This is a genomic window from Aeromonas sp. 6P (genome assembly GCF_051919525.1).
Lineage (GTDB): Bacteria > Pseudomonadota > Gammaproteobacteria > Enterobacterales > Aeromonadaceae > Aeromonas > Aeromonas veronii.
The window spans coordinates 125,001-182,671 of the sequence record NZ_JBQBEO010000002.1 but is presented as its reverse complement, the minus strand read 5'-3'; the positions used below and the strand labels follow the sequence as shown (position 1 = coordinate 182,671).

46 protein-coding genes, 1 tRNA gene, 3 rRNA genes and 2 pseudogenes (2 of these 52 cut by a window edge) are annotated in these 57,671 nt (G+C 60.6%); 16 read left to right on the top strand and 36 right to left on the bottom strand.

Features of this window, described 5'->3' with window-relative positions; genetic code table 11:
• Together ACTG2J_RS00885 and ACTG2J_RS00880 are read right to left on the bottom strand one after the other, a co-directional pair.
• Nucleotides 1-1,174 carry the 5' portion of a CoA-acylating methylmalonate-semialdehyde dehydrogenase gene (locus ACTG2J_RS00885; RefSeq protein ID WP_439997087.1) on the bottom strand. 323 nt of this gene lie to the left of the window's left edge, so only the first 1,174 of its 1,497 coding nucleotides appear in the window; the start codon lies at nt 1,172-1,174; its stop codon lies off the left edge, out of view.
• Nucleotides 1,175-1,254: 80 nt separating this feature from the next.
• Complete coding sequence (locus ACTG2J_RS00880) at nt 1,255-2,586, bottom strand: aspartate aminotransferase family protein (RefSeq protein WP_287873396.1); 1,332 nt, start codon at nt 2,584-2,586, stop codon at nt 1,255-1,257.
• A gap of 186 nt (nt 2,587-2,772) precedes the next feature.
• On the opposite strand from ACTG2J_RS00880, the gene ACTG2J_RS00875 reads away from it, so the two are divergent.
• The 6 genes from ACTG2J_RS00875 to ACTG2J_RS00850 all read left to right on the top strand — a co-directional run bounded on the left by ACTG2J_RS00875 (nt 2,773) and on the right by ACTG2J_RS00850 (nt 9,287).
• Nucleotides 2,773-3,315 carry a cupin domain-containing protein gene (locus tag ACTG2J_RS00875; RefSeq protein ID WP_005339643.1) on the top strand — a complete coding sequence of 181 codons (543 nt, stop codon included), beginning with the start codon at nt 2,773-2,775 and terminating at the stop codon, nt 3,313-3,315.
• Between the two features lie 124 nt (nt 3,316-3,439).
• Nucleotides 3,440-4,936: an aldehyde dehydrogenase gene (locus ACTG2J_RS00870; protein ID WP_042054867.1), complete on the top strand. Its 1,497-nt coding sequence runs from the start codon at nt 3,440-3,442 to the stop codon at nt 4,934-4,936.
• A gap of 126 nt (nt 4,937-5,062) precedes the next feature.
• Nucleotides 5,063-5,233 (top strand): hypothetical protein, encoded by a 171-nt coding sequence (locus ACTG2J_RS00865; protein ID WP_005341999.1) that lies wholly within the window; start codon nt 5,063-5,065, stop codon nt 5,231-5,233.
• A gap of 125 nt (nt 5,234-5,358) precedes the next feature.
• Nucleotides 5,359-6,255, top strand: coding sequence for an EamA family transporter RarD (gene rarD, locus ACTG2J_RS00860; protein ID WP_058056247.1), 897 nt, complete (start codon nt 5,359-5,361; stop codon nt 6,253-6,255).
• A gap of 180 nt (nt 6,256-6,435) precedes the next feature.
• The gene (locus ACTG2J_RS00855; RefSeq protein ID WP_439997086.1) at nt 6,436-8,055 is read left to right on the top strand and encodes a methyl-accepting chemotaxis protein; all 1,620 of its coding nucleotides are present in this window, start codon (nt 6,436-6,438) and stop codon (nt 8,053-8,055) included.
• A gap of 122 nt (nt 8,056-8,177) precedes the next feature.
• A complete protein-coding gene (locus ACTG2J_RS00850; protein ID WP_257686835.1) occupies nt 8,178-9,287 on the top strand; it encodes a YeeE/YedE family protein in 1,110 nt (369 codons plus the stop codon).
• A 79-nt stretch (nt 9,288-9,366) separates the two neighbouring features.
• Here ACTG2J_RS00850 and ompA read toward each other — a convergent pair.
• Together ompA and ACTG2J_RS00840 are read right to left on the bottom strand one after the other, a co-directional pair.
• Nucleotides 9,367-10,472 (bottom strand): annotated as a pseudogene (ompA, locus tag ACTG2J_RS00845) (porin OmpA).
• A 125-nt stretch (nt 10,473-10,597) separates the two neighbouring features.
• On the bottom strand, nt 10,598-11,164 hold the full coding sequence (locus tag ACTG2J_RS00840) for a TetR/AcrR family transcriptional regulator (protein WP_040067639.1): 567 nt from the start codon (nt 11,162-11,164) through the stop codon (nt 10,598-10,600).
• Nucleotides 11,165-11,240: 76 nt separating this feature from the next.
• Between ACTG2J_RS00840 and ACTG2J_RS00835 the strand changes: the two genes are divergently transcribed.
• Entirely contained in the window at nt 11,241-11,693 is a 453-nt protein-coding gene (locus tag ACTG2J_RS00835) for an HPP family protein (protein WP_128836563.1), read from the top strand.
• A gap of 49 nt (nt 11,694-11,742) precedes the next feature.
• Here the strand turns inward: ACTG2J_RS00835 and ilvA are convergent, their stop codons facing one another.
• From ilvA to ilvG, 5 genes are all read right to left on the bottom strand, one after another.
• The gene (gene ilvA, locus ACTG2J_RS00830; RefSeq protein ID WP_439997085.1) at nt 11,743-13,263 is read right to left on the bottom strand and encodes a threonine ammonia-lyase, biosynthetic; all 1,521 of its coding nucleotides are present in this window, start codon (nt 13,261-13,263) and stop codon (nt 11,743-11,745) included.
• Nucleotides 13,264-13,266: 3 nt separating this feature from the next.
• Nucleotides 13,267-15,108: a dihydroxy-acid dehydratase gene (gene ilvD / locus ACTG2J_RS00825; RefSeq protein ID WP_439997084.1), complete on the bottom strand. Its 1,842-nt coding sequence runs from the start codon at nt 15,106-15,108 to the stop codon at nt 13,267-13,269.
• 144 nt (nt 15,109-15,252) lie between these two features.
• Entirely contained in the window at nt 15,253-16,197 is a 945-nt protein-coding gene (locus ACTG2J_RS00820; protein ID WP_439997083.1) for a branched-chain amino acid transaminase, read from the bottom strand.
• A gap of 12 nt (nt 16,198-16,209) precedes the next feature.
• Nucleotides 16,210-16,488: an acetolactate synthase 2 small subunit gene (gene ilvM / locus ACTG2J_RS00815; protein ID WP_005342011.1), complete on the bottom strand. Its 279-nt coding sequence runs from the start codon at nt 16,486-16,488 to the stop codon at nt 16,210-16,212.
• The gene (ilvG, locus tag ACTG2J_RS00810; protein WP_439997082.1) at nt 16,485-18,131 is read right to left on the bottom strand and encodes an acetolactate synthase 2 catalytic subunit; all 1,647 of its coding nucleotides are present in this window, start codon (nt 18,129-18,131) and stop codon (nt 16,485-16,487) included. Before ilvG ends, ilvM begins: the two co-directional genes overlap by 4 nt.
• 384 nt (nt 18,132-18,515) lie before the next feature.
• On the opposite strand from ilvG, the gene ACTG2J_RS00805 reads away from it, so the two are divergent.
• From ACTG2J_RS00805 to ACTG2J_RS00795, 3 genes and pseudogenes are all read left to right on the top strand, one after another.
• Nucleotides 18,516-20,030 (top strand): YifB family Mg chelatase-like AAA ATPase, encoded by a 1,515-nt coding sequence (locus ACTG2J_RS00805; protein WP_439997081.1) that lies wholly within the window; start codon nt 18,516-18,518, stop codon nt 20,028-20,030.
• A 126-nt stretch (nt 20,031-20,156) separates the two neighbouring features.
• A complete protein-coding gene (locus ACTG2J_RS00800) occupies nt 20,157-21,056 on the top strand; it encodes an acyltransferase (RefSeq protein WP_439997080.1) in 900 nt (299 codons plus the stop codon).
• A 6-nt stretch (nt 21,057-21,062) separates the two neighbouring features.
• Nucleotides 21,063-22,027 (top strand): annotated as a pseudogene (locus tag ACTG2J_RS00795) (acyltransferase).
• Here ACTG2J_RS00795 and ACTG2J_RS00790 read toward each other — a convergent pair.
• Nucleotides 21,952-22,458 carry a DUF523 domain-containing protein gene (locus ACTG2J_RS00790; protein ID WP_439997079.1) on the bottom strand — a complete coding sequence of 169 codons (507 nt, stop codon included), beginning with the start codon at nt 22,456-22,458 and terminating at the stop codon, nt 21,952-21,954. The pseudogene ACTG2J_RS00795 and the gene ACTG2J_RS00790 overlap by 76 nt on opposite strands.
• Nucleotides 22,455-23,105 (bottom strand): NUDIX hydrolase, encoded by a 651-nt coding sequence (locus tag ACTG2J_RS00785; RefSeq protein ID WP_439997078.1) that lies wholly within the window; start codon nt 23,103-23,105, stop codon nt 22,455-22,457. Before ACTG2J_RS00785 ends, ACTG2J_RS00790 begins: the two co-directional genes overlap by 4 nt.
• A gap of 74 nt (nt 23,106-23,179) precedes the next feature.
• On the opposite strand from ACTG2J_RS00785, the gene ACTG2J_RS00780 reads away from it, so the two are divergent.
• A complete protein-coding gene (locus ACTG2J_RS00780) occupies nt 23,180-23,815 on the top strand; it encodes a nicotinamidase (protein WP_439997077.1) in 636 nt (211 codons plus the stop codon).
• An 89-nt stretch (nt 23,816-23,904) separates the two neighbouring features.
• Entirely contained in the window at nt 23,905-25,083 is a 1,179-nt protein-coding gene (pncB, locus tag ACTG2J_RS00775; protein ID WP_439997076.1) for a nicotinate phosphoribosyltransferase, read from the top strand.
• Between the two features lie 72 nt (nt 25,084-25,155).
• On the opposite strand, the gene ACTG2J_RS00770 is transcribed toward pncB, so the two are convergent.
• The 9 genes from ACTG2J_RS00770 to rph all read right to left on the bottom strand — a co-directional run bounded on the left by ACTG2J_RS00770 (nt 25,156) and on the right by rph (nt 34,884).
• Nucleotides 25,156-25,761 (bottom strand): thiol:disulfide interchange protein DsbA/DsbL, encoded by a 606-nt coding sequence (locus tag ACTG2J_RS00770; protein WP_439997075.1) that lies wholly within the window; start codon nt 25,759-25,761, stop codon nt 25,156-25,158.
• 137 nt (nt 25,762-25,898) lie between these two features.
• Complete coding sequence (locus ACTG2J_RS00765; protein WP_439997074.1) at nt 25,899-26,888, bottom strand: serine/threonine protein kinase; 990 nt, start codon at nt 26,886-26,888, stop codon at nt 25,899-25,901.
• Between the two features lie 103 nt (nt 26,889-26,991).
• A complete protein-coding gene (gene ccoG, locus ACTG2J_RS00760) occupies nt 26,992-28,443 on the bottom strand; it encodes a cytochrome c oxidase accessory protein CcoG (RefSeq protein WP_439997073.1) in 1,452 nt (483 codons plus the stop codon).
• Between the two features lie 155 nt (nt 28,444-28,598).
• The gene (locus tag ACTG2J_RS00755; protein ID WP_005339598.1) at nt 28,599-28,862 is read right to left on the bottom strand and encodes a YihD family protein; all 264 of its coding nucleotides are present in this window, start codon (nt 28,860-28,862) and stop codon (nt 28,599-28,601) included.
• Nucleotides 28,863-28,892: 30 nt separating this feature from the next.
• A complete protein-coding gene (locus ACTG2J_RS00750; protein WP_005339596.1) occupies nt 28,893-30,047 on the bottom strand; it encodes a GGDEF domain-containing protein in 1,155 nt (384 codons plus the stop codon).
• Nucleotides 30,048-30,173: 126 nt separating this feature from the next.
• Nucleotides 30,174-30,563, bottom strand: a complete 390-nt coding sequence (gene cueR, locus ACTG2J_RS00745) for a Cu(I)-responsive transcriptional regulator (RefSeq protein ID WP_005356117.1) — start codon at nt 30,561-30,563, stop codon at nt 30,174-30,176.
• The gene (locus ACTG2J_RS00740; RefSeq protein ID WP_439997072.1) at nt 30,564-32,993 is read right to left on the bottom strand and encodes a heavy metal translocating P-type ATPase; all 2,430 of its coding nucleotides are present in this window, start codon (nt 32,991-32,993) and stop codon (nt 30,564-30,566) included.
• 179 nt (nt 32,994-33,172) lie between these two features.
• Nucleotides 33,173-33,826 carry an orotate phosphoribosyltransferase gene (gene pyrE / locus ACTG2J_RS00735; protein ID WP_042062475.1) on the bottom strand — a complete coding sequence of 218 codons (654 nt, stop codon included), beginning with the start codon at nt 33,824-33,826 and terminating at the stop codon, nt 33,173-33,175.
• Nucleotides 33,827-34,167: 341 nt separating this feature from the next.
• Nucleotides 34,168-34,884 carry a ribonuclease PH gene (rph, locus tag ACTG2J_RS00730; RefSeq protein ID WP_005339589.1) on the bottom strand — a complete coding sequence of 239 codons (717 nt, stop codon included), beginning with the start codon at nt 34,882-34,884 and terminating at the stop codon, nt 34,168-34,170.
• A gap of 147 nt (nt 34,885-35,031) precedes the next feature.
• On the opposite strand from rph, the gene ACTG2J_RS00725 reads away from it, so the two are divergent.
• On the top strand, nt 35,032-35,895 hold the full coding sequence (locus tag ACTG2J_RS00725) for a YicC/YloC family endoribonuclease (RefSeq protein WP_005357447.1): 864 nt from the start codon (nt 35,032-35,034) through the stop codon (nt 35,893-35,895).
• Between the two features lie 90 nt (nt 35,896-35,985).
• Here ACTG2J_RS00725 and ACTG2J_RS00720 read toward each other — a convergent pair whose 3' ends face one another.
• The 4 genes from ACTG2J_RS00720 to ACTG2J_RS00705 all read right to left on the bottom strand — a co-directional run bounded on the left by ACTG2J_RS00720 (nt 35,986) and on the right by ACTG2J_RS00705 (nt 39,734).
• Nucleotides 35,986-37,017: a DUF2955 domain-containing protein gene (locus tag ACTG2J_RS00720; protein ID WP_335812556.1), complete on the bottom strand. Its 1,032-nt coding sequence runs from the start codon at nt 37,015-37,017 to the stop codon at nt 35,986-35,988.
• Nucleotides 37,007-38,131: an HlyD family secretion protein gene (locus ACTG2J_RS00715; protein ID WP_338710917.1), complete on the bottom strand. Its 1,125-nt coding sequence runs from the start codon at nt 38,129-38,131 to the stop codon at nt 37,007-37,009. The genes ACTG2J_RS00720 and ACTG2J_RS00715 overlap by 11 nt, the downstream gene beginning before the upstream one ends.
• A gap of 39 nt (nt 38,132-38,170) precedes the next feature.
• Complete coding sequence (locus ACTG2J_RS00710; RefSeq protein WP_335812558.1) at nt 38,171-38,665, bottom strand: permease; 495 nt, start codon at nt 38,663-38,665, stop codon at nt 38,171-38,173.
• Nucleotides 38,666-38,828: 163 nt separating this feature from the next.
• A complete protein-coding gene (locus ACTG2J_RS00705; protein WP_041209462.1) occupies nt 38,829-39,734 on the bottom strand; it encodes a LysR substrate-binding domain-containing protein in 906 nt (301 codons plus the stop codon).
• 120 nt (nt 39,735-39,854) lie between these two features.
• Here ACTG2J_RS00705 and ACTG2J_RS00700 point away from each other — a divergent pair, with 120 nt between their 5' ends.
• Nucleotides 39,855-40,982: an S-(hydroxymethyl)glutathione dehydrogenase/class III alcohol dehydrogenase gene (locus tag ACTG2J_RS00700; RefSeq protein WP_439997070.1), complete on the top strand. Its 1,128-nt coding sequence runs from the start codon at nt 39,855-39,857 to the stop codon at nt 40,980-40,982.
• A gap of 48 nt (nt 40,983-41,030) precedes the next feature.
• Nucleotides 41,031-41,867, top strand: coding sequence for an S-formylglutathione hydrolase (fghA, locus tag ACTG2J_RS00695; protein ID WP_439997069.1), 837 nt, complete (start codon nt 41,031-41,033; stop codon nt 41,865-41,867).
• Between the two features lie 50 nt (nt 41,868-41,917).
• Here fghA and ACTG2J_RS00690 read toward each other — a convergent pair whose 3' ends face one another.
• Complete coding sequence (locus ACTG2J_RS00690; RefSeq protein WP_439997068.1) at nt 41,918-42,640, bottom strand: head GIN domain-containing protein; 723 nt, start codon at nt 42,638-42,640, stop codon at nt 41,918-41,920.
• A 363-nt stretch (nt 42,641-43,003) separates the two neighbouring features.
• Here ACTG2J_RS00690 and ovoA point away from each other — a divergent pair, with 363 nt between their 5' ends.
• Nucleotides 43,004-45,154, top strand: coding sequence for a 5-histidylcysteine sulfoxide synthase (gene ovoA / locus ACTG2J_RS00685; protein WP_439997067.1), 2,151 nt, complete (start codon nt 43,004-43,006; stop codon nt 45,152-45,154).
• Between the two features lie 79 nt (nt 45,155-45,233).
• Here the strand turns inward: ovoA and ACTG2J_RS00680 are convergent, their stop codons facing one another.
• The 11 genes from ACTG2J_RS00680 to ACTG2J_RS00630 all read right to left on the bottom strand — a co-directional run.
• Nucleotides 45,234-46,184: a bile acid:sodium symporter family protein gene (locus ACTG2J_RS00680; protein WP_439997066.1), complete on the bottom strand. Its 951-nt coding sequence runs from the start codon at nt 46,182-46,184 to the stop codon at nt 45,234-45,236.
• Between the two features lie 295 nt (nt 46,185-46,479).
• The gene (locus tag ACTG2J_RS00675; protein WP_439997065.1) at nt 46,480-47,925 is read right to left on the bottom strand and encodes an amino acid permease; all 1,446 of its coding nucleotides are present in this window, start codon (nt 47,923-47,925) and stop codon (nt 46,480-46,482) included.
• A 166-nt stretch (nt 47,926-48,091) separates the two neighbouring features.
• Entirely contained in the window at nt 48,092-48,430 is a 339-nt protein-coding gene (locus ACTG2J_RS00670) for a tRNA-binding protein (protein ID WP_005342042.1), read from the bottom strand.
• A 76-nt stretch (nt 48,431-48,506) separates the two neighbouring features.
• Nucleotides 48,507-49,952 carry an amino acid permease gene (locus ACTG2J_RS00665; protein ID WP_439997064.1) on the bottom strand — a complete coding sequence of 482 codons (1,446 nt, stop codon included), beginning with the start codon at nt 49,950-49,952 and terminating at the stop codon, nt 48,507-48,509.
• A gap of 103 nt (nt 49,953-50,055) precedes the next feature.
• The gene (locus ACTG2J_RS00660; protein ID WP_439997063.1) at nt 50,056-50,511 is read right to left on the bottom strand and encodes a beta-galactosidase subunit beta; all 456 of its coding nucleotides are present in this window, start codon (nt 50,509-50,511) and stop codon (nt 50,056-50,058) included.
• Nucleotides 50,508-53,582 carry a beta-galactosidase subunit alpha gene (gene ebgA, locus ACTG2J_RS00655; RefSeq protein ID WP_113740292.1) on the bottom strand — a complete coding sequence of 1,025 codons (3,075 nt, stop codon included), beginning with the start codon at nt 53,580-53,582 and terminating at the stop codon, nt 50,508-50,510. Before ebgA ends, ACTG2J_RS00660 begins: the two co-directional genes overlap by 4 nt.
• 321 nt (nt 53,583-53,903) lie before the next feature.
• Nucleotides 53,904-54,869 carry a transcriptional regulator EbgR gene (gene ebgR, locus ACTG2J_RS00650; RefSeq protein WP_113740291.1) on the bottom strand — a complete coding sequence of 322 codons (966 nt, stop codon included), beginning with the start codon at nt 54,867-54,869 and terminating at the stop codon, nt 53,904-53,906.
• Nucleotides 54,870-55,034: 165 nt separating this feature from the next.
• A 5S ribosomal RNA gene (gene rrf / locus ACTG2J_RS00645) occupies nt 55,035-55,149 on the bottom strand.
• A gap of 27 nt (nt 55,150-55,176) precedes the next feature.
• Nucleotides 55,177-55,252 (bottom strand) — tRNA-Thr (locus ACTG2J_RS00640).
• 46 nt (nt 55,253-55,298) lie between these two features.
• Nucleotides 55,299-55,413 (bottom strand): 5S ribosomal RNA (gene rrf / locus ACTG2J_RS00635).
• A 125-nt stretch (nt 55,414-55,538) separates the two neighbouring features.
• A 23S ribosomal RNA gene (locus tag ACTG2J_RS00630) occupies nt 55,539-57,671 on the bottom strand (it continues 756 nt past the right edge of the window).

Genomic DNA, 57,671 nt, shown 5'->3' with positions numbered 1-57,671 from the left:
CGATGGAGAGCACAGGGCCAAAGATCTCCTCGCGGTAGATGCGCATCTCGGGGGTCACCTCGTCAAACAGGCAGCCCCCGATAAAGTAACCCTCATCGTGGCTCAGGGTGCGGCCATCGACCCGCAGCACAGCCCCCTCGGTCACCCCCTGATCCACGTAGCCACGGACCTTGGCCAGATGCTCCTTGCTGATGAGCGGCCCCATCTCGTTCTCCGGGCTCTGGCCCAACCCCGGGCCCACCCGCAGTTTTTCCACCAGCGGCGTCAGCTTGGCTACCAGCGCATCGGCGGTCTCGTCACCCACCACCACGGCTACCGAGATCGCCATGCAGCGCTCGCCCGCTGCCCCATAAGCAGCCCCCATCAGGGCGGAGACCGCCTGATCGAGGTCCGCATCCGGCATCACCACCATGTGGTTCTTGGCACCGCCCAGCGCCTGCACTCGCTTGCCATGGGCCGAGGCGGTGGCATAGATGTACTGGGCAATGGGGGTGGAGCCGACAAACGACACGGCACCGACCCGCGGATCGGTCAGCAACACATCCACCACCTCCTTGTCACCGTTCACCACGTTGAGCACGCCATCCGGCAGACCGGCCTCCTTGAGCAGCTCGGCCATCCGCAACGAGAGGGAGGGATCCTTCTCGGAGGGCTTGAGAATGAAGGAGTTGCCGCAGGCGATGGCGACCGGGAACATCCAGAGCGGCACCATGGCCGGGAAGTTGAACGGGGTGATACCGGCGCAGACCCCCACCGGCTGCATCATGGAGTAGCTGTCCACACCGCGGCCGACGTTGAGAGAGTGTTCCCCCTTGAGCAGATGGGGAATGCCGCAGGCAAACTCCACCACCTCCAGCCCGCGGGTCAGCTCACCCTGCGCATCGGAGAAGACCTTGCCGTGTTCACGGCTGATGAGCTGGGCCAACTCGTCCCTGTGCTGCTCCATCAACTCCTTGAAGCGGAAAAAGACCCGGGCCCGCACCAGCGGCGGGGTTTGCGACCAGTCGGCAAAGGCGCGCTCGGCGATGGCGATCGCCTCCTGACACTCGGCGGCGCTCGACAGCCCCACACTCCCCTGCTGGTTGCCGCAGGCGGGATTGAAGATGGCCCCCTGGCGCTCGCTGCGACTCTCCTGCGGCTGGCCGTTGATGAAGTTGCTGACCCTGTATGTCATGTATCCTCCGTGATAACTGATGTGGTAAATGCGCTGAGCAAACCAACGCAAGGCCCCGCAGTGCGGGGCCATCAAATGGATTAAGGTTGTACCTGCAGGGCATCCTGCAGCAGGGTGAAGAGATCGTCGATCTGGCTGCGCTCGATAATGAGAGGTGGCGACAGAGCGATGATGTCGCCGGTCACCCGGATCAGAGCCCCCTTCTCGAAGCAGCGAACAAACACCTCATAGGCGCGCCTGCCCGGTGCATCCGGCATGGATTCCAGCTCGATACCCGCTACCAGCCCGTAGTTGCGCACATCCTTCACATGCTTGCAGCCCTTCAGCGAATGGGCCGCCTCCTCCCAGTAGCCCGCCAGATCGGCGGCGCGGCTGAGCAGGTTCTCGTTGCGATAGATCTCGAGGGTCGCGAGCCCCGCAGCCGCAGCCACCGGATGGCCGGAGTAGGTGTAGCCGTGGAACAGCTCGATGGCCCCCTTGCCTGCCGCCATCATGTCGTCATAAATGTGCTTCTGCACCAGCACCGCGCCCATGGGGATGGCGCCGTTGGTCAGCCCCTTGGCGCAAGTGATCATGTCGGGGATGACGTCGAACTCCTGTGCTGCGAAGGGGGAGCCGAGGCGACCGAAACCGGTGATCACCTCGTCAAAAATCAGCAGGATGCCGTGCTTGGTGCAGATCTCCCGCAGCCGCTTGAGGTAGCCTTTGGGGGGCATCAGCACGCCAGTACTGCCAGCGATGGGCTCGACGATCACCGCCGCGATATTGCTGGCATCGTGCAGGAAGACGATCTTCTCCAGCTCGTCAGCCAGCGCCACATCCTCCTCGGGCAGCCCTTTGGTGAAGGCGTTCTTGGCGATGTTGAGGGTATGGGGCAGATGATCCACCCCGGTCAGCAGGGAGCCGAACCACTTGCGGTTGCCGGGAATGCCCCCCACCGAGATGCCGCCAAAGCCTACCCCGTGATAGCCACGCTCGCGGCCAATCAGCCGGGTGCGAGTGCCCTGACCGCGAGCCCGCTGCCAGGCCAGCGCGATTTTCAGCGCGGTATCGACCGACTCGGAGCCGGAGTTGGTATAGAAGACGTGACCGAACCCCTTGGGGGCGATCTCCACCAGCTTGTTGGCCAGCTCGAACGGCAGGGGGTGGCCCATCTGGAAAGTGGGGGCGAAATCGAGATGGGAAATCTGCTGGGAGACCGCCTCGGCAATCTCGCGCCGACCATGGCCCGCGTTGCAACACCAGAGTCCGGCTGTGCCATCCAGTATCTTGCGGCCATCCTCTGAGTGATAATACATCCCCTCTGCCGACTTCAGGATACGCGGCGCCGCCTTGAACTGCTGGTTGGCGGTGAACGGCATCCAGAAGGCGGACATGTCGGAGGGCGTATTGATGTCGCTGATCGGTTTCATGGTCACCTCATCCTTAAGGTGTTTAGCAACTGTCGGCCAATGCCTATTAAATTAAACACCTGAATCCATAAAAAAGGGCCCGTTATCGCCCTGTCTGGTGCCACCCCTAGCTAGACGCATCAGCAGGGTGGTATAAGACATTTAACACAATTTTAATAATAGTAAACAGTCAAGGAGTGTCTATAGATGGATATCGGTCACCGCCTCAAGGCGGTTCGCACCAAGGCAGCCCTCTCCCAGCGCGAGCTGGCCAAGCGCTCCGGTGTGACCAACGGATTTATCTCCCAGATCGAGAAAAATCAGGTGAGCCCCTCTGTCGCCTCCCTGCGCAAGGTGCTGGAAGGCATCCCCATGTCGCTGGCCAGCTTCTTCACCGAAGAGACCGAAATGGGCACCGAAGTGATCTTCCGCGCCGCCGATATGCCGGATCTCGGCACTCACCCCATCAGCTACCGGCTGGTCGGGCACAGCCGTGCCAACCGTGCCATCGGCATGTTGCAGGAGGTGCTGCCACCGGGCGCCGACACCGGCGACGACATGCTGAGCCACGAGGGTGAAGAGTGCGGCATCGTCATCAAGGGCGAAGTTGAAGTGACCGTGGGCGAGCAGATCTACCTGCTGGGTGCCGGGGATGGCTACTACTTCGACAGCCGCACCCCCCACCGTTTTCGCAATAGCGGCGAGCAGGAGTGCGTGCTGATTTCGGCCAACACCCCCGCCAGTTTCTGACATTCAGAGGCGCATCGGCAGGGGGGCAATGTTTAATGAATTGTTACAAGATGGATTTACAAGCGGCAGGATGTTTAGCATATTGATACGCGGAAACTGACTTTTGCCGGTTCAAGGAGTGAACATGAGTGACCTGACCCTGGCCCAGTGGCAACACAAGGCCGCCCATCTGACCCTGCCCTCGCAAGCCTTTATCAACGGCAGCTATCGGGATGCTGTCAATGGCGCCACCTTCGATTGCATCAACCCGGCCAACGGCAAGCTGCTGACCAAGGTAGCAGCCTGCGATGCCGCCGATGCCGAACTGGCGGTACAGGCTGCCCGTGACGCCTTCAACGACAAGCGCTGGAGCGGCCTGCCGCCGAAACAGCGCAAACAGATCATGCAGCGCTTCGCCGAACTGATGCGTCTCAACAAGGTGGAGCTGGCGCTGCTGGAGTCGCTGGATATGGGCAAACCCATCGGCGATGCCATGGGCTATGACGCCCCCGCCGCCGCCAACTGCATCGCCTGGAACGCCGAAGCGATCGACAAGATCTACGATCAGGTCGCCCCGGTGGAGGAGTCAGCACTGGCGCTGGTGACCCGCGAAGCGCTCGGGGTGGTTGCCGCCATCGTTCCATGGAACTTCCCGCTGGTGATGGCCTGCTGGAAGCTGGGCCCGGCGCTCGCTACCGGCAACTCGGTCATTCTCAAGCCTTCCGAAAAATCGCCCCTGACCGCCCTGCGTATCGCCGGTCTGGCCAAGGAGGCGGGTATTCCGGACGGCGTGTTCAACGTGCTGCCGGGCTTTGGTCATACCGTGGGCGAGGCGCTGGCCATGCATATGGATGTGGACTGCATCACCTTCACCGGCTCCACCAAGATCGGCAAACATCTGGTGGAGTGCTCCGGCAAGTCCAACCTCAAGCGCGCCTTTATGGAGTGCGGCGGCAAGAGCCCCAACATCATACTGGCGGATGCGCCGGATCTGGACGCCGCGGCCAAGAGCGCCGCTGGCGCCATCTTCTACAACCAGGGCGAGGTGTGCACCGCCGCCTCCCGCCTGCTGGTGCAAAACAGCATCAAACCGCAATTTATGGAGCGACTGCTGGCCCATGCCCGCGAGTGGATCTCGAGCAACCCGCTCGACCCTGCGACCCGTATCGGCGCCATGGTGGATCACATCCAGATGGAGCAGGTGCTGCGCTATATCGAGATTGGCAAGCAGGAGGGGGCCAAGCTGCTGCTGGGTGGCAACCGCACCAATATGGAGAGTGGCGGCTTCTATATCGAACCCACCATCTTTGACGACGTGACTCCGCAGATGCGCATCTTCCGCGAGGAAATCTTCGGCCCAGTGCTGGCGGTGACCGGTTTCGATACGCTGGAAGAGGCTATCGCGCTCGGCAACGATACCGACTACGGCCTGGCGGCGGCGATCTGGACGGCGGATCTCAACAAGGCGGTGAAAGGCTCCCGCGCCCTGCGCGCTGGCACCGTGTTCGTCAACAACTGGGACGGTGGTGACATGACCATGCCGTTTGGCGGCTTCAAACAGTCCGGTAACGGTCGCGACAAGTCACTTCATGCGCTGGAGAAGTACACCGAGCTGAAAAGCACCTGGATTCAGCTGGAATAACACGACAAAGCAGCAGTATCGGATCAAAAAGGGGGAGAAATCCCCCTTTTGCATTTTTGGCCTTCCATCACCGGGCTCAATCCTTATAATGATAAAAAAGCCAACATGTTAAATATAAAGACAAAAATGCTATTTTTTCTGGGAAGCGTACTTTTTCTGGTGATCGGTTTGCCCCTGCTGTTCTTCGTGCTGGGGCACGGCGAGGCCTACGTGACCTGGGGCCCCTGGATCTCCGCCATCGCCCTGATGTTGTGGCTGTTGATGGACGTCGACAAGATCCGCCGCGGTAAAGGCTGACCGGCCAGCCACCCTCCTCCTATCCCTCAAACTTTGTTTATTCGCTTCTTTCCCCGCAAAAGGATCGCTACACTGATTTTTTGCGATGTTTTCCCGCATCCAACGCTTCAGTAAAGGTCATCCGCATGCCGCAACAGATCCAGCGTCAGGGCGTCATCTACGCCCTGTGCGCCTATACCCTTTGGGGCATAGCCCCCATCTATTTCAAGACCATCTCTGCCGTTCCGGCCGCCGAAATCCTGACCCACCGGATGATCTGGTCCTGCGTGCTGCTGATGGTACTCACCCTGGCAGGCCGTCAGTGGCACAAGGTGCAGGCGGTGCTGCGCCAGCCAAAAGTGTTGCTCACCCTGGCGTTTACCTCGGTTACCGTCGGCGGCAACTGGCTGCTGTTCATCTGGGCCATCAACAACGGCCATATGCTGGATGCCAGCCTCGGCTACTACATCAACCCGCTGTTCAACGTACTGTTGGGAATGGTGTTTCTGAACGAGAAGCTGCGCCGCCTGCAGTGGTGGGCGGTGGCGCTGGCCTTTGCCGGGGTGGCGATCCAGCTTATCGCCTTTGGCTCCTTGCCCTGGATTGCGCTGGTGCTGGCGTCGAGCTTTGCCATCTATGGGCTGGTGCGCAAAAAACTGGCCCTCGATGCCCTCACCGGTCTGCTGATCGAAACCATGATCATGCTGCCGCCAGCAGCCATCTATCTGTGGGGCTTTGCCGACAGCCCCACCAGCCATCTCACCCAGAACGACTGGCACCTCAACCTGCTGCTGATCGCCGCAGGCGCCGTCACCACGGCCCCCCTGCTCTGCTTCACCGCCGCCGCGACCCGGCTCAAGCTCTCCACCCTGGGCTTCTTCCAGTACATAGGCCCCAGCCTGATGTTCATCCTCGCGGTCACCCTCTATGGGGAAGCGCTGGCGATGGACAAACTGCTCACCTTTGCCTGCATCTGGAGCGCGCTGGTGCTGTTCAGTCTGGATGGGCTGCGCAGCGGCAAAGCCGCGCCAAGCCGTACCTGACACCGCCTCACCACCATCGACCCCGGCTAATCAGCCGGGGTTCTTTTTCGTGCCACCAGTGGCCTTCAGACTGCGACTTCCCCTTCTCCAGAGCCGACTCGCCATCAACAGACCACACCCGAGTCTCACTATCCTGCCAGAGAGCTATGCTATCCATGAACAGAGCCGAATGGAGACAACATGCTCAAGCACATTCACGACAGATCCCTGCTTTTTGGTCAGGTTCTGGGGATCATGGTCATTATCACGCTGATCTCCATCAGCTTTTTCGGGCTTTATTCGGTCCGGAGCGCAGCCGATCAGATGGGACAGGGGAAGGATGTGGTAGCCGATATTCTGCCGCCGCCCCTCTACCTCATCGAATCCCAGTTGCAGGTCTACACCCTGCTCCATGCCAAACCGGAGGAGCGGGAGGCCCTGCTGCAAACCCTCGTCCGACTGCAGCAAGAGTTCGAGAGCCGTAACCGCTTCTGGCAAGAGAGCAGCCTGAACGAGCCCCTCAGGGAGCTGCTGCTGGGGGAGCAAAAAATGCAGGGAGAGCTGTTCTGGCAGTTGCTCAACGACAAGTTTGTCCCCGCCATCAAGGCGGGGGATCTGGCGCAGGCGGGCGCGATTGCGGCACGCCTGCACACCCTCTATAACGCCCACCGGCTAGGGGTGGACGCCACCGTCATCCGCGGCAACGAGTATGCCGCCGAACAGATGGCCCATCTCGCCAACACCACCCGACTCTGTTACGCCCTGCTGTTGTGCGCCGCACTGCTGGGGGCCGGACTCATCTTCTGGCTGGGACGCCCCACCCAACAGCGGCTGCTGGCCGCAGGCAAAGCCACCGCCGCCATCGCCGAAGGGGAGTTGAACCGCCCCATGCCGGAGCCGGGCCTCGACGCCATCGGCGAGCTGATCCGCCAGATCGGGGCCATGCGTGACCAGCTGGCAACCCTGGTGGAGTCACTGCAGCGCAGCGCCAGTACGCTGGATGATCGCGCCACCAGCCTGACCGCCATGGCACAACGGCACACCGATGACAGTCAGGCACAGGTCGGGGCGGCCCACCATATCGAACAGGCCATCGAACAGCTCACCCACTCCATTGAACAGGCGGGTAGCCAGCTGCATCAGGTGGGGGAGCAAACCCTGCAGTCAGCAGAGCGGGCACAAGAGGCGACACTCGCCATCCACACCGTGGAACAGGTGATCGGGGAGCAAGTCACGGGCGTGAAGCAGGTCTCCCATACCATTTCGGATCTGGCTGGCCTCTCGCAGCAGATTGCCGGGCTGGCGGGCGCCATTCACGATATAGCGGAGCAGACCAATCTACTGGCGCTGAACGCCGCCATTGAAGCGGCGCGGGCAGGTGAACAGGGACGCGGTTTTGCCATGGTGGCGGATGAAGTACGCTCGCTGGCGACCCGCACCGGCAGCGCCACCACCGAGATCAACACCATCATCGGCAAGATCCAGGATGTCAGCCTGCGCGCCGCCAGCGAGATGGATACCGAGCTGGCCCGGGTCGAACAGGCGGTCACTCACACGATGACAGCGCGCCAGAGCGTCGCCCGGATCGCGCAGAGCTGCGAGGAGATCAACCAGCGCATCGCTCAGGTCGATCAGTTGATGAGCGATGAGAGCCGGTTGGTACAAGGGATCCACCATCAGGTCGGCGAGATGTCGCGGTTGGCTGCCGAGGCCAACCAGAGCGCCAGTCAGGCCGCCGAAGAGGCGACCATGGTCGCCCAGCACGCCCGCATCCTGACCAGGCAGACTCACCACTTCCATCTCGACACCACCCGCCATTGATCCCCGGCGCTGACGGGAGTCAGCGCTCCCCTTTTTCTCTGCACTGGTTAAATGGGTAGCATTAGACTCCATGAGGGAATAGGATCCGCCCCTCTAAAAACCAACTTCAAGGATCAACTGACATGACTCGAAAATGGTCGCTCCCCATCGTGGCAATCGCGGGGGGAGCGTTACTCTGGCTTGGCAATACTTTTGGTATGAAATGGGCTCTGATGGCCCTGATCGGATTCGGCTTCGGCTTCACCCTCTCCTTCAGTCGCTTCGGCATCGTATTCGGTTGGCGCGAAATGCTGACCAAACGCAACAGCTACTACGTGCGGGTTCACCTGCTCACCATCGCCATCGAAATTCTGCTGTTCACCACCTTCCTCTCCTTTAGCCACGCCCTCTTTGGCGATGCCATGGTGGGTAACGTGATGGCTATCGGCATTCCTTTCATCGTCGGTGCCTTCCTGTTCGGCATCGGCATGCAGCTGGCTGGCGTCTGCGCCACCGGCACCCTTTACTGCTGCGGCGAGGGACAACCCCGCTTCTGGCTGGTGCTGATCTGCTACGGCATCGGCACCCTTATCAGCAACCAGTTCCGCCCCGAACTGGAGGCTACCTTCTCCAGCCATGTGGTATTGGCCCGGGATCTGACCGGCAATATCTGGAGCGGCATGCTGCTCAATCTGGCGCTGGTCGCCGCGCTGTTCCTGCTGTTTCGCAACAGCGAACTCAAGCGCACCGGCGAGCTCAAGCCCCTCTTCAGCGGCGGCAACCTGTTCTGGCGCGATGGCCGCTTCACCGTGCTGACCGGCGGCATCATCATCGCCCTGCTCAACTCGTCCGTGGTCGCTCTGCACGGCTCGGCCTGGACCATCACCGGCGCCGTCTATGACATGGCGCTGCGCGGTGCCTCCCTGTTTGGCCTGTTCGAGGGGAACCCCAAGCTGGCCCAGCCGCTCTTTATCAACCCCATGGTCGGCATGTTCTGGCTCGGTATTCTGGGGGCCATGCTGGCGCGCTGTTTGAGCGGTGGCGGCACCTTCGCCCCGATGCGGATCGGCAACAGTCTGGCCTCCATCCTCGGCGGCCTGCTGATGGGAATGGGCGCCATGTACGCTGCCTGCAACCTCGGCGGCTTCTTCGATGGCACCGCCTCTGGCAGCCTGCATGGCTGGGTCTGGATGCTGATGGCCCTCGCTGGCAGCCTCATCGGCATTCGCCTGCGCCCGCTGTTCGGGCTCTGAGGCTCAACATCGTAAACACCCCATAAGAAACGGGAGGCTAAGCCTCCCGTTTTTACATTTATCGATCCCGTTGCTCTGCTTATTGGACAGGCTGGGAGACCCCTTCCAGATGGATTTCTACCCGGCGATCCGGTGCCAGACAGGCGATCAGCTCCTGCTTGGAGCGGCTGGCACAGCTGTTGCCAGTGACCGGATTGGCCTTGCCACGCCCCTCGACCCGCACCTTGTCGGCATACAAACCTTTGGATACCAGATAGCTGGCCACGCTCTGGGCACGCTTCTCGGAGAGGGCCAGGTTGTAGTTGTCGGAACCGATGCGGTCGGTATAACCGATGACAGTTGCGACGCCATCTTTCGGATTGGCCGCCACAATCTGGCTGAACAGGGCATCAAGCGCCTGATTGGCAGCCGGTTTCAGGGTCGACTTGTTGAACTCGAACAGCACATCGGAACTCAGGCTGAAGGTCTTGGGCGCCACCACGACCGCAGGGGCCGGTTCAGCAGCCGGAGCTGGCGCAGGTGCGGCAACCTCGCCCCCTTGCTGGCCGAAGCGATAGAGCATGCCGAACGAGATCAGACCGTTATCCAGCTCGATGCCGGAGCGATCGAGCGAGGTATCGCCCAGCGGCGTGGTGTACTGGTACTCCAGACGGGCAGCCCAGTCACGATCGATGGTGTACTCGGCACCCAGCGCCCCGACGAAGGCGGCACCATGCTTGTTACCACTTTCCTTGATGAAATCGGTAGCAGTGCGGGCTGATAGCTCACTATTGGTCCAGGCATAGCCACCACCAATCCGGCCATACAGATCGAACACATCGTTAACCGGGAAGCTGATCTTCATGGTGGCCTGAATCATCTGGCTCTTGGCTTCACCTTCGATCTGACCCCGCTCATCTCACCGGATGAGGTGTACTTGCCAAACCAGTCATAACCCAGCTCAAACGCCAGATTAGGGTTAACCTGGTACCCGGCAAACGTCCCCAATCCAAGAGCATCTTGGCTAGTACCTGTGTTGCCGAGCGCTCCCAAGGTGCTGGAAACCACCTGCTTCTGATCGACGTCAAAATACTTTGACCAACCGGCCTTGCCACCGACATACCAGGTATTGTCCTGAGCGGCAGCCTGCACGGCTCCGGCCGCCAGCAAACCACTGACCAATACGGCAAGCATGGATTTATTCATATTTTCGCCTCTGCAATAAGTCGTTATGGGCGCCTGAGTGCGCACTTTCCCTGTGTGAAGCCGTCAGGCGGCCTCTCCGCTATTCAGGGTATCCCATCCGAACGCAGCCTCAAATGACCAGCAGCTCAGGAGTGTGAAGCGGCCTGCATTATCGCGGTATCGTCGGTCAAAATGGTCTTTGCCAGCATTCTGGCCTGCTCCAGCGCCAGTGGCTGCTGATAGCTGTGAGCCATCACGATCGCCCCCTCCAGCAACAGGCAAAGCTCGGTGGCCTGTGCCAGAGAACAGTTGAGCTGGTTTATCACCCAGCCCAGTAACGCCTGCTTGTGGGCCATCACCAGCTTGCGCACCGGATGGCGCGGGTCGGCAAACTCGGCGCTGGCGTTGATAAAGTTGCAGCCATAGAAATCAGAGCGGCCAAACCACTCTGCGAAGCCGTCAAACAGCGCCTGCAGGCGAGCTTCACGTCCACTCACACCGGCCAGCCGCTGGTCAAGCAAGGCGAAGAACTCCCGGTCACGAGCGAGCAGCACCTCCTCAATCAAGGCATCCTTGGTCGGGAAGTGGCGATAGAGGGTGCGCTTGGTACTACCCGCCTCGGCCCAGATGCGATCTATGCCGGTGGCATGAAAGCCATGACGGTTGAACAGACGGTAGGCCGTCGCCACCAGTTGTTGACGCTTCTCACTCATGATTTGCCTCTTGAAGTACACCGATCTGTCTACCTAATGTGCCTAATCAGTTCTGGCAAACCAAGAGGAAAGCATGATGACGAAATGGTATGGCCCGTTATGGGCAGGTGTGGGCGCCGCACTCACCATCGGCATATTGGGATGGCTCAATCTGAGCTGGCATGTCGCGCTAGTCATGGCACCTTTCGGGGCCAGCTGTGTGTTGCTGTTTTCCCTGCCAGATAGTCCGCTGGCGCGCCCCAAAAACGTGCTGGGTGGACACCTGCTGACGGCCTGCGTCGGACTGGTGATCGGCATGCTTCCGCTCCCCGCTGAAGTGCAGATGGCTCTGGCAACCGGGCTGGCCATCGCCCTGATGCAGGGACTGAATATTCTTCACCCTCCGGCTGGCGCCAATCCCTTGCTGATCCTGATGACAGGACAAGAGCCAGCATTCCTGTGGCAAACGGTGCTGCCCGGTACCCTGCTAGTGATGGCGCTGGCCCATGGATTTCAATGGCTCAGACAGAAGTTCCCAATTGCAGCCTAAAAACTGAGGGAGGCCAACGCCTCCCTCCTTCTTCATAGCGATCTCGCCATCAACTAGCCAGGAATAAACGGTAGGCGGGGTCGTCGCTCACCTCTTTCCAGCCGTAGCCAATCTCGCGCAGATAGTCGTGGAAGGCGGCTACGTCATCGTCCGGCAGCTCGAAGGCGCAGAGCACCCGGCCGTAGTCGGCACCGTGGTTACGGTAGTGGAACAGGCTGATGTTCCAGCGGCAGCCGAGGGTCTCGAGGAAGCGCATCAGGGCCCCCGGCTGCTCCGGAAACTTGAAGCTGTAGAGACGTTCGCCGAGGGGCCGGGCCGGGCGGCCGCCAATCATATAGCGCACATGATTCTTGGCCAGCTCGCTCTCGGTCATGTTGACCACCGGATAGCCGTTGCCACCGAGCTGATCGATGATCTGGCCCAGCTCCTCGTCACCGCCGGTGAGGCGCACCGAGACGAACAGCGAGGCCTGCTCGGCATCGGCGTAGCGGTAGTTGAACTCGGTCACCATGCGGGGGCCAAGCTGACGGCAGAAGTCGAGGAAAGCGCCCTTACGCTCGGGGATGGTCACCGCCAGCATGCCCTCGCGCTTCTCGCCGATCTCGCAGCGCTCCGACACGTAGCGCAGGCTGTGGAAGTTGACGTTGGCGCCGGACAGAATGGCTGCCATCCGCCCCCCTTTGACCAGTTCCCGCTCGCTGTAGGCCTTGAGGCCCGCCAGCGACAGGGCCCCCGACGGCTCGGCAATGGCGCGGCAGTCGTCGAAGATGTCTTTCAGCGCGGCGCAGATCTGGTCGTTGGAGACGGTCACCACCTCGTCCAGATACTGGTTGCAGAGGCGGAAGGTCTCCTCGCCGATGCGCTTGACCGCCACCCCGTCCGCAAACAGCGAGACTCGCTCCAGATTGACCGGCTCGCCAGCCGCCATGGCAGCCTTGAGACAGGCGGAACCCTCCGCCTCCACCCCGATCACCTTCACATCCGGCAGCAGTTGCTTGATATAGACCGCCACCCCGGCGGCCAACCCACCGCCGCCCACCGGCACGAACACGTGGGTGAGGTGAATGTCCTGCTCCAGCAACTCCTTGCCGATGGTGCCCTGCCCGGCGATCACCTCGACATCGTCGAATGGAGGGATCAGGGTGTAACCCTCCAACTCGGCGAGGCGGCGGCTCTCGGCATAGGCCTCGTCGAAGCTGTTGCCGAACAGCATGACGTTGCCGCCCTGCCGGCGTACCGCATCGATCTTGATATCCGGCGTGGTCTTGGGCATCACGATGATCGCCTTGATGCCGAGCTTGGCGGCCGACAGGGCGACCCCCTGCGCGTGGTTGCCCGCAGAGGCAGCGATAACGCCGTGATCCTTTTGCTCCTGGGTCAGAGTGGCGATCTTGTGGTAGGCGCCACGCAGCTTGAAGGAGTGGACCGGTTGCAGATCCTCCCGCTTCAGACTGACATGGTTGCCGAGCCGCTCGGACAATTTTTTAAGGGTCTGCAAAGGGGTCACCCGCGCCGCCTCATAGACGGGAGAGAGCAGCACCTTGCGTAGATAATCAGCCGCAGAGACCATGACTTACTCCCCCAGCATCGAACGATCACGCACCGCACCCTTGTCGGCGCTGGTGGCGAACATGGCATAGGCGCGCAGGGCAAAGGAGACCTGACGCTGACGATCGAGCGGCTTCCAGCCACGAGCTTCCACGGCGACGCGGCGGGCAGCCAGCACGCTGTCGGCCACCTCCAGCACCATGCTGCGGGCCGGGATATTGATGCTGATGATGTCGCCATCCTCCACCAGACCTATGGTGCCGCCGGAAGCGGCCTCCGGCGAAACATGGCCGATGGAGAGGCCCGAAGTACCGCCGGAGAAGCGACCATCGGTGATGAGGGCGCACGCCTTGCCCAATCCCATGGATTTCAGATAGGTAGTGGGGTAGAGCATCTCCTGCATACCCGGGCCCCCTTTCGGCCCTTCGTAGCGGATCACCACCACCTCGCCCGCTTTCACGGTACCGTCGAGGATGCCGTTCACCGCGCTCTCCTGACTCTCGAACACCCGGGCAGGGCCACGGAAGGTGAGGTTCTCCTCATCCACCCCGGCAGTCTTGACGATGGCGCCGTTGAGCGCGAGGTTGCCGGAAAGCACGGCGAGGCCGCCCTCCTGGCTGTAAGCGTTGTCCAGCGAGCGGATGCAGCCTTCGGCGCGGTCCAGATCCAGCTCTGGCCAGCGGCAATCCTGACTGAACGCCTTGGTGGTGCGGATCCCGGCCGGGCCAGCGCGGTAGAAGTCCACCACCTCCTGACTCGGCTGGCGGCTGACGTCATATTCATCGAGCTGTTCAACGAGGGAGCAACCCAGCACGGTACGGGTATCCCCATGCACCAGACCCGCTTTTTCCAGCTGGCCCAGAATGGCGACCACGCCACCGGCACGGTGCACATCTTCCATATGGTATTTCTGGGTGGAGGGCGCCACCTTGCAGAGCTGCGGCACCTTGCGCGACATGCGGTCGATATCGGCCATGGTGAAGTCGACGCCCGCCTCCTGCGCCGCCGCCAGCAGGTGCAGCACGGTATTGGTGGAGCCGCCCATGGCGATATCGAGCGCCATGGCATTCTCAAACGCCGCCTTGGTGGCGATATTGCGCGGCAGGGCGGTCTCGTCATCCTGCTCATACCAGCGTTTGGCCAGGGTCACGATGCGCTGACCCGCCAGCTTGAACAGCTGCTCGCGATCGGCGTGGGTCGCCAGCATGGAGCCGTTACCCGGCTGGGAGAGGCCGAGCGCCTCGGTCAGGCAGTTCATGGAGTTGGCGGTAAACATGCCGGAACAGGAGCCGCAGGTGGGGCAGGCACTGCGCTCCACCTGTTCGCTCTGGGCGTCCGACACCTTGGGGTCGGCCCCCTGGATCATGGCGTCTACCAGATCCAGCTTGATGATCTGGTCGGAGAGCTTGGTCTTGCCCGCTTCCATCGGGCCGCCGGAGACAAAAATGACCGGGATGTTGATGCGCAGGGCGGCCATCAGCATCCCCGGGGTGATCTTGTCGCAGTTGGAGATGCAGACCATGGCGTCGGCACAGTGGGCGTTGACCATGTACTCCACCGAGTCGGCAATCAGCTCCCGCGATGGCAGGGAGTAGAGCATGCCGCCGTGGCCCATGGCGATGCCGTCATCCACAGCGATGGTGTTGAACTCCTTGGCAACACCACCCGCTGCTTCGATTTCGCGCGCCACCAGCTGACCCAGATCCTTGAGGTGGACGTGGCCCGGCACGAACTGAGTGAAGGAGTTGACCACGGCGATGATGGGTTTGCCGAAATCCTGATCGGTCATTCCGGTGGCGCGCCACAGGGCGCGGGCCCCGGCCATGTTACGTCCGTGGGTGGTGGTGGCGGATCTCAACTTCGGCATTGTCTCTACTCCCTGAATGCCCATATGGGCTCGATGCGTTATGCGGTGATGATACGAGTGGATCGGAATCGATCCTGGTGAGCACTCCTCTGGAAAGCGCTCACCGGAAGCGACTCGGGGAGGCATGGAGCCTCCCCTCTCTCATCAGTCGTTGACGGGCGTCAGCCAGCCCCACTTGTCTTCAGTCTTGCCATTGAACAGGCCGAAGAAGGCGTTCTGCAGCTGCTCGGTCACCGGGCCACGGCTGCCAGCGCCCACCTTCATTCGATCGACGGAGCGCACCGGCGTCACTTCGGCGGCGGTGCCGGTCATAAAGATTTCGTCTGCCACATAGAGCGCCTCACGGGGCAGCGCCTGCTCGCGCACCTCGTAACCCAAGTCACGCGCCAGCGTCATGATGGTGTCACGGGTGATGCCGGGCAGGATGGCGGCGGTAGCAGGCGGGGTGAACAGCACGCCGTTCTTCACCAGAAACAGGTTCTCCCCCGCGCCTTCGCTCAGGTAGCCATTCACATCCAGCGCCAGCCCTTCGGCGAAGCCGTTGCGCTTGGCCTCCCGGCTGATCAGCTGGGAAGACAAATAGTTGCCGCCCGCCTTGGCGCCGGTGGGGATGGTGTTGGGAGCGAGCCGGTTCCATGAGGTGACGCACACATCCACCCCGTTTTTCAGCCCCTCCTCCCCCAGATAGGCGCCCCACGGCAGGGCTGCCACCATCAGGTCCACCTTGGCATCCAGCGGTGGATGCAGCCCCAGCCCCACGTTGCCGACAAAGGCCAGCGGGCGCAGGTAGCCGCTCTTCAGGCCGTTCTCGCGCACCACGGTGCGGCAGGCTTCATTCACTTCGGACTCGCTGTAGGGGACGTCCATCCAGTAAATCTTGGCGGAGTCGAACAGGCGGCGGGTGTGCTCCTGCAGACGGAAGATACAGGTTCCTTTGGGGGTATCGTAGGCGCGCACACCCTCAAACACCGAGGAGCCGTAGTGCAGGGCGTGGCTAATCACGTGCACCTGAGCATCTTGCCAGGGCACCAGTGTGCCGTTGAACCAGATGTACTTTGGTTGAGAGGCTGATTGGGAAGGCTGTGACATTGGCTTGGCTCCTTAAGCTCTGATCCGGGGTTGCTGTTCCAGTGCATCGACCCGGGAGACGTCCACCAGCTTCACCAGCTGGCTCCACAACTGCTGGATGGGACGCACCGACTCGACAGTAACCGTGATCCGCAGCTGTTGGCAATCCTGCTCCATATTAAGGGCGCAGAGATTGAAACCGCGGTGACGCACCACCCGCAGCACCCGCTCCATCACTTCGGGTCTGGGCTGGGCGTGGATATGCAGGGTGTGTTGTGCAAATGCTGGCTGGGCAAGGGTGTGCGGGTTCATGGGCGTTGCTCCATCATCTGGTGGTTGGCGACTCCCGGCGGAACCAGGGGCCAGACGTTTTCTTCCTCTGAAATAGCCACATGCAGCAGGTAGGCACTCTCGCTTGCCAGCAGGCGATCGAGGGCTCCGGCTATCTGCTCCTTGCATGTGATGGTCTCGCCCGGAATGCCGAAAGCAGCAGCCAGGGCGACGAAATCGGGGTTGTCGGAGAGGATGGTCTCGCTGTAGCGGCCATCGAAAAACAGCTCCTGCCACTGGCGTACCATACCGAGGCGCTGATTATCCAGCAGCACCATCTTCACCTTGAGCTGGGCCCGGCGGATGGTGCCGAGCTCCTGCACGTTCATCATGAAAGAGCCGTCACCGCTCACCAGCACCACTTCATCCTCCGGGCGCGACATCTTGGCGCCGATGGCGGCGGGCAGACCGAAACCCATGGTGCCAAGACCGGCGCTGGAGAGGTGGTTGCGCGGGCTGGTGAAGCGCATGTGCTGGGCCACCCACATCTGGTGCTGACCCACGTCGCAGGCCACCACGCTGCTCTCCGGCAGCCGGGCAGAGAGCTGCTTGAGCAGGGCTGGAGCGTAGATGGCCTGACCCGGGTGGTCGTAGCGAAATGCATATTCGCGGGCCATGGCGGCGCAGTGTTCACGCCATTGGGCGATGTCGAGAGTCATGGCGAGGCGCGGCAACACCTGTTTGAGATCCGTGGTGATACCCACCTCGGCGGCGCGGCGCTTGCCAAACTCGGCGGCATCCACATCGAGATGGATCACCTTGGCCTCGGGAGCAAACTCCTCCAGCTTGCCGGTCACCCGATCATCGAAACGGGCGCCCACCACCAGCAGCAGATCGCACTGCTGCACCGCGTAGTTGGCGGCCTTGGTGCCGTGCATGCCGAGCATGCCCAGATAAACGGAACTATCGGGGTCGAGCGCTCCAATCCCCTTGAGGGTGGTGACCGCAGGCATGCCAGTTGCGGCAGCAAAGTCGCGCAACTGCTGCTCGGCATTGGCCATGCCCACTCCGCCACCGACGTAGAGCACCGGACGCTCGGCGGCAGCGAGCAGAGTGCGGGCTGCGGTCAGCTCCGAGGGATTGAGCACCTCCGGCTCTTCCACCGCAAACAGCGGGCTCTGGGCAGGCACGGCGGCCAGTTGCACATCCTTGGGGAGATCGATCAGCACAGGGCCGGGGCGACCTTCGGTGGCGATGGCGAAAGCTTCTGCCAGCACGCGCCCCAGATCGGCGGCATCGGTCACCATGAAGGAGTGCTTGGTACAGGAGAGGGACATGCCGAGCACGTCGACCTCCTGAAACGCATCGGTGCCGATGGCGGAACAGGGCACCTGACCGCTGATGGCCACCAGCGGCACCGAATCGAGCAACGCCTCCGCCAGACCGGTTACCAGATTGGTAGCGCCGGGGCCGGAGGTGGCGATGCAGACCCCCACCTGACCGGAGGCGCGGGCATAACCGACCGCCGCCATGGCGGCACCCTGCTCGTGGCGGCAGAGCTGATGGGCCAGACCACCGTCATACAGGGCATCGTAGACCGGCATGATGGCCCCGCCCGGGTAACCAAACACCTGGGTCACACCCTGTTTCTTGAGAGCCTGTACCAAAAACTGCGCGCCGTTCATGTGGAAAATCCTGTCCTTTGGTCGAAAAAAAACCCCCGAGCTGTGAGGCTCGGGGGTCGCTTGTTTCGTTCTGTCCGGTGGTGGGTCTATCCCTTGTTCCGTGCAGCTAAACGAGCCCCGAGCGGTGAGATAATAATCACCACTAGGACCACAATAATGCTGACGAAACGGGAGGCCATGTTCATAGTTACAACCGGAAATCCTGTGAAATTGGGGCGGTTTCTACCGCGAATGGCTATTAGAACTAGCACGGTGATTTTTATTGGGCAAGCCTTTTTTCTGTGACAACCCACTGATTTTGGCTATTCCTCAGCCGGAACTCTGGAATAAAAAACCAACAACAAGCAGTTAGTCAGAACATATATCAACTCAAGGACGGGATTTATGTCATTAGCTGTGGTTTATAGCCGTGCCAGCCTCGGGATCTCGGCCCCGCAAGTTACAGTGGAAGTTCACCTCTCCAACGGCCTGCCCGCCTTCAACATGGTCGGCCTGCCGGAAACCTCGGTGAAAGAGTCGCGGGATCGGGTGCGCAGCGCCCTGCTCAACGGCAATTTCGAGTTCCCGAGCAAACACATCACAGTTAATCTGGCCCCCGCCGACCTACCCAAGGAGGGGGGCCGTTTCGATCTGGCCATCGCCATCGGCATTCTCGCTGCTTCCAAGCAGATACCGGCAAAATACCTGCTCGATCACGAATTTTTAGGGGAATTGGCCCTGACCGGAGAGATCCGTCCTGTGCTCGGGGTGCTGCCCGCCGTGCTCGCCTGCCGGGATGCGGGACGGACTCTGCTGGTGCCGCGGGAGAACGGCCCCGAAGCTTCCCTTATTCAGGATGCCGAGGTGCGCACCGCTCACCAGCTGTTGGCCGTCACCGCCTGGCTGGCAGGCCAATACGAACTGCCGCTGCCGGATCCCCAAAGCGCGGAGAGCCTGCCCGACGTACCGGATCTGCAGGATGTGATTGGCCAGTCACAGGCCAAGCGGGCGCTGGAGATCGCCGCCGCCGGCAGCCACAACCTGCTGTTCATCGGCCCGCCCGGCACCGGCAAGAGCATGCTGGCAAGCCGTCTGCCCGGCATTCTGCCGCCGCTCAGCGAGCAGGAAGCGCAGCAGACTGCCGCCATCCACTCCATCGGTGGCCTCACCCCGCGCGCCGGTCACTGGCACCACAGACCCTATCGCACGCCGCACCACAGTGCCTCCGCAGTAGCGCTGGTGGGCGGTGGCAGCCACCCGCGGCCCGGCGAAATATCGTTGGCCCACAACGGGGTGCTGTTTCTGGATGAATTGCCCGAATTCGAGCGCAAGGTGCTCGACTCCCTCCGTGAGCCGCTGGAAACCGGCCACATCACCATCAGCCGGGCCGCCCGTCAGGTCGATTTTCCCGCTCGCTTCCAGCTGGTGGGCGCCATGAATCCCAGCCCCTGTGGCCACTATGGCGACGGCCAGACCCGCTCCAGTCCGGATCAGATCCTGCGCTACCTCGGCAAGCTCTCCGGCCCCTTTCTCGACCGCTTCGACCTGACGGTGGAGGTGCCACTGCTGCCCAAGGGGAGCCTGACAGGCAAGGCGGAGCGGGGGGAGTCTAGTCAGCAGATCCGCGATCGGGTGCTGGCGGCGCGAGAGCGCATGCTGAGCCGTAACGGCAAGCTCAACAATCTCCTTGATAGTCGTGAAATCGAAGATATTTGCCGCTTATCACCGCAAGATGCCGAATTTTTGGAGAACGCCATCCAGAAGCTGGGGCTCAGCATCCGGGCTTGGCATCGCATCCTGCGGGTGTCACGCACCATCGCCGATCTGGCCGGGCAACCCGCCATCGGCAAGGAGCATCTTATCGAGGCGCTCGGTTATCGCGCCATGGACAGGCTGCTGTCGCGACTGCGCAGCAGCTGACAGAAGGGAAAGGGTGAGTCCAACCCCGTAACGGCTCTGAATGGTCTCGCAGGCAATCGGCTGATATTATGGCCACAGATCTGACCACTTGATGGCCCTTTATCGACAGCGAGACGGACCCGACTCATGCCCAACAAGCTGACAGAGCGACTGCGCGGCAGCCTCTCCACCCTGCTCTATTTTTTCAACACCCTCTTCTGGTTTGTCCCCATCTTCTCGCTGGGTCTGCTCAAGCTCCTGCTCCCCCTCAAGGGGTGGCGCACCCTCTGCAACTGGCTGCTCGATGGCTGTGCCAGCTGCTGGATCGGTTTCAACAATCTGATCCAGAAAACCATCATCAAAACCCCTTTCGAGGTGGTCGGAGTGGACAAAGGGCACCGGAATGAGTGGTATATGGTGATTGCCAACCATCAATCCTGGGTCGACATACTGGTACTGCAGCGGGTTTTTAACCAAAAAATCCCCTTCCTGAAGTTTTTCCTCAAGAAAGAGCTGATTTGGGTACCTTTTCTCGGTCTGGCATGGTGGGCGCTCGACTTCCCCTTCATGCGGCGATATTCCAGGAAATTTCTGGAAAAGCATCCCCATCTGAAGGGAAAAGACATTGAAACAACCCGTAAAGCCTGTGCCAGGTTCCGCCACATTCCAGTGAGTGTGATGAACTTCGTCGAAGGCACCCGCTTCACCAAGGGCAAACATCAGAAGCAGGGTTCGCCCTATCGTCACCTGCTCCACCCGAAAGCAGGCGGCATCGCCTTTACCCTGGCAGCCATGGGTGACCAGTTGCATCAACTGGTGGATGTCACCATCGGCTATCCGGACGGCATCCCCAGCTACTGGGACTTCATGTGCGGCCGGGTCGGGCAAATCAAGGTTCAGGTCCGCTATTTGCCGATCGACCGCAAATTGGTGGGGGATTACTTCAATGACCCCGAGTTCCAACAAGAGTTTCAACAGTGGTTGAACGGGATCTGGCACGAAAAGGACCAGACCCTGAGCCAACTGCTGGCAACCAAGGCGCAGTAAACATTCATGCTATCCCTGCTTCCCGGCCCCCTGGTGCTGATCATCAGTGCGGGCCTGACCATCCTTTTCACCGCCTTGTGCGCCAGTCTGATCCTGCTGGTGTCGCTGGCCAAACTGCTGCTGCCGATCCCGGCCTTTAGCCGCGCCTGCAGCCGCCTCAACAACCGCTTCATGCGCCTGTGGCTGGCCTGCAATGCGCTGGTGATCCGCCTCACCACCCGTATTGACTGGCAGGTGGAGGACAATACCAAGCTGCGCAAGGATGGCTGGTATCTCATCATCAGCAACCATATGAGCTGGACTGATATCGTGGTGCTCGGCCACCTGTTCCGGGATCGGCTGCCGGTGCCCAAGTTCTTTATGAAGTACGAGCTGATCTACATCCCGCTGTTGGGGCTCGCATGCTGGGGACTCGATATGCCCTTTATGCGCCGCTATTCGCGAGAATTTCTGTTACGAAATCCGCACCTGCGCGGCAAGGATATCGAGACTACCCGCAACGCCTGCGAGAAGTTTCGCCATATCCCCACTACCGTCATCAATTTCGTGGAAGGGACCCGCTTCACCGAGCAGAAACGGGATGCCGCCCGCTCCCGATATCGCCACCTGATGCCCCCAAGGCGGCAGGGCTGGCCTTTACGCTGGCCGCCATGGGCGAGCAGTTCGACAGCCTGATCAACGTCACCATCCGCTATCCGGACAACGCCGAGACCCCGTTCAAGGACTTCCTGATGGGACGGGTAAAACGCATTCAGGTGCGGATCGAGGAGCTGCCGGTGGATGAGGCGCTGATTGGGGATTACTTCAACGACAAGCAGTTCAAACGGGGTTTTCAGGAGTGGCTAAACCAGCGCTGGCAGGAGAAGGACGAGGTGCTGGAGGGGTGGCAGAGCGGTCAGTCACCGCTGCCGGTTGCCGCCAAATCCGGGGAAGAATCCAAAGAGAGTGCCGAGGCCAACTCGGCCAACTGATCCTCGGAGAACACTGCAATACCGTGGCGGCGCAGCAGGGCGGTGGTCTTGCCCTCGCCCGCTACAGAAACACCTTCAAAGCGGCCGTTATAGATACGGCCGCTGCCACATGAGGGGCTCCCCTCTTTCAGCAGGGCGAAGCGAATGCCCTGCGCCTGACAAATAGCCAACGCCAGCTCGGCGCCGCGATCAAACTCTTCAGTCACATCCAGCCCGCTCGCCGTCACTACACGCTCGCCCTGCCGCTCGGCAGGGGGGCGCGGGGTCGGCAAACCGCCAGCCACTTCGGGGCAGAATGCCAGCACCCGTCCTTCGGCTCCCAGCGCACTCAGCCAGTCGCTGACGATCCCCTTGCTCTGGCCGTCGTAACGCACCGGCTGACCCAGCAGGCAGGCACTCACCAGCACCTCGTGCACGCCGGCCTCACTCATGCTTCCGCTCCATGCATCACCTGATCGAACATCACGCAGCAGGGGCTCTCCAGCCGGTAGAGGATAGCGGGGCGCTGTTTGCCGGTGCGCTTGCGGCCGGTATCCACCAGAATGTCGGCGCGATGAATCCGCTTGCGAAAGGCGGCCGTATTCATGGGTGTTTGCAGGATGATTTCGAAGGCGCGCTGCACCTCGGATAGGGTGAACTCGGGCCCCAGCAGTTGCAGCGGCAGGGTGCTGTAGCGGCTCTTGATCCGCAGCCGCTCCAGCCCCTTGGCGATGAGCTGGACATGGTCGAAGGCGAGGCTCAGCCCCGGCAGGTTGGCGAGTGGATGCCAGCAGCCGTGGATCGCCTCCACTTCCGGATCCACCAGACAGAGATAGACCAGGGTCGTGGACCAGCCGCGGGGATCCCGCTCCAGATTGCCGAGAGTACAGACCTGCTCGCTGTAGCAGTCGCCCAGCCCCCACTCCGCCAGCAGACGGCGCAGGGCAGCGTCCAGATCCCGGTCCAGCGTCTCGTCGATGCGCAGGGCAGGCAGTTGCCAGCAGTGGGCAAACGGGGGGCGATCGCGGGTCTCCAGTAGCAGCTCGAGCCGCTCCTCATGCAACCGCAGCACCACCATATCCAGACTCATTCTCAGCATCCCGATCGCCCTGCTCGCCTTCCATTAATGTTTGGTAGATAATATCACACGAATAGTATTTGCAGGAGCCAATCATGGGAACCGTCGCCAGCCTGGATATTGATGCGCAGAAGGGCTTTACCCCCCTCTGCCCGAACGAACTGCCCGTCGCGGGCGGGGATGATATTGTGGCTGCGCTTAACGCTCAGGCCACCCTCGCCACGCTACGGATCGGCAGCAAGGACTCTCACCCAGCCAATGCCGACTGGGCCGTCTCTGACTCTGCCGGTATGCTGCTGCCGCTGGATCTACCCAACGCCGATCTCACCTGGCCGGTGCACTGCGTGCCGGGCAGCAAGGGCTTCGAGTTGCTCGACGGCCTGCCCGCCCCCATCGACTACGACTTCTTCGTCTGGAAGGGGGTTGAGCCGGACCTGCATCCCTACGGCACCTGCTTCCACGACCTGGCCGAACGGCGCAGCACCGGACTCATCGAATTCCTGCAAGCCCGCAAGGTCGATACCGTACTGGTCGGCGGCTTGGCCACCGACTACTGTGTCAAAACCAGCGTGCTGCAATTGCGCCGCGCCGGTTTCCGGGTGATCGTCCATCTCGATGCCTGCCGTGGCATAGCGCCCGCGACGGTTGCCAGCGCCCACACCCAGATGACCAAGGCTGGCGCCGAACTGGCCCAGACCCTGACCGATGTTCAACGCCTGCTGGACGCCTGATATGCCCCCAATCCTCACCAGCCAGCTCGATAGCGGCGCCTGCAATCTACATATGCGGCTGGCGTTCGCCCACCTGCGAGGAGCCTGATATGCCTCCAATTCTCACCAGCCTGCTCGACACCGACGCCTACAAACTGCACATGCAGCAAGCGGTGTTTCATCGCTATCCGGATGCCGAGGTGGTGGCCGAGTTTCACAGTCGCAATGAAGAGGATCTACTGCCCATGATGGGCCAGATCGAGGAGCAACTGCGCCTCGCCGGCTCCCTGCGCCTGACCAAGCCAGAGCTCGATTTTCTGGCCGAGCGTCCCTTCTTCACCCCTGACTACCTCGACCACCTGCGCCGCAAGCCGCTCGATGCCTCCCTGCTGAAGGTGTTCGAGCAGGATGGCCGCATCAATGTACGGGTCGAGGGGCCGTGGCAGGATGTGATCCTGTGGGAGATCCCGGTGCTCGCCATCATCAGCGAGATGCGCAACCGCTTCCGCTACCCCCAGTTCGGCGTCAGCCACGCGCTGGAGCGGCTCGACCAGAAGATCGACAAGCTGGAGCGGGAGCTGAGCAGCGACGAGATGAACGAGTTCAACCTCATCGACTTCGGCACCCGCCGCCGCTTCTCCCACGCGGTGCAGGATACCGTGGTGGGTCGCCTCAAGGAACGTCTGTCGGCGTTTCGCGGCACCAGCAACTACCTGCTGGCACAGAAGTACCGGTTGCCCGCTGTCGGCACCCAGGCCCACGAGTGGTTCCAGGCGCACCAGCAGCTCGGCTTCCCGCTGGTGCACAGCCAGCGCGCCGCCCTCACCAGCTGGCTGGACGAGTTCACCGACCATCTCGGCATCGCCCTGACCGACTGCATCACCATGGATGCCTTCCTGCGCGACTTCGATTTCGAGCTGGCCAGCAGCTATCAGGGCTTGCGCCACGACTCCGGCGATCCCGTGGTGTGGGGCGAGAAGGCAATCAGCCACTATCAGCGCCTCGGTATCGACCCCACCGACAAGACCCTGGTCTTCTCCGACGGCCTCAACCTCGACAAGGCGGTGCAGCTGTTCCGTCACTTCCGCGGCCGCATCAATACCAGCTTCGGCATCGGCACCAAGCTCACCTGCGATCTGCCCGGTGTCAACCCGATGAACATCGTCTTCAAGCTGATCGAGTGCAATGGCGGCCCGGTTGCCAAGATCTCCGACAGCCCGGGCAAGACCCTCTGCCGGGATGCGGACTTCATCCGCAACCTCAAGCAGGCGTTTCACGTCGGGGTCTGATCTTCCCGAGTGCCAAAAAACAAAAGGCCCGCCGGTTCTCACCGGCGGGCCTTTTTATCGACTCAAGGAGTATCAGTCTTTCTTGGCCAGCAGGAACTGCACCAGCTTGTCGAACTGCCCCTGAGAGGAGATAGACTCAATCTTGATCATGTACTTGCCGTTCACCAGGAAGGCCGGTACGCCACGAATGTTGTAGCTCTCCATGTTGCGATCGAACTGGGAGACCATGCCGGAGACCGCGAAGCTGTCGACGGCACCGTCAAACTCCTCCGCCGGGACGCCGTTATCCACGAAAATCTTCTTCACATCGTCACGGCTGGTCGGATACTGGCGCTGCTGCATCTTGCTGAAAATAGCCGGGCTAACCTTGTCTTCGGCATTCAGCAAATGAGCCACGGCATAAGCCCGCTGCATCTCTGGGCCCATTTCGCCACCCATGAAATTCACCGGATTCTTTTTGAAGGGAACCCCTTCCGGCAAGCCGGCCTTGAGCTGGTCAACGATGGGTTCGAAGGTAGCGCAGTGCGGACAGAAGTAGGAGAAGAACTCCATCACTTCCGGTTTGGCGGTCGCGGTCTGTTTGACCACCTCATAGTTAACGCCCTCCTTGAACTCGGGGGCAGCGTGAACCATGGGGATCATCAGCATGGCAGCAAGGAAAAATAGAACTTTTTTCATGATGTTTCCTGTTAGGGGATAACTGTGAGGCACGCCCGGCGAACCGAAGCAGTGCCAAGCCTATTGTTTCGCCATGCTGACGTCAATGATCAGGGCCGGAGATCGAGTCCTGCTTGCCACGCAAGATCCCTTCCATTTCACCAGTTTGGCATCAGGCTCAACGGCGGCGACTTCAGTGCCTCCAGCTGATCGTGCAGGGTCGCTATCTGTTGGCGCCAGTAGTGATCGGTATTGAACCAGGGGAAGTGACGGGGGAAGGCGGGGTCTTCCCAGCGCCGTGCCAGCCAGGCCATGTAGTGGACGATGCGCATCGCCCGCAGTGGCTCGATCAACGCCAGTTCACGCGAGTCGAACTCCATAAACTCCTCGTAGCCCGCCAACAGGGTGTCGAGCTGGATCTGCTGCTCGTGGCGCTCACCGCTCAGCATCATCCAGAGATCCTGAATCGCGGGGCCGGTGCGGCAATCATCGAGGTCGACAAACATGGGACCGTCCCGCCACAAAATGTTGCCCGGATGGCAGTCGCCATGCAGTGAGATCTGCGCCACATCGAGGGTCATGGCGTCGCTGACATGCTTGATCAGCTCGTCCAGCACCCCGAAAAATTGCTTCGCCAGCCCGCTCGGCAGCCATTCGCCGGACGCCAGCAGCTGACGTGGTTCGTGCAACATGCTCTCCACATCGAGCCGTACCCGATGGTGAAACGGCTTGCTGGCACCGAGCTGATGGATGCGACCGAGGAAACGCCCCACCCACTCCAGCTGGTCGAGGTTATCCACCTCGAACTGGCGGCCACCGACGCTCTGCCAGATGGCAAACGGGTAGCCCTCGTGCTCCAGCAGGGTCTCGCCCGCGAAGGCGAGCGGCGCGGCGACCGGGATCTCAGCCTCCGCGAGACGGGTGGCAAACTCGTGCTCCTCGAGGATCTGGGCCCGGCTCCAGCGGCCGGGACGGTAGAACTTCACCACATAGCGGCGACGATCCTCATCCTGAAACTGATAGACCCGGTTTTCGTAGCTGTTGAGCTCGATAAGGCCCGAATCTAGCCGCAGGCCGCTGAGATCGAGCGCATCCATGATGAGGTCGGGATTGAGATCGGAATAGTTGAAACGCATGTCATCCACCATAAGAAAGGGGCGCCGTTGCGCCCCATTCTATCACTACTGCCCGCCATTGCCGTGCTCGCTGGTGACCGGACTGGTGTCACACCCGGCCCGCCGCCGCAAGCGGTTACAACCGGCTGATAAACTTGCTGCCCTGGCGCAGGTTGCCCTTGCTGTCATCGGGCGCCGCCCCCTCCCGTTTCAGCACGAACTGGATATCCAGCGTCGGCCGCTTCAGGTTATAGGGATCGACCGCCAGACTGACCGGCAGGGTATAGATCTCGCCCGCCTTCAGGGTCACTTCGCGGGGACCGAACCACTGATACTCGGGCAAGCCCTCCACATCCAGCTGGTAGGTCTGGGACTGCAGGGTCTTGTTGAGGATCTTGAGGGTGTAGGTGTTCTCGATAAGCCCCTCGCTATTCTCGCGGAACAGCTGGTTGCGATCCCGCAGGATATCGAGTCCCATCGGCATGATGGACATGGCGTTGTAGACAAATACCCCCAGCATCACCGCCATCACCAGCCCGTAGCCAATCAGCTTGGGCCGTGCTACCTGAGTGGAGTCGTTGGCCAGCTTGTGCTCTGTGGTGTAGCTGATGAGCCCTTTCGGATAACCCATCCGCTCCATAGTCTGGTCGCAGGCATCGACGCAGGCTCCACAGTTGATGCACTCGTACTGCAGGCCGTCGCGGATATCGATGCCGGTCGGGCAGACCTGCACACACAGATCGCAGTCGATACAGTCACCCAGCCCCAGCGCCTTGGGATCCGCCTTGCGGGAACGGGCTCCACGGGTTTCGCCGCGCTTGGTGTCATAGCCAACGATGAAGGTGTCCTTGTCGAACATGGCGGACTGGAAGCGGGCATAGGGGCACATGTGGATGCACATGATGGCGCGCATCCAGCCCGCATTGCCGTAGGTGATGATGGTGAAGAAGAGCACCCAGAACAGCACCCATCCGCTAGCCTGCAGGGTGAAGAGATCCGGCACCAGTTCAGTTACATCCTGGAAGTAGGCGACGAAAGTCAGGCCGGTTACCAGCGAGATCGCCAGCCAGGCCAGATGCTTGGCTCCCTTGCGGGCCAGCTTCTCGCCGCTCCAGGGCGCCTCGTCCAGCTTGCGCCGCTTGTTGGCGGGCCCTTCCAGCTTCTCTTCAAACCAGATGAACATGAAGGTCCAGACCGTCTGCGGGCAGAGATAGCCACACCAGACCCGACCGAGGAAGGTGGTAATAAAGAAGAGTCCGAAGGCGGCGATCATGAAGAGCCAGGCGAGCAGGGTCAGATCCTGCGGCCAGATGGTGGCGCCAAAGATATGGAACTGCTGGTGACCGAGGTCGAACAGCACCGCCTGTCGCCCGTCGTAACGCAGCCAGGGCAGCAGCACGAACAGCGCCACAAAGAACCAGCCCATGGCCTTGCGCATCCGCTGCCAATACCCTTTCTGGGCCCGCACATAGATGCGGTTGCCCGGGTTGAATCTGTCGTCGCTGGCTTTGAACGTATTGGGGTTGAAGGTCCCGGTTACGCCCTTGTCGGTGACGTCCTTGATATCGATTTTATCGTGGTCGGCCATTGCAAGACATCGCTCCCTTATTTGTTATGGAGCGGATTATATCTTAAACAGCATGCTAATTGTGTGGATTAGATGTATCTAATATTGGGGTTGGATCGCAATTTTCGGCAACAAAAAAGCGCATCACCACGAGGTGATGCGCTTCCGCTAAAGATTCACTTGATTCCGCGAGCCTTGAGCAGTGCCTCTTTGAAATCGGGCACATGATCCTTGGCCAGACCGGGGATCATCGCCTGCTTGTCGGATTCCCGCATCTTGAGGTGATAGATCAGCATGTCGTCGGTCAGCTCGGACAGAGGCCCTTCAAATCCCGCTTCTTGGGCCAGTTTGGCAACAAACTGCACCAGGCTGAGATCCTGTTCCTTGATCCAGGCAGGCTGCAACAACTCCAGCAGCTCTTCGATACGATGACATTGCATAGACAACCTCTTTAATCTGTCACGTTAAATTCAGGCAACCTTACCCATCAAGGCTACTTCGATTCGATCCCGCCCATTATGCTTGGCCTGATACAGGGCCGCATCCGCTTTTTGGATCAAATCGGCGATTTTCATGCTGTTGTCCGGTATCAGTGTCGCAACACCAAAACTACATGTGACCCGACCGGAGACCAGTGACTTCTGGTGCGGGATGGCCAGCTCCTTGAGCGCCTGCCGCACATTGTCGGCCACCTGCAATGCCCCCTGCATGCCGGTGCAGGGCAGCAGCAGGGCAAACTCTTCGCCCCCGTAACGGGCCGCCAGATCATCCTCGCGCCGCTCCACCTCGGCCAGCAGCCCCGCCACCTGTTGCAGGCAGTCATCCCCCAGCTGATGGCCGTAAAGATCGTTGAACTGCTTGAAGTAATCCACATCCACCAGCACCAGCGACAACGGCGCCCGGGCGCGATGGCAGCGCCGCCAGGCCCGCTCCAGAGAGTCGTCGAGATGGGCGCGGTTGGCGATGCCGGTCAGGCCGTCGAGGCGGGAGGTGAGACGCAAATGCTCGGAGACCGCCTTCAGCTCGGCCACCAGTTCGGCGTTGGAGAAACGGTGGTGGAGCGAGGCGATCTGATCCCGCCGCATCCGGCGCAACAGGGTCGGCAAAAAGACAAACAGGTAGCCCGCCAGCATGCAGGATACGATCCGCTCCTGCTCGTTGCCATTGCCCAGCTCGAACAGCATCGCCATGCCCAGCGGCAGGGCGGAACCATAGAGGGTACGGCGGCTGCCAAACAGCATGATGGCGCTGCCGGTAAGAATGAGGCTGGAGAGCATCATCATGGCGGCCCGGTAGGTATCGGGCAGCTTGTCCATGTAGAGCAGCACCCCGAGAGCCCAGATGATTGAGGTGATGGTGGCTCCGATAAAGAGCTCCCGCTCCAGCACCGGCAACGGAGTCTGGTGCAGGCGGGCTCGACGCCAGCGCAGGTGCCAGCCCCGACCCAGCAGCCACAGGAAAGTGCCAGCCAGCCAACCGAGCGCTTCGATGGCGGGTAGATAGTCGTGAAACAGCAGACTCCAGCCAAATGCCAACACGCCCAAACAGGGGAGACTGAACGATGCATGGGTATAGAGCTGGGCCATAATGGCCTGCTTAACCTGGCGTGTCACACTCTGGGTCAACTGAGTACTCCTGTACAAGAGCCGAGCAGTCTACCATTACCCCCTGACCCGCAACAATAAAGCGCCGCTTATTAAGAAGTTAATCAATCAATATCGATTTCTTCTGCGCTGGCAGGTGAGTCTTGCTCACCCCTTCTCCAATTCGTCGAGGATCGGGCACTCGGGATTTTCATCCCCGTGGCAGCAGCAAACCAACCCTTCCAGGGAGGTAAGCATGGCCTGCAACCCGGCGATGCGGGCGCGCAGATCGACGATCTTCTCCTGCGCCAGCTTCTTCACCTGGGCGCTGGTTCTGTGTTCATCCCGATAGAGCGCCAGCAGCTCCTGACACTCCTCCAGATTGAAGCCGGTCTCCCGCGCCCGCTTGACGAAACGCAACTCCCGCAACGCCCCCTCGGTGTAACTGCGATAGCCGTTGTCACTGCGTACCGGGGCTGTGATGAGGCCAATGCTCTCGTAATAACGGATAGTCTTGGCGGTCAGCCCAGTGGCCTTGGCAACCTTGCTGATGTTCATTTATGCCTCCTTACTGATCGGGTTGGATGCTGGCCCGTGCGCCGCCCTGGGCTGCCAGCGTTTCAGTAACAGGGAATTGCTCAAAACTGTGATGCTGCTCAGGGCCATGGCCGCCCCCGCCAGCTCGGGGCTGAGGTAACCCAGTGCCGCCAGCGGAATGCCGATGATATTGAACACAAAGGCCCAGAACAGATTCTGCTGTATGGTGCGCCAGGTCGCCGCCGAGATATCGATGGCATCGGCCACCAACCGCGGGTCAGATCGCATCAGGGTAATGGAAGCTGTCTCCATCGCCACATCGGAACCGGAGCCCATGGCGATACCGACATCCGCCGCCGCCAGCGCGGGGGCGTCGTTCACCCCGTCCCCCACCATTGCCACCAGCCCGCGGGTTTGCGCCCGCAGCGCCGCGACCTTCTCCACCTTGCCGGCTGGCAGTACGGAGTCGAAGGCCCCGTCCAGCCCCAGCTTGGCGGCGATATGGGCCACCGGCGCCGGCGCATCGCCACTCACCAGCCAGCTGGCGATGCCGCGCTGGCGCAGGGTGGCGATAGCTTGCAGACTCTCGGGACGCAGGGTATCGGCCAAAGCCGCTATGCCAACCACAGCACCGTCGATGGCAACCCAAACCCGGGTCGCGCCGTCGGCGGCCTGTTCAACCTGTTGTGGAACTACAATGCCGAGCTGGGCCAGCAAAGAGCCATTGCCGATAGCGACCCTGTGGCCCGCCACCTGACCGACTATGCCGGCGCCGACCCGCACCTCGACCACCTCCGGCTGGGGTAGTGTCGCATCGTTGCCGACCGCCTCGCGCATGGCCCGCGCCAGCGGGTGTTCGCTCGCCTGCTGCAGGGCGGCGGCCAGGCACAGCTGCTCATCGTTGCCGCTCCAGCTGGCCAGCACCGGCTTGCCCTGAGTGAGCGTGCCGGTCTTGTCGAAGATCAGCGCCTTGATGGCGTGAGCCTTCTGCAGGGTATCGACATCTTTGATCAGAATGCCGTGACGCGCCGCCACCCCGGTGCCGGTGACAATGGCCGCAGGCGTTGCCAGCCCCAGCGCACAGGGACAGGCGATCACCAGCACCGCCACCGCTGCCAGCAGGGCCTGACCGAAGTCGTTGCTGATGGCGTACCACACCAGCAGGGTGAACAGGGCGATGGCCATCACCACCGGTACGAACACGGCGGAGACCTTGTCCACCAACTGTTGCAGCGGCGCCTTGCCCATCTGGGCACTCTCCACCAGTGCGATAATCTTGCTGAGACTGGAGTCCTCCCCCACGGTAGTGGCTTCGATCTCCAGAACGCCGGAGCGGTTGATGGCTCCGCCCAGCACCTTGTCGCCCACACTGCGCGGCACCGGCAGGCTCTCGCCGGTGAGGATCGACTTATCCAGCTCGCTGGCGCCGCTCACGATTTTGCCGTCCACCGGCACCCGCTCACCCACCAGCACCCGCAGCCGATCGCCGCGCAGCACCTCATCGATGGCGACGCTCTGCCAGCTCTCGCCACGCCAGACGGTGGCGGTTTCCGGCCGCAGCGCCATCAGTTCGCGAATGGCGGACTGGGTGCTGCGTCTGGCCCGAGCTTCCAGCAGTTTCCCCAACGAAATCAGAGTAATGATGATGGCGCTCGCCTCGAAATAGAGCTTGCCGCTGGCAGCCATCCCCAGCGTCAACAACAGATAGAGACTGTAGAAGTAGGCGGCGCTGGTGCCGGTAGCCACCAGCACATCCATATTGGCTGCGCGGTTCTTGATGGCGAGCCAGGCGCCGCGATAGAAGCGGGCGCCGATCCAGAACTGCACCGGTGTGGCGAGCAGCAGCTCCAGCCAGGCGGGCAGATGCCAGGGGAACAGTCCGGCCATGGCCAGCATCCCTACCAGCAGCGGTAGGGTGAGCAAAGCCGAGACGATGACCCGGGTTTGTGCCTGACGGGCTGTGGCGGCTTCCTGCGCTTCCCGCTCCAGCAACTGTTGGCGGCGGCCGCTGGCCGAGCCTTGTGCCAGCTGGGCTCCAAAGCCGAGCGCCTCGACCTGCTCGCGCAAAGCGGCTGGCGTCTGCATCCCGGGGACCAGCACGATCCGGGCCTGTTCGATGGAGAAGTTGACCTCGGCCGAGATAACGCCGGGCAGCGCCGCCAGCATTTTGTTCAGTCGAGCCGAACAACCGGCACAAGTCATACCGGTAATTTGAAACAAAAAGGTCTCGCTGCCGTAGTCGTAACCCTGACTCTTGATGCTTTCGAGCACCGCCGGCAGGCGGTCAGGGCTGGCCAGCTCGATGGCCGCCTGCTCCAGCGCGAAGTTGACGGTGGCCGATACCCCGTCGAGTTTGTTGAGGCTGGTCGCGATGCGGCCTGCGCAGTTGGCGCAGCTCATGCCGCTGAGCGGCAACTGCAGATGAATGGGTGATTGAAGGTGAGTGGTCATGTTGTTCCTCCCCGGAACCCGTCGGCACCACAAAACGCCGACGGGCAAACCCTAACCTTTACTGTAAGGGAAAGCTCAAGCCACATGATCCACTTTTTGAAGATGAAAAAAACGGCGCCCGTTTGCTGCCAGAGAGCAAACGGGCGCCGCATTCAACTATTGCGCGGTGTGAGCGGAGCTCAGATACCGTACTGGGCGCGATAAGCCTTCATTGCAACAAGCTGTGCCGCCAACTCCGGCTGCTCGGCCTGCTTCTCTTCCAGATAGGCAATCAGGTCGCTCATCTGGATGATGGCGATGATGTGAGCGCCGTAGTCACGCTCCACCTCCTGAATGGCGGAGAGCTCGCCCTTGCCCTTCTCCTGACGGTCCAGCGCGATCAGCACGCCCGCCAGCGAGGCGCCGTTGGCCTGGATCAGATCCATGGATTCACGGATGGCGGTGCCGGCGGTGATGACGTCGTCCACCAGCATGATGCGCCCCTTGAGCGGGCTGCCCACCAGATTGCCACCCTCGCCGTGATCCTTGGCCTCCTTGCGGTTGAAGCACCAGGGCACATCCACATCGTGCTGCTCCACCAGCTGCACGGCGGTGGCGGAAGCGATGGGGATCCCCTTGTAGGCCGGGCCAAACAGCACATCGAACTCGATGCCGGCATCCATCAGCGCGGCGGCATAGAAGCGGCCGAGACGGGCCAGATCGCGGCCGCTGTTGAACAGACCGGCGTTGAAGAAGTAGGGGCTTTTACGACCGGATTTCAGGGTAAATTCACCGAATTTGAGGACCTGTTTCTCCAGGGCGAACTCGATAAATTGACGCTGGTAGGCTTTCATTCTGGCTCCTTGCTTGGCTTGTCGTTGTCTTGTGTGGGGGTATAAAAAAACGCGGTCAATGCCGCGTTTGCAGGATCTGTTGACGCTTCGTCACAGCCGCGACGGAGTCGGTTTTTGCGCAGAACTAGGCATGAGATGCGAAGTTTGGTAATCCAAACGAGGCATCGAATAACGACGTTATGCACAAAAACCGCCCCGTCCCTACGGGTTGCGTGGCAAAGGATGCCATGCGTTGTTGCAGGACTTGCCAAGGGAATAACCATTGGCGGCATCCTGCGCCTAGCCTGGCATCCTTTGACACTGCAACGCGACTTGTGCCGAAACATCAACAGGTCCTGGTATCAGGAGAGCGACTGCTTCTGCAGCGCAATGATGTCGGCGATGCCGCCCTTGGCGAGGGCCAGCATCTCCAGCAGCTCTTCGTGGGTGAAGGGCTCGGCCTCCGCGGTGCCCTGCACCTCGATGATGCGACCATCTTCGGTCATCACCACGTTCATGTCGGTCTCGGCGGCGGAGTCTTCGATGTACTCCAGATCGCAGATGGCTTCACCCTGATACATGCCGACGGAGACGGCGGCGATCATCTGCTTGAGCGGGCTCTGCTTGATCATGCCCTTCTCAACCATCCAGTTCAGCGCATCCACCAGCGCCACGCAGGCACCGGTAATGGAGGCGGTACGGGTGCCGCCATCGGCTTGCAGCACATCACAGTCAACTGTGATGGAGTGCTCGCCCAGCGCAGTCAGGTCTACCGCCGCGCGCAGGGAGCGGGCGATCAGACGGGAGATCTCCAGAGTACGGCCACTCTGCTTGCCGGAGGCCGCTTCGCGGTTCATCCGGGAGTGGGTGGAGCGCGGCAGCATGCCGTATTCGGCAGTCACCCAGCCCTGATTCTTCCCTTTCAGGAAGCGCGGCACGCTGGTGTCGACGCTGGCGGTGCAGAGCACGCGAGTGTTACCGAACTCCACCAGCACTGAGCCTTCTGCATGTTTGGTGAAATTGCGGGTAATGGTAACCGGGCGAAGTTGCGCGGCACTGCGATCGCTTGGACGTGACATGGAACGGACCTCTGGGCTGGCTCAAATTGGCGGGGGATTATAAGTGATCCCGCCCCAAATATCAGCCGCTAAAACCACGGCATCGGCTGACGAGCAGGGCCGGGCTGAGTATACTGGCCGCACACTTCATCAAGCCCGGAACAATCAATGATTCACAGCATGACCGCCTACGCCCGCAAGGAATTCAAGGGCGACTGGGGCACAGCCGTTTGGGAAATTCGTTCGGTCAACCAGCGCTATCTGGAAACCTACATTCGCCTGCCGGAGCAACTGCGCAGCCTGGAGCCGGTTCTGCGTGAGCGTTTCCGCGCCAAGCTGCAGCGCGGCAAGGTGGAGTGCAACCTGCGTTTTGAAGCCGCTCAGGCCGCCGCCAGCCAGCTGCACATCAATGAAGAACTGGCCAAGCTCATCATCGACAGCGCCAGCTGGGTAATGAAAGAAGCGGGCCAGGGCCAGCTCAACCCGGTCGACGTGCTGCGCTGGCCCGGCGTCATGGCCGCCGCCGAGCAGGACATGGACGCGGTCGCCACCGAGCTGCTCGGCGGTTTTGACCAGACCATGGAAGATTTCCTCGCCTCCCGCGCCAGCGAAGGGGCCAACCTCAAGGCGCTGATCGAACAGCGTCTGGCCGGTATTCAGGTGGAAGTGAAGAAGGTGCGCGTCCACCTGCCGCAGATCATCGAATGGCAGCGCCAGAAGCTCACCGACCGTCTGGCCGAAGCCAAGGTGGAGCTGGATCCGGCCCGCATCGAGCAGGAGATCGTCATGCTGGCCCAGAAGATCGACGTGGCCGAAGAGCTGGATCGTCTGGAGATGCACATCAGCGAGACCAACAAGATCATGAAGAAGGGTGGCGCCTGTGGCCGTCGTCTCGACTTTATGATGCAGGAGTTCAACCGCGAGTCGAACACCCTTGGCTCCAAGTCCATCAACGCCGAAGTGACCCAGTCCGCCGTCGAGCTGAAGGTCCTTATCGAGCAGATGCGCGAGCAGATCCAGAACATCGAGTGATCGATTAACCCTCGCTTGCCAATAAAAAGAGCCCCTGATTTCTCAAGGGCTCTTTTTTATGACTACGGCAGAAGCGGTAGAGGCAGGTTCTCAGCCGGGGTGGTGGCCGGCTCGCTGCACTGCCACCTCGGCAGGCGACCTGGGCTGCATGATGATCAGTGCCATTACCCCCAGGATCACCGCCAGCATCACCGAGCCAAAGCGGATCATGCCATCGCTCAGCGCATCGATGCTAGTCGAGGTGATCGAGTAGAACACCAGTACCACATAACTCGAATAGAGCAGCTGGATCGAGTTGTAACTGGCCTTTTTCTCGACTGCGTGGATCCCCATAAACAGGGCGCACACCAGAGTGACCCCCAGTTGCCCAATCAGGTTGGTTTGAAACACGCACATGATCAGGGGCGGCACGGCATAGAGCACGCTGGCATAGGTGGTCAGCAACCGCCGGATACCGTAGTTGTGCCCCAGCGCCGGATTGGGATCCTTGATAATCAGCGCGACCACGATGGCAATGATGGTGCTCTGCTCCAGATCCAGGGTGATACCGACACAGAGAGTGGTCAGCACCAGCACCGCCTTGAACAGGGTGTGCCAATCCTGATGAGGCGTCTTGCCTGCACTGTTGGCTGCAGCAGCGGCATCCGTTAGCGGCTCACCACCCGGGAAGATGAAATAGGCCAGATACGCGGTAAACCCTGCCACGAAGATGTTCTTAAGCAATGCCAGCGGTATCTGGTCGACCGAAATCCCCTTCTGTTTGACGAACACCGCAATCATGGCCGTCGCCACGATGAGCAGGATTGCTATCAGGTCTTGCGCGTTTTTTCGGGTGCGATCCATGCACCAGTAGAATACGCCCAGCAGCGCGAGGTAATAGACATGGGGGTAATCCAGCAACAAGGTTGCCAGCCATGCCTGTATCCAGGAGGTCAGATACAAGACCCCGGCCATCAGAAACACCATGATGAGCGGTGGCGGATTATGGGTGGTGGTGAGAAATACCGCGCACATGGCCGGAGCCAGCAGCGGTAAATCCGTACCAAAGACAAATTGCCAAAACAGCAGTAGCACCGGAAACAGCGCTACCCGCAGCAAGGCATTGGCTGGACTATGAAACATAGCTTATGTAGCTCCATGCCCATATCCAGATATCTGCCAGCCGCTCACCCAGATAGGACTCTCCCGGGTAGAAGGCGACGACAGCACGACCACCGAAACGCGGGTTCACGCCGGGCGGAAGGTCATCAAACTGGATATTGACCGGGAAGCGCTGGGCGCTTGGCTGGGAGGTAGGGGAATCCAGCAACCCGGTGCCGGTATTGACCTGCAGGCTGCCATTGCCACTGCTGCCAAAGCCGATGGAAGTGATTTTGCCGGTGAAGACCTTACCCGGATAAGCATCAAACACCACCTTGACGGCGTCATCCCGCTTCAAATAAGCCAGCGAGTTCTCCCGCACCATGGCGGTCAGCCAGAGTTTATCGGTATTGATGAACGTCAGCAGCGGCTGGCCTGCGCTGGCATAGTTGCCTTTGGCCAGCGCCAGATTGGTGATAACGCCATTGGCGGGCGCCTTCAGCTCGGTATGCTCGAGATTGAGGCGGGCTTGGGCACGCTTGTTGAGCACGGCCTGAATCTCGGGGTTCTCTTCACCGCGCGGGCCAATCTCAAAACGGGCCTTTTCCAGCGCAGAGACGGTTTGCGCCAGATTGGCCTCGGCGGTTTGCAGCTGGGTCAGGCTGTCATCCATGGCTGCACGGCTGATTGTGCCCTTTTTCAGCAGGGCCCGGTAACGCTCCACCTGCAATCTGGCGTTGTTGGCCGCAGCGCGGGCGGAAGCCTCATTGGCTTTCGCAACCTTGATGGAGGCAGAATCGGCATGATAGGACTGGGCCGCTTGCTGCAAAGCGAGCTCGGCCGCCTTCTCCTCCAGCTCAAACGGGGCTTTCTCGATGGTGACCAGCAGTTGCCCTTTCGACACCTCATCGTTATTGGCAGCATGGATGCTGGCCACCGGGCCAGATACCTGCGGAGCAAGACGGATCACCTCGCCATTGACCCTTCCCATATCGGTCATAGGGGTCACCCGATCGGCCCACAGGCTGTAAATCCAGAGAATAAAAACCGCCAGGAAAATACCATAAGTCAGCGAACGGGCCTGCTTGGTCTTGTCCTGTGCGGCAGGCACGGTAGCGGCCGTTTTCTCGGTTGCCGCGCTCTTCGGATCACTCATGAGGGTTATTCCTTTTCTGAAATAAATGGGGAGGCAGAATCAATCCAGAAGGCTGACTTTCTTGAAAATCAGATTCTGCTTGGTGCGATACTCGATAAACAAGGTGATAACAAAAGCAAATCCACCGACCAGAATGGCGGCCCAGAAGCTGGAGACGGCCATTTCACCCATGTATTTGGTCCAGATCACCGCCAGCGCCACAAACCAGCCGAACAGGGCGGCACACTGGGTAATCGCGATAGGCAGCATGGTGCGCAAGAACGAGGGATTGAAGCTGCTCTGCAGCGCAGGACGAGCCTTGTGCAGATGGCTGACGAACAGCTTTGCGGTGATCAGCGACAGTATGATCCCCAGACCAAAGGTCAGGGATACTGCCTCGCCCCACACTGATGTCTGCTCGTGGGCAATGGCATTGACCGACAAGGGAACAGAATCGACCCCCTTGAAATGCCAGTGTGCAATCAAGCCGTTGATCACACCGTTAATCAAGCCTGCGACAAGAGAGTCCTGAAGCCGGATATCTGGTTTTGACATTAATTAACTTCCTCATCACTGAATACAAAAATGGCTACAAATGCGAAGAGCCGACTCTGGCATATTCACAGCTCGGCCTGCTCCCATCTATCTGATTGGGGATGATACTCGATTCTTGATGACTCTGTTATGTATACGAGCTTCCACTGAAGCCCGGCATACCCTAACCAATCGGCATCACCAGCGCCGGTTGGTGCGGGTCGCTCAGCCGCTCGGCCAGATAGTCCACAAGCAGCCGCACCTTGGGGGAGAGGTGGCGGTTATGGGGATAGAGAGCCCAGATCCCCTCGGCCGGCGCTCGCAGTTCCGGCAGCAGCTCGATAAGCTCCCCCCGGGCCAGATGGTCACTCACGTAGTAGTCCGGCAACTGGATGATGCCGATCCCCTTGAGCGCCGCATCCAGCAGGGCATGGCCGCTGTTGCACTGCAACAGGCCGCGCACCCGCACGCTGTGGGGGCGACCATCCAGAGTGAAGTGCCACTCGTCGCTGTTGCCCACCAGACAGGTGTGGCGGGTGAGCTCGGAGAGGCTGTTGGGTATGCCGTGGCGGGCGGTGTAAGCCGGTGAGGCGCACACATAGGGCACCCGCTGCGCCAGCTTGCGCGCCACCAGCGTCGAATCCTTGAGATGACCTAACCGCAGCGCCAGATCGTAGCCTTCATGCACCAGATCCAGCAGCTGGTTGGTGAGGTTGAGGGTCACCTCCAGCTGGGGGAAGCGCACCATGAAGTCATTCACCAGCGGGGCGATGCGGCTCTCGCCGTAGGAGACGGGGGCCGTGATGCGCAGCGACCCTTGCGGCACCGCCTGATGGCGCCCCACCGCCAGCTCTGCCTCGTAGAGGTTGTCCAGCAGCTGACGACAGTGGCGATAGTAGATCTCGCCAAGCTCGGTGAGCCGCACCTGACGGGTGGTGCGCAGCAGCAGCTTGGCCTGCAGCCGATCCTCCAGCTGCGCCACCTGACGGCTCACTTGCGCCACCGATACTCCCAGCTTGCGTGCCGCCGGAGTAAAGCCCCCCTGCTCCGCCACGCTGACAAATTCACAGATCCCTTCCCAGCCGAACATTATTACCTGTGTGTAAAAGTGATTTGAGATTTGCCCTCATTATCACCAAATCGGCGGGAAACTACACTGACTGTCCGAACTCATCTCTGTTCACCCTGCTCAACAAGAAGGATGTCATTCATGGCACAGGTTCAAAGCATCAAGTGTAAGGCCGCCATCGCCTGGGGTCCGGGTCAGCCCCTCTCCATCGAAGAAGTCGAGGTCATGCCACCGCAAGCGGGCGAAGTGCGGGTGCGCATCGTCGCGACCGGCGTCTGCCACACCGATGCCTTCACCCTCTCCGGTGAAGATCCGGAAGGGGTCTTCCCCTGTATTCTCGGCCACGAGGGGGGCGGCATCGTCGAATCGGTCGGCGAGGGCGTCACCAGCGTCAAGGTAGGCGATCACGTGATCCCGCTCTACACCCCCGAGTGCGGCGAGTGCAAGTTCTGCAGATCCGGCAAGACCAACCTCTGCCAGAAGATCCGCGCCACCCAGGGCAAGGGGCTGATGCCGGACGGCACCACCCGCTTCTCGAAAGATGGCCAGCCCATCTATCACTACATGGGCACCTCCACCTTCAGCGAATACACGGTGCTGCCCGAGATCTCCATCGCCAAGGTGGACCCGGCCGCCCCGCTGGAGGAGGTCTGCCTGCTCGGCTGCGGCGTCACCACCGGCATCGGCGCCGTGATGAACACCGCCAAGGTGAAGGAGGGTGAGAGCGTCGCCATCTTCGGTCTGGGGGGCATCGGCCTCTCGGCGGTGATCGGTGCCCGTCTGGCCAAGGCCGGTCGCATCATCGCTATCGACATCAACGAGAGCAAGTTTCCGCTTGCCCGCAAGCTGGGCGCCACCGACTGCATCAACCCGAACGATTACGACAAACCGATTCAGGAGGTGATCGTCGAGCTGACCGACGGCGGCGTCGACTTCTCCTTCGAGTGCATCGGCAACGTCAAGGTGATGCGTGCGGCGCTGGAGTGCTGCCACAAGGGTTGGGGCGAGTCGGTCATCATCGGCGTCGCCGGCGCGGGTCAGGAGATCAGCACCCGTCCGTTCCAGCTGGTGACCGGTCGGGTCTGGCGCGGCAGCGCCTTCGGCGGGGTACGCGGTCGCAGCGAACTGCCGAGCTATGTGCAGCGCTACATGCAGGGTGAGTTCCGCCTCGATGACTTCATCACTCACACCATGGGGCTTGAGCAGATCAACGAGGCATTCGATCTGATGCACCAAGGCAAGAGCATCCGCACCGTCATCCACTACTGAGCATGATCGCCCCGCCCGCCATCGTGGGCGGGGTACAGGAGTCCTTCGATGAATCTGGAGATTATCAGCAGCAACAAGAGCTTCGGCGGCTGGCACAAGCGCTATCGCCACCACGCCAGCGTGCTCGGCTGCGAGATGAATTTTGCCATCTATCTGCCGCCTCAGGCCCTCACCGGCCAGAAAGTCCCAGTACTCTACTGGCTCAGCGGCCTCACCTGCACCGATGAGAACTTTATGCAGAAGGCGGGTGCCCAGCGTATCGCCGCCGAGCTTGGCATCGCCCTGGTGGCGCCGGACACCAGCCCCCGCGGCGACGGCGTAGCGGACGATCCCGGTTATGACCTCGGCATGGGCGCGGGCTTTTACGTCAATGCCAGCCAGAGCCCCTGGCAGGCGCACTACCAGATGTATGACTACGTCACCCGCGAACTGCCTGACTTGATAGAGACCCACTTCCCGGTCTCGACCCACCGCGCCATCAGCGGCCACTCCATGGGCGGTCACGGTGCGCTGATCGCCGCGTTGCGGGAGCCCGGTCGCTACCGCTCGGTGTCGGCATTCAGCCCGATCTGCCATCCAAGCCGCAGCCCCTGGGGCCAGAAGGCGCTCGGCGCCTATCTCGGCAGCAATCCCTTGTTGTGGCAGGAGTGGGATGCCTGCCAGCTGCTGCGCCACCAGCCGGTCACGCCGCTGCCCACCCTAGTAGATGTGGGGCTGGATGATCCCTTCCTCGCCGAGCAGTTGCATATCGATGCGCTGGCCGAAGTGGCCGCCAGCAAGGAGTGGCCACTGGAGCTCAACCGCCACGAGGGCTATGACCACAGCTACTACTTCGTGGCGAGCTTTATCGAGGCGCACCTGCGCTTTCACGCCCGCCACCTCTGATCAAAACAGGCCCGTTGCGGGCCTGTTTCAGTTGTGGTGATCGGTTGATATCAGCTGCCCGCTCGGGTCACGCCGCCGGAGCCTGCGATCTGCTGCTCTACCTTGGGATCGCCCCAGTAGGCGATGTTGCCTGAGCCGGCGATGCCGACTTTCAGCGTCTCCTGCGCCCGCACCGCCACATCACCGCTGCCGGCGATATTGACCTCTACCTGGTTGCCGCGCATCTCGCTCCCGAGCACATCGCCAGCACCGGCAATGTTCAGCTCGATGGCCTGTGCCGAACCGCTGCCCAGCTCCAGACTGCCGGTGCCTGCGATATTCCCTTCCAGCCGTTTCAGCTCCAGCTGACTGGCGACGATACCACCTGTTCCCGCCACTGACAGCTCCAGCGCCTCGCCCTTGAAGCCGTGCAGATCGCCGTTGCCGGTACCTGCCAGCGCCATTTCACTGAGCTCTGGCAGGATGATGGTGATCTCCAGCGGTTCGGTAGGCCGCAGTCGGTAACCCTCCTTTACCTCGATCTCCAGCTTGCTGCCGCGCTCACTCAGCTCCAGATACGGCAAGAGATTTGCCTGCCCCTTGATCAGGATGCCGCGCTGCGCCCCCGCCACCAAATGGAGGGTGGCCGGAGTTCCCGCCAGCACACGGGTCACCCGCTCGCCCAGTGCCTGCTGGCGCTCGACCACAGCCCCCGCGCCGGTCACTCTGGTCTGATCCAGCCAGTGACACCCACTGAGCCCCGCCATCAACATGACAACCATCATCCATTTCATCGCTACTCTCCTCCTTATGTGTTGGCCACCCAGGGCCAATTGGTTTTCATGCTCTGCAAAGCGTGAGCCAAAAATTAACCTAATGATTCAAAAGGAAATAACTTTTTCACCCAGAACAGAACGAAGAATTAAGAGAGCCATTTAGACCATATTTTGGTGAAAATAACCATTCTCGAACGGATATGATCGTGGCTGATTGGCGGGTCGTCCTGCCGGTCACTATGCTGACAGCCCGTGGAAGTTTTTAATTGCCCTGCCGGTCTGTTGAGCCAATAGTGGTACTTCGTGCGTACCAAGCTCTCCATTGCGGTAATGTCATTACCACTGTCTTGTCAGTCTTCACTGCCAACAAGGAGTCAGAGCGTGACCCAAGCAAGCCCTCTCTATGCCACTGCCATCGGTCTGCCGGAGCCGACTCGCACCCCGCTGCTGACCGGCAGCGATCCCGAGCAGAAACGGCGCGAGCTGCTCACCTACTTTTGCCAGACCTTCGATCTCTACGATTCGCTGTTCGACTGTCTGGCCGATGAGCGGGCCTGGTTCAACAAGGCGATCCCGCTGCGCCACCCGCTCATCTTCTACTACGGCCACACCGCCGCCTTCTTTATCAACAAGCTGCTGGCGGCGCGCCTGATCGATCAGCGGCTGGATGCCCGCATCGAGGCCATGGTCGCCATCGGGGTGGACGAGATGAGCTGGGACGATCTGGACGAGACCCACTACGACTGGCCCAAGGTCAGCGAACTGCGCAGCTATCGAGCCAAAGTTCGTACGCTGGTGTGCGATTTCATTCGCCAGATGCCGCTCACCCTGCCCATCGACTGGCAGAGCCCGGCCTGGGTGATCCTGATGGGGATAGAGCACGAGCGCATCCACCTCGAGACCTCCAGCGTGCTGATCCGCCAGCTGCCGCTCGCCTGGGTGCGACCGCAGCCTTATTGGCCCGCCTGCACTGAAGCCCGCCACCGAATTGATCAGGTGCCCGCCAACAACCTGCTGCCGGTGGCCGGCGGCAAGGTGTGCCTTGGCAAGCGGGACGCCACCTACGGCTGGGACAACGAATATGGCGAGCGCCATATCGAGCTGGCCCCGTTTCAGGCCAGCCGCATGCTGGTGAGCAATGCCGAGTACCTCGCCTTCGTACAGGCGGGCGGCTACGGCCAGCAACAGTGGTGGGATGAGGAGGGATGGGGCTGGTGCCAGTACGCCAAGGCGCAGATGCCCACCTTCTGGGTCGGCGACCCCGCCGAACCCGGGCAGTTGCAGCTGCGGCTGATGACCGAGCAGGTCGTCATGCCATGGGACTGGCCGGTGGAGGTCAACCAGCTGGAAGCGGCTGCCTTCTGCCGCTGGAAGGCGGCCCGGACCGGACTCCCCATCCAGCTGCCGAGCGAGGCGGAATGGATGCTGCTGCGCGAGCAGCTACCCGGCGATCAGCCGGACTGGACGGAGGCACCCGGCAATATCAATCTGGCCCGTTTTGCCTCCTCCTGCCCGGTGGATGCCTGCCCGCAAGGGGAGTTCTTCGATCTGGTGGGCAATATCTGGCAGTGGACCAGCACCGCCATCGACGGTTTCGACGGCTTTAAAATCCACCCGCTCTACGACGACTTCTCTACCCCCACCTTTGATGGCAAGCACACCCTGATCAAGGGGGGCAGCTGGATCAGCACGGGCAACGAAGCGCTCAAATCATCCCGTTACGCCTTCCGGCGCCACTTCTTCCAGCATGCGGGTTTCCGCTATCTGGTCTCCCGTTATCAGGAACCCGTTATCGTGAATCCCTATGAAACCGACACGCTGGTCGCTCAGTACCTCGACTTCCAGTACGGCCCGAGCCACTTCGGGGTCGCCAACTACGCCAAGACGCTTGCTGATCTTGCTGGCGAGCTCTGCAGCAACCACCAGCGGGCGCTGGATATCGGCTGCGCCACCGGCCGCGCCAGCTTCGAACTGGTCCGCCACTTCCAGCATGTGGACGGGGTCGACTACTCGGCCCGCTTCATCGATGTGGCGCTGGCCCTCGCCAGCCAGGACAGCTTCCGCTACGCCATTCCGCTGGAGGGTGAACTGGTGGAGTATTGCGAGGCGCGCCTGTCGAGCCACGGGCTGGGGGCGAGTCAGGCTGAGCGCATCCACTTCAGTCAGGGGGATGCCTGCAACCTCAAGCCCAAATATGACCACTATGATCTGGTGCTCGCCTCCAACCTGATCGACCGGCTGCGGGAGCCCGCCCGCTTCCTGCGGGATATCGCTCCCCGGCTGCGCAGCGGTGGCCTGCTGGTGCTCACCAGCCCCTACACCTGGCTGGCGGAATATACCCCGCCCGCCAACTGGCTCGGCGGCATTCGTGAAAACGGCGAGGCGCTCACCACCTATCAGGCGCTGCAACGACTGCTGGCGGCGGAGTTCGAGGAGCACTGCCCGCCGCGGGATGTGCCCTTCGTCATCCGCGAGACCGCCCGCAAGTACCAGCACACGGTGGCGCAGCTCACCGTCTGGCGCAAACGCTAATCCGCCGATCGGCATGCAGATGAGAAGAGGGAGGCCAACGGGCCTCCCTCTTGTTATGACAGCAAATACGGCGCGAGTATCACTCTCCCTGCTCGTGATAGCGGCGCGCCAGCACGGCGCAGACCATCAGCTGGATCTGGTGGAAGATCATCAGCGGCAGCACCATCACCCCGACGCTGGCGGCCGGGAACATGACGTTGGCCATCGGCACCCCGTTGGCGAGGCTCTTCTTGGAGCCGCAGAAGACGATGGTGATCTCGTCCGCCTTGTCGAAACCGAGACGACGGCTGATCCAGACGTTCCAGCAGAGCACCAGCGCCAGCAAGACGCAGCTCAGCAGCACGATACTGGCCAGGTCGTACCAACCTACTTGGTGCCAAATCCCCTGCACCACCGCCTCGCTGAAGGCGACATAGACCACCAGCAGGATGGAGCTCTGATCCAGCTTGCCGATGAGCGGGCGGTGGCTATCGACCCAGCGGCCGATGAGCGGACGGGACAAATGCCCCACCACAAACGGCAGCATCAGCTGCACCATGATGGACTGGATGGAGTGCCAGGTGTCGATCCCCTCCCCCTGCACGTGGATCATCATCCCCACCAGCACCGGCGAGAGGAAGATGCCGAGGATGCTGGAGGCCGAGGCGCTGCACACCGCCGCCGACACATTGCCCCCCGCCATCGAGGTGAAGGCGATGGCCGACTGCACGGTGGCAGGCAGGGCACAGAGATAGAGGAAGCCGAGGTAGATGGCCGGGCTCAGCCAGCCCGGTACCAGCGGGGTGAGCAGCAGCCCGAGCAGCGGAAACAGCACGAAGGTGCTGAGCATCACCACCAGATGGAGCCGCCAGTGACCGAGGCCCGCCAGCAGGTTCTGGCGCGACAGCTTGGCGCCATGCATGAAGAACAGGAGAGCCACCGCCAGCTTGGTCAGCAGACCGAACCAGACGGCTGCCTGCCCCTCGCAGGGAAAGAGGGAGGCCAGGGTGACCACCGCAATCAGCACAACAGTAAAGGGATCCAGACGCACGAAAGGTCTCCATCAGAAGGGCATCCTGCTGCCGTGGCGACAGTCAGGATTGGGGAGGACAAGAAACAGAGCGGGAGATGTCTGGCACCTCCCGCTAAAGCGAACCTCCAGCTTACCCCGATAACGGAGAGGCGCAAAGTTGAGCGGCGAATAATTGTTCATCAATGCTTAACGCCTTCGCCATATCGAGCAGCAAAAGTTGACGATAAACCGGCCCTGACAGCTCCCAAACGGCTAAAAATGGATAAAAAAACGGGCGACCAAGGCCGCCCGTTCCGCTTTCTCACCCAGCCGATCAGCGCTGGCTGGCCAGCGTGCCGTTGCCGGTTTTCTTCTCATTGCCGGCGAGCTTGCGGGCCTGCCGCTTCTCGAAGCGGGAGATCCACCAGTAGGCCAGCGCCGAGAAGACCGCGGTCATGAAGACGTTGATGAAGAAGGCGCGCACCAGATCCACCCCGGCCGGGAAGGCGGAAGCACTCATGCTCACCACGAAGATGGCGATCAGCACCGACACCACGCCCATCCCGAACTTGCGCGACCCCATGCGGAAGTCGCGGGGAGTGTCGTCATGTTTCCAGCGGAACACGAAGTAGGCCACCATGATGAAGATCGGCGGCAACATGGCGGTACCGGCGGTGAGGTTGATGGCAGTGTTCATCATCTGCTGCACCGACTCGGAGCCGAAGCCGTTGACCACCAGCATCGCGAACACGAAGACAAACTGCCACCAGGCGGCGCGCACCGGCACGCCGTGCTCGTTGAGCTGGGTGGTCTTCTCGCCGTAAACCCCCTGCGGGATCTCGGAGAAGTGGATCTTCACCGGCGCCGAGGTCCACATCATCATGGAGCCGAACATGGCGATAAACAGCACCACGCCGACGAAGCGGCCCACCAGCGCCTCGGAGAGCCCGAAGTACTGGGCCATGCCGGTGAAGATCTCCACCATGCCGCCGGCATAGGTGAGGCTCTCGCGCGGCACGAACACGTTCACCAAGAGGGAACCGACCGCATACATGGCACCGATGACGATACCGGCACTGATGATCACCTTGATGAAGGACTTCTGGCCGCCCTTCACGTCATTGAGGTAGGCCGCCGCCGTTTCGGCACCGCCCGCCGCCTGGAAGATCCAGCACATGATGCCGAGGGTCGCCCAGTTGACGGTGGGAGTCATCGCCTCCAGCGTGATGGGCTGGGCCGGCACATGATCGCCACTCAAAGCCATCAGGGCGCCCAGCACATAGATGGCGAACAGGGCAAATACCCCGTAGGCCACGATCTCGGCAATTTTGCCGAGCCAGCTCGCCCCCTTGGTGGAGATATGGGTCGCAGCCGCAAACAGCACGATGGAGATGATCGAGGTGACCATGGGCGAGAAGCTGTACTCATAGCCCAGCATGGCGTAGGAGGCGTAGGCAATGACGTTGGGCAGCAGGGAGACGAACCAGAACAGGTTCACGAACCAGTAGAGAAACGAGCCCAGATAGGCCATCCGGGTGCCGAGCGGTTTTTTCAGCCAGTCGTACATCCCCGACTCGGAGTTTTTGTTGGCCGAGACGAACTCGGCAATGATGAAGACGAACGGGATGAAGTAGACGATGGTCGCCAGCAGGAAGATAGGGGCGGAACTGAGCCCCAGCTCGATGTTGTTGTTGACGATGTTGCGGACGTTGAACACGGCGGTAAAGGTCATCGACAACAAGGCAAACTTGCCTATGGTGCCGCGTACGGATTCAGACATGGTGTCCTCCAATGGACTCGCGCTCCCTGCGGGGAACGCTGTGACTCTGTGATGTGTTCGGCAAGGGTCTGTCGGCCCCGCCCTTTACTCTCTTGTTATGATCGGGCCACGAGGACGACCTCGTTGGTGAACCGGTACCGTCTCCCGCACCGGCTCGCAATACCATTCAGACGATCGGGGTGCCCGGCGCCATCGGCACCCGCGGTTGCAACAGCACGCTCTGGCTCTCGTCCGGGGTCTCGGCGCAGAGCAACATGCACTCGGATCGCTCGCCGCGCATCTTGGTGGGCTTGAGGTTGGTCAGTACCACCACCTCGCTGCCCATCAGCTCCTCTTCGCTGTAGTAGGGCACCAGACTGGTGACAGTCTGCAGCGGCCGCTCGCCACCCACATCGATCTGGACGATGTAGAGTTTGTCGGCACCGGGGTGACGCACCACCTCCAGCACCTTGCCCACCTTCATCTCGACCCGTTTGAATTCGGCAAACTCGATCGTCTCGCTCATGCTCTTTTCCTTTTCTGGTTCAACGGTTTGCGGGTGGCCAACGGCCACCCGGTTTGATTGAGAGTCAATGCAGTGGCTATGGTGTCTGCATGGCAACCTGCGCCGTCGGCTGGGCCTCTTTCGCGCGTGCTTCGGCGCTGAGGGAGGCTTCGTAGCGGTTGTACTTCCACCAGGCGAAGCCGAGGAAAATCACGATCCCGCCGACGTTGTAGAAGATGATGGTCATGATGTCGGCGCCGGTCGGGAAGGTGGAGGCGAGGAAGCCCACCGAGAAGATGGCGATCAGTACCGACACCACGGCGATGCCGGTGGTGCGCGAACCCATCCTGAAATCCCGCGGCAGGTGGTCGAGCTTCAGCCGCAGATTGAGGTAGGCCAGCATGATGAACAGCGGCGGCAGCATGGAGGCGGCGGCGGTCATGTTGATGACGGTGTTCATCAGATCCTGCGCTGTGTTGGAGCCCAGGGTCGGGATCACCATCAGCGGCAGCACGATGAGGTACTGGATCCAGGCAGCGCGGGCGGGTACGCCGTTCTCGTTCAGCTCGACGGTTTTCTTGCCGAAGATGCCGGCCGGGATCTCGGAGAAGAAGATTTTCACCGGGGTCGCGGTCCACATCAGCAGGGAGCCGAACATGGCGGTGAAGGAGACCAGCCCGACGAAGCGGTTCATCAGGATCTCCGGCAAGCCGAAGTAGGCCGCCAGCCCCTCGAACACCTGCACCGAGCCGCCGGTGTATTTCAGGGTGTCGCTGTGGACGAACACGTTGATCAAGAGCGATGCGATGGAGTAGAGCACCCCGATAAAGATCCCGGCGACGATGATCACCTTCACGAAGGATTTGGAGCCCCCTTTCACGTCATTGACGTAGACCGCCACTGACTCGGCGCCACCGGCTGCCATAAAGATCCAGGTAGTGATGCCGAGGAAGGCCCAGCTGAAATCGGGGATCATCGCCTCTACCGTGATGGGGTCAGCCGGCTGCACCCCGCCCACCAGTGCCGCACCCGCCAGCAGGATGTAGGAGAGGGTCAGCAGCAGCATCAGGGACGAGGTCACCGAGGTGATGGGACCGAGCATCCTGGCACCGTTGGTAGAGACGTAGGTGGCAAAGGCAAACAGCACCATGCTCAATGCCGTGGTCGCCACCGGAGTGAGAATGTACTCGTAGCCGAGAAAGGCATAGGAGGCGTAGGCGATAACCCGCGGCAGCAGCGAGGTGAAGAAGAACAGGTTCACGAACCAGTAGGTGTAGGCGGAGATAAAGGCCCAGCGCCCGCCGAGGGAGCTCTTCACCCAGGCATAAACACCCGCTTCGGAGTTCTTATTCAGTGACACAAATTCCGCAATGATCAGGCAAAACGGAATGAAGTAGAAAATGGTGGCCAGAAAGAACATCGGGGCCGAGGCCAGACCGATTTCGATGTTGTTGTTGATGACGTTGTTGAAGCTGAATACCGCCGCGAAGGTGAGCGACAGCAGACCAAACTTGCCTATCGTATTGCGTTTGGAATCAGACATGGTGCATCTCCAGACCTGTAGTTATTGCCGCGAAAGGGCGAGGCATGGGTTGTAGGGTGAGCCCCGCCCTTCCGGCTTTTATCAGTGCAGAACCAGCGGCTTGTTATTTGTTCTTGAAGTAGCCGCCTTCGACGGTGACCTTGATGATCACCTTGCGCACCGACCCGTCGCCGACAAACCTGTAAGCCTCGTCGTTCTCGAAGATCACCACCTGACCGTTGCCGACTTTCTGGCGCTCACGCACCTCGCCTGCCAGCCACTCGCGGTCTGTGGTGTCGTCATAGGCCTGCTCGACCGCCAGCTCGCTCTTGGCAGCCCACTCCACCGTCTCTTCCCCTTCCAGGTAGTAATGGACGTCGAAGTAGCGGCGCTGCCCCTCGAACAGTGAGGTGGCCGGGCTGGCCCCCTCCTGCAAGCGGTAGGTGAGGGAGTCACCGATGGAGTGGCAGATACCGGGCTTGAGGTTGGCCAGGTTGTTGATGGCCTCCACGCAGCGGCCCCACTTCTTGCCCTCCCGGTAGATGTTTTTGAACAGAGTCAGGTTGTCCAGGGTGATCATGCGAGGTTCCTCCCGCCGTTGATGGTGAGATCGAGCCCGGCCAGCGCAGCCGGATTGAGGTTGCCGCGAGCGATGGGCAGCAGGGTCAGGCCGAAGCTGAACGGCTCGAAGCGCACCCGCCAGGAGTCCAGCACCTCGGAGCCCCAGGAGTTGGAGCCGAGCCCCAGTACCTTGTGATCCAGATTGAGGGTGAGATAACCGCTCGGTTCCAGCTCGTTGATGTGCTGCGCCGCGTGGATATGCTCCCAGCTGTAGGGCCAGACGCTCAGGTTGATGGGGGCATCGGGCCGCACGTAGAGACCGGCGCCGTGGCGGTTGGTCAATGTCGCCCAGCGCACCTGCTGGCGGTTGCCGTTGTCCTGCGGGAAGGGGTAGTGCTCCCACATCTCGCCGACTGTGCTCTGGAAGCTGTCGATCCAGTTGCTCTGGCGGCTGTCCTGATAGTTCTCGCCCGGCCCCATGCCGTAGTAGTGCACCCGGTCGAGATCCTGACGAATGCCCAGCTCGAAGCCGATCTTGGGGATGATGTCGTCATAACCGCCGTAGGGCTGACCGGAGAGTGCCACGTGCAGCTGACCGTTCGGGCTCAGGGTGTAGACGTAGCGGCAGCGCATGCCAAAGTCGAACACCGGCGGCGCAATCAGACTCTCGACCGTTACCTCGACCGCCTCGCCCAGCTGACGCCAGCTCAGAGTGCGGAAGTGCTCCTGCATGATCTGCAGGTGGTTGGGGTGCCACAGGCTCTCGTACTCCTGCTTGTGGTTGTCAATCATCGGCTTGAAGAAGGTGAGACGCGGCGAGCGCTCAATCAGCTCGATACCATCCTGCTGCCAGCTCACCAGCTTGCCGTCGAGGCGCGAGAAGCGCAGGGCGAAGCCGCTGCCACTTAGGGTTAGGTCAAGGCGCTCATCGGCGATATGCAACGGGGTGGCGTTGGGATTGGCAAAGGGCTGCAGCTGGCGAGTCGACTCTTTCAGCTGGAACTGGTACTGGCCCAGCTGGTGCTCCGCCGCGCTATAGCGGGTGGCACTGGCCTTGATGACCCGCAGCTGGACGAAGGTTTCCCTACCATCGAGGGATGGCAGTTCGAGTTGCAGCTCTGTGGTGGCACCGGGGGCAACCCCTTCCAGCCGGATTTGCTGGCTGGCCAGCAGTTCGCCCTCGGCCTTCACTTCGACCAGTAGACGGATATCGTCGAGAGTGGAGAACCAGTAGCGGTTTTCCACCGCCAGCTTGCCGCTGGCCAGATCCAGAGCGCGCACCTTGACCGGGCAGATCACCTGCTTGTATTCGCGCAGGCCAGGCCCCGGGGTCTGATCCGGATAGATGAGGCCATCCATGCAGAAGTTGTAGTTGTTGGGGTAGTCGCCGTAGTCGCCGCCGTACTTGTAGACGGCACGCCCCTGCTCGTCCTGATCCAGAATGCCGTGATCGCACCACTCCCAGATGTAGTGGCCCTGAATGTGGGGATGGCGGTCGAACACCTGCTGATATTCGCTGAGGCCACCCGGGCCGTTACCCATGGCGTGGGCGTATTCGCAGAGGATGCGCGGCTTCTCCATCGGGAACTCGCCGAAGCAGTTCATCTGGGAGACGCGCGAATACATGGTGCTCACCACATCCACCACCTCGGCATCGCGATCCTCTTCGTAGTGCACCAGCCGGGTCGGGTCGATCGCCTTGCAGCGCTGGTACATGGCTCTGATGTTGCAGCCGTAGCCGGACTCGTTGCCAAGCGACCAGATGATGATGGAGGGGTGGTTCTTCTGGGCGTGCACGTGGCGCTCGATGCGATCCACGAACACCGGCTCCCAGAAGGGGTCGTCGGTGATGCGGCTGAGATCGCCGACGTTGGCAAAACCGTGGGTCTCCACGTCGGTCTCCGCCATCACGAACAGACCGTACTGGTCGCACAGCTCGTAGAAACGCGGGTCGTTCGGGTAGTGGGCGGTGCGCACCGAGTTGAGGTTGTGCTGCTTCATCAGCACGATATCGCGTTCAACACGATCCATTCCGACCGCACGGCTCTTGAGATGGTCGTTGTCGTGGCGGTTCACCCCGTGCAGCTTGAGGTAGTGGCCGTTGACGTAGAAGAGGCCATCCTTGACCTTGATTTCACGCACCCCGACCCGCTGCGGGATCACTTCCAGCAGCTCGCCCTGACTGTTGTAGAGGGAGAGTTGCAACTGATAGAGGTAAGGATCTTCGGCGCTCCACAAATGGGGGTTGGCCAGATCCAGCGTGAAGCGGCAATCACACTTGCCGTCGATGGCGAGATGATCGAGGGAGCCACTGGCGATCTCGCGGCCTTGATCCAGCAGGGACCAGACCAGACGGTGATCACGGGCGGGCGCCCCCAGATTTTCCAGCTGGATATCGCAGCTCAGGGTGGCACTTTGATTGTCATCGGCCAGCGCGGTGCGGATAAAGAAGTCCTGCACATGGGTGGCCGATTTGCCCACCAGATAGACGTCGCGGAAGATCCCCGCCATCCACCACATGTCCTGATCTTCGATGTAAGTGGAGTCAGCCCACTGCATCACCCGCACTGACAGCAGGTTCTCGCCAATGTTGGCGTAGGCGCTGATATCGAACTCGGCGGTAAGGCGGCTCCCCTTGCTGAAGCCGACATAGTGGCCGTTCACATAGACCTCGAAGTAGGTCTCCACCCCGTCAAACTTGATGATCACCTGCTCGCCGCCCCAGGCCGGGCTCAGCGTGAAGCTGCGCTGATAGGCGCCGGTGGGGTTGTTGGTCGGCACGAAGGGCACGTCGATGGGGAAGGGAAAACCTTCGTCGGTGTACTGCAGCTGGCCATGTCCTTCCATCTGCCACATGTTGGGCACAGTGATCTGGCCCCACTCGCTCATGGGGCTGTGATAGAAGGCCTCCGGTACCTGCAGGGGGTGGTCGAAGTAGTGGAACTGCCACTGGCCGCCAAGGCTCAGAAAACGGCGGCTCAGCTCGCGCTGCATGGTGGCCGCCAGCGCGTGGTCGGCATAAGAGAAGAAGTAGGCACGCGGGGCCAGCCTGTTTTCACCAACGAATTGGACGTTTTCCCAGTTATTCACATGTCCTCCCGGAACAAGGCAACGTTAACTGGGTAAACTCTAGATAAACATTTACTAAATATAAGCTTTGGATTGGTAAAGTTTTAACCTGATCACAATGAACAGATGGTTTTGTGAGCGAGATCAGAAGCGGGAGATAAAGGAGGGCAAGATATGGATGAGTGGCATAGATGTTGATAGCCGTTGGCTGAACTGCAATAAAATCAACTATAAAACAATACGATATGACGTCACGGGATGATATGGGAAATAAGTTTACTTGGGAGAGGAGTCGCACCACCGCAAGATGGCACGACTAAAAAGCAGAGTATTTTACTAAAATCAGCGAGTGGTGCCACGCAGGGTCAACTTGCTCGGTACCAGTACCCGAAGGGGAATATCACGCTCGTCACGCAGCCGCTCAACCAGCAAATTGACCCCCTGGGAGCCCATCAACTCGGAGTGGATCCGCACCGTGGAGAGCGGCGGGAAGGTGAACTTGGCGGTCGGGATATCGTTGACGCTGATAAGCTCGATCTGCTGGGGAATCGCCAGTCCCTTCTCATGAATGGCACGCAGCACACCGATGGCGATGGAGTCGGAGGCGACAAACAGCGCCTTGGGCCAGTCACCCGCCAGCATCTCCTTCGCCAACTGGTAGCCGGAGGCACTGGAGAAGTCCCCACGATAGAGGTCGTTCTCCTGCACCACCCCCAGCCGCTGACCATAATCCCGGAAGGCCAGTTCGCGCAGATCCGGATTCTCATCCTGGCCACCGATATAACCGATGCGCTGGTGTCCCTGAGCGATAAAATAATCCACCACTTGCTGGCTGATCAGGGCGAGATCCACATCGACCGAGTCGAACTCTCCCTGTGAACGGCAGTCGACAAACACCAGCTGGCTGGAACAAGACCTTAGCTGGACGAGACGTTCGGCTGTGAGGGTACCGACCACCAGAATGCCATCCACGGCGCTCAGTTCGCGCCCTTCACCGCAGTTGTAGAGATGAGTCAGTTCGATATTGAGGCGGGCACTTTGGGTCTCGATGCCATAACGGATAGCGAGATAGTAAGGGTCGTTGACCTCGGTACTCTGGGGATAGGCATAGACCACCAGAAAGTGCAGCTTGCTCTTGTGTACCCCCTTGCGGGCGCTGCTGGTCTTGTACTCCAGCCGTTCGGCAATCTCGAAGATCCGCTGCTTGGTCTCTTCCTTGACGCTCAGGCTGGGATCCTCGTTCAGTACCCGGGATACCGTGGCGAGAGAAACCCCCGCTTCCTGTGCAATTTCCTTCAACGTAGCCATCAATACCTCGCTGGCAGCATCACGTGTTAATCGGCAACGGCTAAAGAGTAACGGGCAATCCCTTGATAGCCCAGCACTTTTACTAAAATGCCGGCGGCATGGCAGATTTTTGGAAGTCAGAAATGCAAAAAGGCCTCCCGAATGGGAGGCCTCTTCTAAATAGGTGCCTGACAGTGTCCTACTCTCGCATGGCGAATGCCACACTACCATCGGCGCTACCGCGTTTCACTTCTGAGTTCGGCATGGGATCAGGTGGTTCCACGGCGCTATGGCCGTCAGGCAAAAGCTTTTAAAACTAACTTGAAAATGGTGCTGATACCCAGAATCGAACTGGGGACCTCATCCTTACCAAGGATGCGCTCTACCGACTGAGCCATATCAGCACACTAACCGGTAAAGACCACGCTGGGCGTAATCTTGAAATTGGGTGCCTGGCAGTGTCCTACTCTCGCATGGCGAATGCCACACTACCATCGGCGCTACCGCGTTTCACTTCTGAGTTCGGCATGGGATCAGGTGGTTCCACGGCGCTATGGCCGCCAGGCAAATTCTTAATCCAGAAAGCTGACGTGAGTAACGAGGTTGCCTATTGGCTTGTCGCTATCACTGAATTAGTTAGTAGTTCGCTTGGTATTTGCTACAAGGCCCAGAACACTTCTTGGGTGTTGTATGGTTAAGCCTCACGGGTAATTAGTATGGGTTAGCTCAACACGTCGCCGCGCTTACACACCCCACCTATCAACGTTGTGGTCTCCAACGGCCCTTTAGGACCCTCAAGGGGTCAGGGATGACTCATCTCGGGCTCGCTTCCCGCTTAGATGCTTTCAGCGGTTATCGATTCCGAACTTAGCTACCGGGCAGTGCCACTGGCGTGACAACCCGAACACCAGAGGTTCGTTCACTCCGGTCCTCTCGTACTAGGAGCAACTCCCTTCAATCATCCAACGCCCACGGCAGATAGGGACCGAACTGTCTCACGACGTTCTGAACCCAGCTCGCGTACCACTTTAAATGGCGAACAGCCATACCCTTGGGACCGACTTCAGCCCCAGGATGTGATGAGCCGACATCGAGGTGCCAAACACCGCCGTCGATATGAACTCTTGGGCGGTATCAGCCTGTTATCCCCGGAGTACCTTTTATCCGTTGAGCGATGGCCCTTCCATTCAGAACCACCGGATCACTATGACCTACTTTCGTACCTGCTCGACCTGTCCGTCTCGCAGTTAAGCTGGCTTATGCCATTGCACTAACCTCCTGATGTCCGACCAGGATTAGCCAACCTTCGTGCTCCTCCGTTACTCTTTGGGAGGAGACCGCCCCAGTCAAACTACCCACCAGGCACTGTCCGCGAGCCCGATTCAGGGCCCTGCGTTAGAACATCAAACATACAAGGGTGGTATTTCAAGGACGGCTCCAGCGCAACTGGCGTCACGCCTTCAAAGCCTCCCACCTATCCTACACATGTAGGTTCAATGTTCAGTGCCAAGCTGTAGTAAAGGTTCACGGGGTCTTTCCGTCTAGCCGCGGGTACACCGCATCTTCACGGCGAATTCGATTTCACTGAGTCTCGGGTGGAGACAGCATGGCCATGGTTACACCATTCGTGCAGGTCGGAACTTACCCGACAAGGAATTTCGCTACCTTAGGACCGTTATAGTTACGGCCGCCGTTTACCGGGGCTTCGATCAAGAGCTTCGCTTGCGCTAACCCCATCAATTAACCTTCCGGCACCGGGCAGGTGTCACACCCTATACGTCCACTTTCGTGTTTGCAGAGTGCTGTGTTTTTGATAAACAGTCCCAGCCATCTGGTCACTGCGACTCCCAACTGCTCCATCCGCAAGGGACTTCACTGTCAAGAGCGAACCTTCTCCCGAAGTTACGGTTCTATTTTGCCTAGTTCCTTCACCCGAGTTCTCTCAAGCGCCTTGGTATTCTCTACCCGACCACCTGTGTCGGTTTGGGGTACGATGACTTGTAATCTGAAGCTTAGAGGCTTTTCCTGGAAGCAGGGCATCAATGGCTTCCACACCGTAGTGTGTTCGTCTCGTGTCTCAGTGTTGTGTCTCCGGATTTGCCTAGAAACACCACCTACGCACTTTCACCAGGACAACCGTCGCCTGGCCCACCTAGCCTTCTCCGTCCCCCCATCGCAATTACAAGTCGTGCAGGAATATTAACCTGCTTCCCATCGACTACGCCTTTCGGCCTCGCCTTAGGGGTCGACTCACCCTGCCCCGATTAACGTTGGACAGGAACCCTTGGTCTTCCGGCGAGGAGGCTTTTCACCCCCTTTATCGTTACTTACGTCAGCATTCGCACTTCTGATATCTCCAGCATACCTCTCGATACACCTTCGCAGACTTACAGAACGCTCCCCTACCACTCACACATAAGTGTGAATCCGCGGCTTCGGTGCCTGGTTTGAGCCCCGTTACATCTTCCGCGCAGGCCGACTCGACTAGTGAGCTATTACGCTTTCTTTAAATGATGGCTGCTTCTAAGCCAACATCCTAGCTGTCTGAGCCTTCCCACATCGTTTCCCACTTAACCAGAACTTTGGGACCTTAGCCGGCGGTCTGGGTTGTTTCCCTCTTCACGACGGACGTTAGCACCCGCCGTGTGTCTCCCGGATATTACTTACTGGTATTCGGAGTTTGCATGGGGTTGGTAAGTCGGGATGACCCCCTAGCCCAAACAGTGCTCTACCCCCAGTAGTATTCGTCCGAGGCGCTACCTAAATAGCTTTCGGGGAGAACCAGCTATCTCCGAGTTTGATTGGCCTTTCACCCCCAGCCAC

Bases quoted from the DNA above. Each gene is read 5' to 3' on its own strand.
- ACTG2J_RS00675 (WP_439997065.1), bottom strand. From the start codon at position 47,925: ATGTCTGAATCCGTACGCGGCACCATAGGCAAGTTTGCCTTGTTGTCG.
- ACTG2J_RS00870 (WP_042054867.1), top strand. From the start codon at position 3,440: ATGAGTGACCTGACCCTGGCCCAGTGGCAACACAAGGCCGCCCATCTG.
- ACTG2J_RS00715 (WP_338710917.1), bottom strand. From the start codon at position 38,131: ATGAGTGATCCGAAGAGCGCGGCAACCGAGAAAACGGCCGCTACCGTG.
- ACTG2J_RS00880 (WP_287873396.1), bottom strand. From the start codon at position 2,586: ATGAAACCGATCAGCGACATCAATACGCCCTCCGACATGTCCGCCTTC.
- ilvA (WP_439997085.1), bottom strand. From the start codon at position 13,263: ATGGTCTCTGCGGCTGATTATCTACGCAAGGTGCTGCTCTCTCCCGTC.
- rph (WP_005339589.1), bottom strand. From the start codon at position 34,884: ATGTCACGTCCAAGCGATCGCAGTGCCGCGCAACTTCGCCCGGTTACC.
- ACTG2J_RS00665 (WP_439997064.1), bottom strand. From the start codon at position 49,952: ATGTCTGATTCCAAACGCAATACGATAGGCAAGTTTGGTCTGCTGTCG.
- ACTG2J_RS00875 (WP_005339643.1), top strand. From the start codon at position 2,773: ATGGATATCGGTCACCGCCTCAAGGCGGTTCGCACCAAGGCAGCCCTC.
- rarD (WP_058056247.1), top strand. From the start codon at position 5,359: ATGCCGCAACAGATCCAGCGTCAGGGCGTCATCTACGCCCTGTGCGCC.
- ACTG2J_RS00840 (WP_040067639.1), bottom strand. From the start codon at position 11,164: ATGAGTGAGAAGCGTCAACAACTGGTGGCGACGGCCTACCGTCTGTTC.
- ebgR (WP_113740291.1), bottom strand. From the start codon at position 54,869: ATGGCTACGTTGAAGGAAATTGCACAGGAAGCGGGGGTTTCTCTCGCC.
- ACTG2J_RS00850 (WP_257686835.1), top strand. From the start codon at position 8,178: ATGACTCGAAAATGGTCGCTCCCCATCGTGGCAATCGCGGGGGGAGCG.
- ACTG2J_RS00755 (WP_005339598.1), bottom strand. From the start codon at position 28,862: ATGCAATGTCATCGTATCGAAGAGCTGCTGGAGTTGTTGCAGCCTGCC.
- ACTG2J_RS00710 (WP_335812558.1), bottom strand. From the start codon at position 38,665: ATGTCAAAACCAGATATCCGGCTTCAGGACTCTCTTGTCGCAGGCTTG.
- ACTG2J_RS00670 (WP_005342042.1), bottom strand. From the start codon at position 48,430: ATGAGCGAGACGATCGAGTTTGCCGAATTCAAACGGGTCGAGATGAAG.
- ccoG (WP_439997073.1), bottom strand. From the start codon at position 28,443: ATGGCCGACCACGATAAAATCGATATCAAGGACGTCACCGACAAGGGC.
- ACTG2J_RS00740 (WP_439997072.1), bottom strand. From the start codon at position 32,993: ATGACCACTCACCTTCAATCACCCATTCATCTGCAGTTGCCGCTCAGC.
- ACTG2J_RS00835 (WP_128836563.1), top strand. From the start codon at position 11,241: ATGACGAAATGGTATGGCCCGTTATGGGCAGGTGTGGGCGCCGCACTC.
- ACTG2J_RS00720 (WP_335812556.1), bottom strand. From the start codon at position 37,017: ATGTTTCATAGTCCAGCCAATGCCTTGCTGCGGGTAGCGCTGTTTCCG.
- ACTG2J_RS00790 (WP_439997079.1), bottom strand. From the start codon at position 22,458: ATGAGTGAGGCCGGCGTGCACGAGGTGCTGGTGAGTGCCTGCCTGCTG.
- pyrE (WP_042062475.1), bottom strand. From the start codon at position 33,826: ATGAAAGCCTACCAGCGTCAATTTATCGAGTTCGCCCTGGAGAAACAG.
- ilvG (WP_439997082.1), bottom strand. From the start codon at position 18,131: ATGAACGGCGCGCAGTTTTTGGTACAGGCTCTCAAGAAACAGGGTGTG.
- ACTG2J_RS00700 (WP_439997070.1), top strand. From the start codon at position 39,855: ATGGCACAGGTTCAAAGCATCAAGTGTAAGGCCGCCATCGCCTGGGGT.
- ACTG2J_RS00820 (WP_439997083.1), bottom strand. From the start codon at position 16,197: ATGTCACAGCCTTCCCAATCAGCCTCTCAACCAAAGTACATCTGGTTC.
- fghA (WP_439997069.1), top strand. From the start codon at position 41,031: ATGAATCTGGAGATTATCAGCAGCAACAAGAGCTTCGGCGGCTGGCAC.
- ACTG2J_RS00705 (WP_041209462.1), bottom strand. From the start codon at position 39,734: ATGTTCGGCTGGGAAGGGATCTGTGAATTTGTCAGCGTGGCGGAGCAG.
- ACTG2J_RS00785 (WP_439997078.1), bottom strand. From the start codon at position 23,105: ATGCTGAGAATGAGTCTGGATATGGTGGTGCTGCGGTTGCATGAGGAG.
- cueR (WP_005356117.1), bottom strand. From the start codon at position 30,563: ATGAACATCAGCAAGGTTGCCAAGGCCACTGGGCTGACCGCCAAGACT.
- ACTG2J_RS00805 (WP_439997081.1), top strand. From the start codon at position 18,516: ATGTCATTAGCTGTGGTTTATAGCCGTGCCAGCCTCGGGATCTCGGCC.
- ACTG2J_RS00770 (WP_439997075.1), bottom strand. From the start codon at position 25,761: ATGAAAAAAGTTCTATTTTTCCTTGCTGCCATGCTGATGATCCCCATG.
- ACTG2J_RS00765 (WP_439997074.1), bottom strand. From the start codon at position 26,888: ATGGTGGATGACATGCGTTTCAACTATTCCGATCTCAATCCCGACCTC.
- ilvD (WP_439997084.1), bottom strand. From the start codon at position 15,108: ATGCCGAAGTTGAGATCCGCCACCACCACCCACGGACGTAACATGGCC.
- ACTG2J_RS00660 (WP_439997063.1), bottom strand. From the start codon at position 50,511: ATGATCACCCTGGACAACCTGACTCTGTTCAAAAACATCTACCGGGAG.
- ACTG2J_RS00780 (WP_439997077.1), top strand. From the start codon at position 23,180: ATGGGAACCGTCGCCAGCCTGGATATTGATGCGCAGAAGGGCTTTACC.
- ilvM (WP_005342011.1), bottom strand. From the start codon at position 16,488: ATGAACCCGCACACCCTTGCCCAGCCAGCATTTGCACAACACACCCTG.
- pncB (WP_439997076.1), top strand. From the start codon at position 23,905: ATGCCTCCAATTCTCACCAGCCTGCTCGACACCGACGCCTACAAACTG.
- ACTG2J_RS00865 (WP_005341999.1), top strand. From the start codon at position 5,063: ATGCTATTTTTTCTGGGAAGCGTACTTTTTCTGGTGATCGGTTTGCCC.
- ACTG2J_RS00855 (WP_439997086.1), top strand. From the start codon at position 6,436: ATGCTCAAGCACATTCACGACAGATCCCTGCTTTTTGGTCAGGTTCTG.
- ACTG2J_RS00725 (WP_005357447.1), top strand. From the start codon at position 35,032: ATGATTCACAGCATGACCGCCTACGCCCGCAAGGAATTCAAGGGCGAC.
- ACTG2J_RS00690 (WP_439997068.1), bottom strand. From the start codon at position 42,640: ATGAAATGGATGATGGTTGTCATGTTGATGGCGGGGCTCAGTGGGTGT.
- ACTG2J_RS00800 (WP_439997080.1), top strand. From the start codon at position 20,157: ATGCCCAACAAGCTGACAGAGCGACTGCGCGGCAGCCTCTCCACCCTG.